Genomic DNA, 56,894 nt, shown 5'->3' with positions numbered 1-56,894 from the left:
GCGCAGATGGCTGATCGCCTGATCCAGCGGTGAGGTCTCGCGCTCGCTCACCGGGTTGAAGAACCGGGCGGGCGATACTCCCAGCCAGGTGCACAGTCGTGTGAAGGTCGCCAGGTCGGGCTGGGAACCTGCTTCGACCCGTGACCAGGTGCTGAAGCTCACCCCGGCGTCAGCGGCCGCCTTGCGGATCGACAGGCTTCCCCGCCGCTCCTTGAGCATGCGCCCCAGTTCGCCGATCGCCAGCCGCTCGGTCTCCATTGGGATCTCCTCTTGGGAGAACAGAGGTTCGGGTGGCTGCGTCATGCCCCCATTCTACTTTCGCTCTGCAGCTTCCGTGCAACACCCGATCGATGTACGCTCGGTCCCGTCACTGGAATACCAATGACGCTTTGCTGCAACATAAGGAGTCTCGTGTCCGACAAGCCGACCCGTACGATCAAGGTCATCATCACCTTCGCGGCCGCCGACAAGCCCTACCGCGAGGACTACGCCCCGCAGACGCTGGTGGAGAAGGTGCTCTCCGACGCCTTGGCGGCGTTTGAGATCGCCTCGGACGGCACCACCCGCTACTACCTGCTCCACGAAGGGGCCGAGCTCTCGCTCACCAGCACCCTTGCCGAGGCCGCCGGCCGATCCGGGGCGCTGCCGTTGAAGCTGCGCACCGAGACGATCCAGGGCTGAGAAGCGCCATGGATCTAGAGAGCCTCCTGCGGCTTCAGCGGGACGAGCCGCCGGTCGAGGAGTTCCTGGCCTCGACCGGCGGGGCCCTCGTTCACCGGGACACCGACCCTTCGGGTCTGTACTGGGCCGTCCTGCAGCCCACCGACCAGGCGCGCCGCCCGTTCATCGCCAAGATCGGCTGGAGTATCTACCCGCACCGTCCCCCGTCGCTGCTGTTCGCCACGGAGGTCGGAGGACCGACCGCTGATCTCCGTGCTTGGCCTTCGGCCGGCGGCTACCGCGCCCCGAATGACGTGTGCAAACCGTTCACGGCTGAAGGCCAAGCCCTGCATCCGGAATGGGCCACCGGTCCCAGCGCGTGGCGCAGCACCGGCAACCCCTTCCTCTATGTGATCGAGACCGTCCACGGAGATATCGACCGCTCCTGCGGGAGGCGCGCGGCATGACAGCTTCCTTGCGGCTCCACCCCGCAGCGGTGCAAGAACTTATCGAGCACGTCCGGCAATACGGGCAACAGGACGTCGAGACCGGCGGGCTGCTCATCACCAGGCCACGCGACTCAGAAGTCGTTGTCCTGGCCCTGGCAGGCGAGAAGGGCATCCGGCGCGAAGAGGGGCTCTTCGTGATCACGATGCCCGCCCTCGATGAGCTCTTCTCCTACGCCGAAGGCAATGACCTTCAAGTCCGCGCCATGATCCACTCCCACAAGCGCCGCGCGTTCATGTCGGTGACCGACCGCACCGCAGGGCTGAACATCCGCGGATTCGTCAGCGCGATCATCCCCACCTACGACCACCCGCCGCCCGACCCGAACCGATGGGGATGGTGGCGCCATGAAGGGGACTGGCACCCCACCGCTCCCGCGGTTGTGGACTTCTCGCTACCCCTTCCGCAGATCGTCGTCTTCGACGCGGGAGGCGTCCGTGACCACTGACTATTCCCGGGGCCTCCTCCTGGGAGCCACCGCCGCCGACACCACCCAAAGCGGACTGCTGAAGCGGCTGGAGAACACCCGTGTGCATGTGACCGCGGAACCAGCCGTGCCCGCCGTTGCCGTCGCACTCACCATCCTGATCGGCAACCTCCGACGCCTGCCGATCACCATCAGCCTCGACCCCACCGGGCTGGACGAGGTGACCATCGACGTCCTTACCGAGATCGCCCTCGGAATCGACCCGGACAAACCCATCGAACTGACCGCCGTGCCCGCAGGCCTGAGCATCCACCTCGGGCCGCACCCCCCGCCGTCCGCTGCGATCAGCGCCGCCCCGGACGGACATGGTGTACGGCTGCGTAGGGCTGGAGCCTCCTATCCGGCGTTGCGGGCTTCGGGTACCGGACTCGGCTCCATGATGGCGGCCGCGACCCTCACTGCCGAGATCTTCAAAACAATCATGGGTCTGAAGTCGGGCGCCTACCGGCGGCTGGACCGCTTGGACTTCTGTCCGGTCACCCTCACCGCAGAGCCGGGAGCCGTGACGACCACCATCACGGAACTGCCGTCCCTCGCGCTCGTCGGTGCCGGAGCGGTGGGGACCGCCATTGCCGCCACCCTTGATGTCCTCGGCACTGTTGGCCAGATCATCGTCGTAGACCCCGAGACCTACGACGCTCCCAACGTCACTACCTACAGCCTCGGCAACGGCACCGACGCTCGCAACCAGATCCCCAAAGTCGACCTGCTCGCCCGAGAGTTGACCAGAGCCGGCCGATTCGATGTCCTTCCACTCAAAGGAGCAGCCCAAGACCTGATTACCGGCATCGACCAAGGGCACTTGCGCTGGCCTGCAGTGGTGTTGAGTGGTGTCGACAGCATTAACGCACGCCACGAAACCCAGCGCATCCACGCCGACCTCACCTTGGACGGCAGTACAGGCGGCCACGCGGGAACCACCCTCGCCCTCCACGAAGCCCTCCCGACAGGCCCCTGCCTGCGCTGTTACTACCCTCCACGCACAACCCCTGCGGTACCGAGCGCCGAGACTCTGCTGCACCAGCGCACCGGGCTATCCCTCTCCCGTATCGCCAAAGGCGACAGCCTCCTCATCCAAGCCGATCTCGACGCACTTCCCTCCACCAGCCGAGCCCTGCTACGGCCCCACCTCGGCAAACCCGTCTGTGGTCTGAGCAATCTCCTCGCGCTCTCTCCGAGCGCGACCGACGGCTACCGGCCCTCCGCCGCTTTCGTCGCACAGCAAGCAGCCAGTCTCGTCATCGGAGCCCTCATCGCACGAACCACCGCAAAGGCCGTCAGCCCATCCCGCCACATCGAATACGACGCCCGATTCGGTCCCAACGAAGCCATGGCCGACGACCGCAAACCCAGACCAGGCTGCGACTGCCAAACCGACCAAGGCCTCATCCAGCAGATACGGCGCCGCAGAGCAGCACCATGAACCAGGTCCACATCCGTCTTCTCCGGAAGCTGGAAAACGATCTTGCTTAGCGTGGAACCGGTCAGCCGGTACCTCGATCTTCTCCCCTGGTCAGAGAGTTTCGTCGGTACCCCCTGGAACCCAGCGCAAGGCGTAATGCCGATACGTCACGGACGTCCAGCGCAGGACCAGACCGTGAGGTCCATCCCACTCCGCCCCCACGCACGCCACCACCGGACCATCGAACAGAGCGGGATTCTTCTCGACAGCCTCATCCCACACACGATCCCTAGCCGCCTGATGATCAGGAGACAGCCCAGGAGCAACCACCTCCACCAAACGGAGCCGACGAACGTCCAGGAACTCAGCAGGCTGCAGCCGTTTGGTCACCAGATCACGGTAGTGCCGACCACGGACAGCAGAACTAGCTTCAACCAGGAAGCGCGAAGATCTCTTCGCCCCGTAGTCCTATACGGTCTGTCAGCCGAGGGTGAGTCACTCCGCCAGGCCAGGTGATTTCTTCATGAGAGAGCCGCTTCGACCGCCCGGGGCGGCCGGGACGCGGGGCAGGCGCATCGCGCGGACCTGGCCGTCCAACAGTGGGACGAACGCGCACACCACGATGACGGCCGCGCACCCGGCCAGCACCGGCACCAGCCCGACCGCGTCCGCCAGTGGCGCGGCCACGAGATAGCCGACGGGGATCAGGAGCTGCTGGCCGACCAGGTTGTAGGCAGCAACACGGGACTGCAGCTCCAGCGGGATCTCCCGCTGCCGAAAGGCGGCGAAGGTGTTGATCGACACATCCAGGCCCACGCCGGTGAGAAACACCGCCGCCAGGAGCACCGGCAGCGGAGCGTGCAACGCCAGCGCCGCCAGTGGCAGGGCCTCGCAGGCGATCGCCACGCACGCCACCACCGCCACCCGGCGCGGCCGCAGCAACAGCACCACCACGGAACCGGCGATCAGCCCGCCGGAAAAGACCGCCATCACCAGCCCCCAGGCGGCCGCGCCACCCAGGTACTCCTGGGTGTAGACGGGACCGAGGATCTGGTAGCCGACCAGCCAGGGAGCGCAGCACAGCGCCGACTGCACCACCATGATCCACAACCAGCGGCGCGACGCGAAATCCGCCCAGCCCTCACGCAGCGCCGCCCACATCTTCTGCCGCTTGATCGGCGTCAGCGGCACCCGCAACCGCGACAGCAGCCACGCGGCGACCAGGAAGGTGACGGCGTCGTAGGCCAAAACCCAGCCCGCCCCGGCAGCCGCGACGCCGACCCCGGCCAGAGCGGGCGCGGCGACCTTCACCACGTTCTGCACCATCCGCTGAGTGGCGTTGGCCTCCCGCAGGTGGTCCTTGGCGACGAGCTGGCGGACCATGCCTTCTGCGGCCGGGCCGACGAACCCGCCCACGGCCCCGGATAGGACCGCCGCAGCCAAGAGGTGCCATACCTCCGCGCGGCCGGTCAGCAGGAGCACGGCAACCACGAGCTGGGTAGCAGCCGAGACCAGGTGAGCGATGACCATGATGCGGTCGCGGGGCGCGCGGTCGGCGATCGCACCACCGGCGAGCATGAGCAGCATCTGCGGCACCAAGGCCGCGGTCAGGACGAGGCCGATCGTCGCTGCCTGTCCTCCGATCTCCAGCACCGCGAACGCCAGCGCGATCGGCGCCGCCGACGAACCGGTCTGCGACACCAGGCGAGCGGCCAGGTACCGGCGGAAGACGGGAAAACGCCGTAGCGGAGCGGCCGCCTCATCGATCCGGCTCTTGAACCCCGCCCTTCCCATACGGCCTCTCCTGGTACTCGCATACCCGGTGTGTCAGGGCTCCCAGCCTGCCCCAACGTTGCAGCCGTGCGCGCGGGATCCTGAAGACTAACCGGGCGGCCTGACCTGTGAGAACTCCTAGGTACGTTCGAACGACCTGACTCCTCCCTGGCCTGCTTTCCGGGTGTTCCCCGCCCTCTGCCATCGAGCGTGTGGGATCTCTTTTTCGATGTCGTCGGCCGAGCCCCTGGACTGGGCGTTCTCCGATGTCTCACGGACGTGTCATCTGTGGTTCGTCTCAGGACTACGTCGTCTGAGCAGCTCTCGCTCGCCGGGGCAACTCGCTGAGCTGCGAGACGACATGGAGACGACGCTCGGACTGAGAAAATGACACCTGAAATGAGACGCTACAGAACTCAAGGAAGCGGCTCAGTTGGTGCGGCTGGAGGGCAGGTGAGGGCCCAGATAGCCGATGTACAGCAGTCCCGTGCGGGCGGTGTCGTCGAGGAAGTGCAGGCGGGGAGTCGGCGGGCGGGCGGCTTCGATGCGGACGTGGGAGGCGAAGAACGCCCACCCGGACGGGTCGGTCTGCGGGCGGACGCGGAAGGTCCGGGCGGCGCGGAAGCGGCTGTTGGCGCCGGTGGCGTCGGACTCGTCCAGGGCTACCGTATTGGCGCTGATCAGCACTCCGGGCGCGCCCGAGCGAACATAGGCCAGCACGTCCGCCAGGTGAGGGCCCACGGCGGTGCCGTGGCGGGAGGCTTCCCTGACCGCCAGCACATATGAGCTCAAAGTGCGCAGGCTGTCCAGGCTCTTGCGCCGCCACAAAGCGGCCTTGGGGTAGTGGTCCAGGCAGGCGGCGGTTTGTTCGTCCACCCCGTCCAGCTCCAGCGTCCCCCATTCCCGGACGAGCTGCAGCAGAGCGGGAAACGTCGCCGGAACGGCTTCTGCGATGCCGGGGTCGGGGGCGGGGGTGAGCGCGGCCAGGCGGGCGGAGAGGATGCCTCGCTCGCGGACGGCGTCGTCGCGTTCCTTCGCGGTGCGTTCGACCTCCTCGAGGAGCTTGTCGTGCTCGGTCAGTACCCGGTCCAGGTGGGCTTGGAGCGTGGCGGCCTGTTCTGCGGCGGCGGCCTGCTCGCGCAGGAGCGCGGCTTGGTGTTCGGCGGCTGCGGCGCGGTCGTTGGCTGCCCGGAGCCGGGTGCGGGCGTCGCTGAGCTGCCGCCGGGTCTGCTCCAGCAGCGCTGTCAGGTCGGTGACCTTGCGGTGCAGGCGGGCTGTCTGGCCGGGGTCGGTTTCGGTGGCAGGGGCTGGTGGGGCCTGCGGGGGGATCGTGCTGATGGGGGGTTGGCGGGGGCGGCCGAGCCGTTGGTCGAGGAGGTCGACGGCCTCGGCCGCCAGCCCGCAGGGCTGCTGTGCGGTGCGGGCGCCGATGAGATCGGCGAAGGCTTTGCCTAGGACGGGAGCGCTGGGCTGGGCGATCACGACGTCGTCCAGGCCGTGACCGGGCGGCATGACGATCCGGGCGCCCCGGGCCGGGACGGGATGGGCGGGCAGGAGCCTCAGGGCTTCGGCGCGATCGGCGCTGGGGATGATCACCGTGTACGTCAGGCCCGGCCAGATCATCGCTGCGAGCAGGCCCGAGCGCTTGCCCCACTGCTTCAGGCTGCGTCCGCTGCCCTCCAGCAGCAGCACAGCCACCTGCCGGCCGGGATGATCCAGCGCCTCGACCACCCAGCTGGTTGCACCGCCGTCCCCGCACAGGCCGCCCTCGCCGACCTCACCCGGGGCGTCAAAGCAGCCCAGCGGCGGCATCAGCGCAAATCCCGCCGGGTCGGTGCAATAGGGGAAGACCTCGGCCAGACCCACGACGACACAGGGCGAGGCCGCCTCAACGCTCCAGCCGCGCGTGCGCTCGGCCGCAACCGCCCACTCGCAACCGCCGTCCTCAGCATCTCGCAGCACCACCCCAGCAGTGACGTCCCCGCCCCGCGCATCCCTCCAGGTGCAGGTGGTGCGGGCGGTGGCCCGGCCGCGGTCGAACGCATACTCCCACTCCGCCGCCCGCAGGCCCACGCGCTGCTCCCGAGAGGGGAACGTCTCCGCCAGCGCAGCGGCAAGACGCTCCGCCGGAGTGCGCTCGAGCGCAAAGGGGGCGGTGCGCTGCAAACCACCGACGGCGAAAAGGGACGACCCGGCCATACCGGGAGCGAGGGGATCGGGGGCGGGTTCAGCCGGCATCTGCCGTCCGACAATCCAGGTCCGAGCAGAAGAACGCGAGAGCGCCGGGGAAACGCGGTCAAGGACAGTGGACATACCCTCCAGCATCCCGCCTCAACGAAGAACCTGTCCGCCTTTCACCGACCGTCCCTCCGCACAGGCGGCCAGAGCGCGCAGTGCTTCCTCAGCCTGCGCGCGGGCCGGGCCGGGCTCCTCGGCCTGGCCCGCGGCGCGGGAATGGTGGGGAGCGTCGAGCCGGTAGACGGCCCAGGCGTACTCACGCGGGACGGTTTCCTGCCCGGCCTCGCCGCGCTCCGGCGACTCCGTCACCCTGGCCCCCCAGGAGCGGAGGACGGCCGTCTGCACCCGCGAGGCGGCCCGCTGCCAGCAAATGGACTCTGATACGAGCACCTGCTGGCAGGCTTTTCTCAACTCCATGACTCGGCTGATGCCGTCGTCCTGCGCGATGTCGGGGCCCGCGGCGGCCAGCGCCTCCTTCAGCTTGCGCACCGCATCCAGCAGCACGCGCACCAGCTCCTCTGCCCCGGTCGAGGCCGGCGCGGAGTTGAGCAGCGGATCGGTGAAGGTCCGGCACCGCTGGGCCAGGAGCCGGCCCAGCGGGGCACCGGCGAATTGGGAAGCCTCCGGTTCCCAGACAGGTGTCAAAGGCCTGCCGCCCCGTACCGCCAGGACAACCTCTTCGGCGTGCGGGAGGGCTGCCACCAGCCGGACCGCCGGAAGGACGTCAGCAGGGGCCGTGCCGGTCAGGGAACTCATGGACATCTGGATTCGATCTTGCTTATCTTCCGTTCCGTTGAGTAGCACCTGGAACGTCAGGACGCCGGAGTAATCGACTCCCGCCAGCCATGAGCCGTCCTGCCCGCTGGAGACCTGCGGATCACGGAGGCCGAGCGTCAGGTCACCGGTGCCATCCCGGGCGGTGAGGCGGATCTCGAGGTCGGGAAGGTGGTTCTGAGAAGCCGCGGCCAGAAAACTGATCTGTCCGGGTCCGCCGACGGGTGTGATTCCCGGTGGGCCTGAGACGTGGGTGATGGTGGCGGGCACATTGTGGAAAGGGCTGCCGTAACGCTGCCAGTCTGCGACCGCCTGCTGCTCGGCGGAGCCGGGCGGTACCTCCAGATCGACCGACATGGTGATCGGCCGCAGCCTGGCCGATTCCGCACAGCGCGGCAACAGCTTGATCACCAGGTGGCAGGCCTCATTCACCTGCAGGTATCGGACGAACGCTGCCAGAGGATCTGTGTTCAGGTCGGCGTCCCATTCCAGATCCTTCACCCGGCCGGTGCGCACCTGCACCTCATAACGGTAGAAGGGATCGACCTCGTTCAGTGAGGCTGCCAGGCTCTGCTGCCGGGAGACGATCGCGGCCAAGAGGTCCTCGCCCGCCGCCCCTTGCGGCACGTCTTGGCCACCGTGGAGGGCCATCGTCATGAGCCGCTCAAGTCGCCGGCCGCCATCGCCGAAGAAGTAGTCGACCAGAGCGGGATTCTCCGCAGCCATGCCGTCTAGGATCCGGCCGCCCATCCAGCTCACCCGAATCCCGCAGCCCGCAGTGAGCTCTTCCAGCCACTCCAGACGCTCGTTGGACGGCTCCCACGGAGTGACCAGCGTCCACGACCTCACCGGCAGCGCCGGCAGTGTCTTGGCTGTGAAGGTCTTCCAGGAGTCCTTCACGCTGGTCGCCTGCTTGGCCGTCAACGGTCGGCTGTAGCGTTTGACCTGGTAGATGTCATAGCCATCGGGATTCCACACCCGCACATCAACACCCCGGTCACCACGCGAAGGCGTGGGCTGATTACCGTGCGGATGCTTCAGCAGCAGCAGAGCCGCGACGAACTCTTCGATCTTCTCGCCGGACTCGCGCTCCCAATTCACCGTCGTCATGGCAGACAGCCAAGCACTATCCACCGACAGCCCCCCAGTTCGCCAACGGTGCCATCTCCACTCCACCGATGCTCCGTCCCGACAGGCCCTGTATGCAAGAGGCGCACTTCGCCGTACCCAGTCAGCGGCAAACATGAACCACCAGAAAATGATCTTCCTTGGCGTGGAAACGGTCGGCGGCCGTCCCTCCTTCTCCCTGCTCAAAACCACCTTCAAAGCAATGTGCAGGGTCAGCCTCGACCTCTGGAGAATCGGCAGGATCACCCGAGCCGCCCTCGTCCTACTCCACCTCGAACACGACCACACTCACTGGCACCATCACACAACGCCAGCAACCGTTACCCGGAAAGGCTCAGCATCAACCCGTCTACCAGGGCTTCTCTACGCTCGGACCCGAACGGCCAACCTGTCGTCACGCTGTGACCAGCACGCCCTCCCCAAGGGATGAAAAACGTTCAGTCGCCGAAGGAGAGCCCCCGTCCCGATGGATGCCCCATGCTGGCGGTCGAATGGTCCATGCCCGGGCTCACTGCATATCGGACAGGCCGGAATGGGTGTCGAAGAGGGCATCAAACCACCCACCCTCACCCCACCTCGTGGCATCTCTCAAATGATTCCTTGGTTCACACATGTACCGGTACCGAGACACGGCGGACCTGCCTAAGGTTCTTCTTATGCATCGGACATCACTAACGAAAAAAAGGAACGTTCGCAATGTAGGGATTCTGATACTTGGCGCGGTCTTTGCTGTGTCACCGATGGTGGTGACCGGTCCCGGTTTCTATGAGGCTACGAGCCTGCTCGCCGGGCTGGTTGCTGGGGCTGTGGCTGTGGCGGACTATCTGCGAGGGGAGACGGCTCCTTCGCCCACGCCGACCATGCTGGCCGACGACCTGGCCAACACGGTCCAGAACCAATGGCTGACGGAGGCCAAGGCCCGGAAGTTGCGCGATCCCCGGGTGCTGCCGTTGGCCTGGTCTGGTGCTGATCCCTGGTTGAGCGCCGATCCCCACAACATCGCTGGGCAGGGGCAGGCCGGCCGAGTCCTGCGGCTACGGCTGGACGGCCGGCTGGACGGCCGGTTCGATGAGGCGATCATCCAGCTGGCCCAGGGGTATGAGCAGGTGCCCAGCAGGCGGTTGGTGGTACTGGGCGAGCCCGGCTCGGGCAAAAGCGTCCTGGCGATCATGCTCACCTTGGGCCTGCTGAAGGAAGAGATTCGTGCCGCGGGTGGACCGGTGCCGGTGCTGCTGGCCGTCTCTTCCTGGGATCCGGTGCGTGAACCGATGGACGAATGGATCGTGCGCGCCCTGGCCGACTCCTATTACAGCGGCAGGACGGAGATCCCCCGCCTGCTACTCGACCACGGGCTGCTGCTGCCGATCCTGGACGGATTGGACGAGATCCCCGAGTCGGCCCGCCGCGGTGCGGTCCGTGCGATGAACCGGGCGATCGGGCGGGACCGCCCGGTGGTGGTCACCTGCCGGTCCGCCGAGTACGAGGACGTGATCGAAGGCGGAGCCCCGGTCCTGCGCCAGGCACCGGTCATCCAGGTCAAACCGGTGAAGGCCCAGGACGCCATCGACTACCTGGCCGACATCGACTGGCCCGACCACATCGACTGGGAGCCCGTCTACCGCCGACTGCGCGACGAGCCGGACAGCTCTCTGGCCACTGCGCTGTCCACCCCGCTGATGGTGTCCTTGGCCCGCCGGATCTACCAGCGCTGCCCGGACGACCCGGCCGAACTCCTCGACACCGCGCGCTTCGGCTCCCGGCACGCCGTGGAAGACCATCTGCTGGACCGGGTGATCGACGCGGCCTACACCCCCGACCGGCTGCCCTCCGGCCAACCGGTACCCGGCACCGACGGCCGGTGGCAGGCGGCCGAGGCACGGCGCTGGCTGACATTCCTGGCCCATTACCTGCACCAGCACCGCGAACGCGACCTGGCCTGGTGGCTTCTGGGCCAGCGGTTGCTGTCGCCGTGGGTCGCCCCGGCGATCGGCCTGGGCGGCGGAGTTCTCCTGATGATCGCGATACCCGTCTGGGTACTCACCTTGGACTCCGGTGCGCTCTCAAGCAATGTCCTGACCGTCGGCGGCTTGCTCGGCGCGGCTTTCGCGATTCTGGCCATCATGGCCTGGTACGTCGGCGCCAAGCGTGCGCCCGGCCGGCTTTCGCTGACGGTGGCCGGTTCACTGGACCGGCTGCGCCGTGGCTTTGCCACCGGGTTGGGCCTGTCCGCGATCCTTGCCGTACCGGGGCTGATCGCCGCCGTCGTCGTCATTGCCTTCCCCGTCGAGGACGGCTGGGATACCTCGAACACCGAGGACTATTTCGAGGCTCTGATGGTGGTCGCCTCGCTGGCGTCCGTGGTCGGGCTCGCCTTGGCCGTGCACAGCTGGCTGGACACACCCCCCACCCGCTCGGCTCAGGCCACCCCGCAAGCCTTCATCCGGCAGGACCGACGCTCGGCACTGATCGGTGCGCTGGCCGCGGGCACGATGCTGGGCGCGATGGCCTTCCCCGCACTCGTCGTCGGCTTCACCGTATCGACCCTCATCCAAACAGCGTCCACCGGATGGTCCAACGAACCCCCCCTCCGCGACATCGCCTGGAGCCACGCCGACCAGATCCTCGATGGCCTGTATGTCAGCGGCCCCTTGGCCGTCGGAGTGGTGGCGGTACTGCCGGGAACGGTTTTCGCCTTGCTGATCCTGCTCACCCGAGCCTGGCCCAGATTCCTGGTGGCCCGGCTCGTCCTGGCATCCCGAGGCCAGCTGCCCTGGCACCTGCTGGGCTTCCTGGCCCATGCCCGCGAACAAGAAATATTGCGCGAATCAGGAGGGAACTACCAATTTCGGCACATCCGACTTCAGGAATGGCTAGCCGGTCAACCGCTGTCCCCGGTCGATTCTCCCGAAGCCAGAACACATACGACTCGGCGGAGGCACCGCACCTCGGCGGCAACCGCCTCATTGGCTGTACTCGCCCTCGCCTGGTTCCCCCTCGACCGCCTACCGGACGACCCCTCCCAAACTGCCATCATCACCCACCCAGAATCCTCGATGAAACTCAGCGCCGACGGCAAACTCCTGACCGCCTTTGGTACCGAGGGCGGTGCCATTAAGATATGGAATACCACCAACGGCAAAGAACTCCAATCACTTCCACTTCCCATCTCCGGCGAGGTGAAGTTCAGTCCCGACGGCAAACTCCTGGCCATCAACAACAGCCGTAGCGGGGAAACTGTACTGTGGGACATCACCGAAAACGAAAAGTTCACCACCCCTTTTGCCATTGACTATGTGGAGTTCAGTCCCGACGGCAAACTCCTGGCCATCCAGAAAAGCGGTAGCAATGAAATCAGGCTATGGGACATCACCAACGGCGAAAAACCCCAACCCCTCCCCATCTCCGGCGAGGTGGAGTTCAGTCCCGACGGCAAACTCCTGGCCATCAACAACAGCAGTAGCGGGGAAACTGTACTGTGGGACATCACCGAAAACGAAAAGTTCACCACCCTTTTTGCCATTGACTATGTGGAGTTCAGTCCCGACGGCAAACTCATGGCCATCCAGAGCAGCGGTAGCGGGATAGTTATACTATGGGACATCACCAACGGCGAAAAACCCCAACCCCTCCCCATCTCCGGCGAGGTGGAGTTCAGTCCCGACGGCAAATTCCTGGCCACCGAGAGCTTCGGTGGCAGTGAAATCGGGCTGTGGGACATCGCCGAAAACAAAGAGTTCACCATCCCCTCTGATATTGGCACTGGCATTAACATGACCAGTTCCAGGGTCAGTGTGGAGTTCAGTCCCGACGGCAAATTCCTGGCCATGTGGAACGAGAATAGTGGGGAAATCAGGTTGTGGGACATCATCAACAAAAAAGAGTTCACCGTTCCCTCTGCTATTAACATTGTCGATATGGAGTTCAGTCCCGACAGTAAACTCCTGGCCGCCCGGAACGGCGATAGCTGGATCGTCAAAATATATAAGGTAGGGCAGCTCGCAAAATGATGTCCCAGAACTTCAATGGTAGCTGTTCGTGACTATTCAGGTGGTCTGAAGTCGGGGTGTCCAGGGCGAGCTGTGGAGGGCGTCGCGTAGGGCGGTGAGGGCATTGGTGCCGTTCTTGCGGGTGGTAGAGATGTAGCCGCGCAGGGCGCAATGAGGTTTTCCCAGCGGGTTTCAGCTGATCATGCGGTGTTCGAAATAGGTGAGGACGAGGGCTGCGGCGACCAGGTCGCCGAGTCTGCCGGGGCTGGGGCTGGTGTGTTTCAACGCGGTCCAGCGCGTTGTGGGTGCGGTTGGTGCGGGAGAGGACGTTGCCGTCGGTGGGTTGGGCGAACGGGACGATGACGCCGTGGCCTGCGCCTCGGTAGCCGGGGTCGGCCAAGACGGGCAGGACGTCGGCCAGTGGATAGAGGGCGGACAGAACGTGCCGGCGGGCGGCTTCGATATCGACGACGCCGCCGGGCTCGACCGGACTGGTCCACAGCAGCAGCCCGTCAGGGCGGGTGAGTCCCTGGATGTTGCCGCCGAAGCCGCTGGTCTTTCCCGAATACCAGACGTCGATCGTCTCGCCTTTCACTGAGGTGGTGGTGATGCGGCACCGGTCGGTGGCGAAGACCTTGCCGTCCAGCACCATGCGCGGCCATCCGTCCGCGACCGCCTGTCCCAAGGCCTCGTGCAGGTCGGGGGCCTGGTCGGCCAGGACATCGACGACCTCGTGGAGGTAGCGGTGGGCGGTCGACTGCGAGATCCCGAATGCGGCCCCGTGCACGGTGATGTTGGGCTTGAACCGGAACCACACCAGCACGAACACCGCCTGCTTCCAGCAGGTCAGCGCCCTGCTGCTCGTCGGCGTTCCGACCGCGCGGCGCTCTTGGCCCAGCAGTGCCGAGACGTAGCGAACCAGGTCCCTGGAGACATCGAGCATGGCAGGACGGGCGATCACCTGGGGCCTTTCGAGCAGGAATTAGTTTGTGATGAACCACTTCCTACTGAGGGCCCCACCCCTGTTTCAGGAGTTTCCCATAGATTCGGAATCAACCGCTATGCCCGCTAAATTCCCGAAGGTCAGATCACTTTCCCCTGGGAAAACCTCAGTAGCTGGAAAATGATCTTACTTAGCGTGGAAACGAGTCGACTGCAGCCGGATGAAACGGCTGGCCAGGGAGTTTCGTCGGTAGCCCCAGCCGGGCCAGCTGGTCGTACTGCTCCGCAGGCGGCATCGCGTGAGTGAACCGCCCCAAGTCGGCCCGCGAGGAGGATCGGAACGGATTTTGGCGCTAGATAGGTGATCTTGGCGTCGGTTCGGTGACGGCGGTGTTGAGCGGGTTCAGGGGCTTTTAGCGTTCTGGCTCATGCCAGTGGATTTCTTGTCTGATGAGCAGGTGGAGAGGTATCGCCGGTTCCGTGGGGAGGTGTCGGTCGGGGAGCTGGAGCGGTTCTTCCGGCTGGATGCCGCGGCGCGGGAGGCGGTGGAGGCGCGGCGTCGGCCGGCGACCCGGTTGGGTGGGCGGTGCAGTGGGGCACGGTCCGGATGCTGGGCGCGTTCCTGGCGGAGGCGCCGTTGGACGTTCCGGCCGGGGTGGTGGAGTTCGCGGCCGAGCAGGTCGGGGTCGATCCGGAGTGCGCGCTGGAGTATCTGGTGCGGCCGAAGACGGCGTACGAGCATGCGTGGGAGATCCGGGACCTGCTGGGGCTGGCGGAGTTCTCCGACTGTGAGGATCTGGTGCGGCAGTTCGTCGCGGCGCGGGTGTGGGCGTCGGCGGAGGGGCCGCGGGCGTTGTTCGACCGGACGGTGGTGCACCTGCTGGAGGCGGGAATCCTGCTCCCGGCGGGCATCACGACGCTGACCCGGCTGGTGGCCGAGGTCCGGCGGGTGGAGAACGCCCGCCTGCACGCCCTGCTCGCGCAGCGCACTCCGGCTGAGACGGCGGTCGCGCTGCGGGCGCTGCTGCAGGTGCCGGAGGGGAAGCGGGCTTCGGAGCTGGAGCGCCTTCGGATGTCTCCGGTGCGCGCGTCGGGCAGGGTGCTGGCCTCCCAGCTGGACCGGGTCTCCGAGATCGGCCACTTGGGTGCCGGGCGGGTGGACGCGGGTGAGGTGCCGGCGGCGAAGCTCGCTGCGCTGGCGAAGTACGGGCTCGCGTCGAAGGCGCCGACGCTGCGGGATCTGGAGCCGGATCGGCAGACCGCGACGCTGCTGGCGACGGTCCGGCATCTGGAGACCTCCTCGGTCGATGACGCCCTGGACGTGCTGGACCTGCTGGTGGCCTCGGAGCTGTTGGCGAAGGCGGAGCGGGCGGGCAAGGCCGAGCAGCTGCGCTCTTTGCCGAAGCTGCGCTCGGCGGCCCGGCAGATCGCCTCGGCGATGGAGGTCCTGATGAGCACCGCACCAGAGGTGGAGGAGTCGGTGTCGCTGGTGGAGGCGTGGAAGGCGGTAGAGGAGGTCGTGCCGCGCGACAAGCTCGCCGCCGCGGTCGCGACCGTCACCGCGGCCGTGCCGCAGTCCGATGACGATGCCGCGGCGGCATGGCGAGCGGAGGTCGTGAAGCGGTACCGGACGGTGAAGGGCCTGCTGGAGCCTCTGTTGGAGGTCGTGGCTTTTCGGGCGGTCAAGGCGGGGGAGCCGGTGCTGGCGATGGTGCGGGCGGCGGCGGTGATGGCCGGCTCGCGCCGCCGTGTCGGCCTGGCCGATGTCTTGGCGCATGAGGATCTGATCGCGGGGTCGTGGCGGCCGCTGGTGCTGGCGAACCCGGATCTGTCGGCGGGAACGGTCGACAAGGCGGCGTTCACGTTGTGCGCGCTGATGCACCTGCACTCGGCGCTGCGCCGCCGGGACGTGTTCGCCGCAGGCGCCGACCGGTGGGGCGACCCGCGCGCCCGCCTCCTGGAAGGGGCGGCGTGGGACGCGGCCCGGCCGCACGTCCTGGCCGCCCTCGAACTCGAGGACGAGCCCGCCGGCCACCTCGCCGAGCTCGCCTCCGCCCTGGAGGGCGCCTACACCCGCGTCCTGGACGGCCTCGGCGGCAACACCGCGGTGCAGTTCGTGGGCGGGAAGCTGCGGGTCGACAAGCTCGGCCCCTCCGCTGAGCCGCCGCTGATGGGCGAGTTCCGCGACCTGGTGGCCGGGATGCTGCCGCGGGTGGACTTCCCCGAGCTGTTGCTGGAGGTGTTCGACCGCACCCAGCTGGCGGCGGAGTTCACCCACATCTCCGGCGCCGACACTTCCATGGAGGACTTCGCGGTCAGCCTGTGCGGGCTGCTCGTCGCGGAGGCGTGCAACGTCGGCCTTGTGCCGATCGAGAAGCCGAACGTCACCGCCCTCACCCGCGCCCGGTTGCAGCAGGTCGACCAGGGCTACCTGCGGGCCGAGACCTTGTCGGCCGCGAACGCTCGGCTGATCGCCGCGCAGGCCGGGATCGACCTCGTCGGCTCGTGGGGCGGCGGGCGACTCGCCTCGGCCGACGGGCTGCGCTTCACCGTCCCCGTCGCGAACCTCTCCACCGGCCACAACCCGATCTACTTCGGCCGCCAGCGCGGCGCGACCTGGCTGAACGTCGTCAACGACCAGGTCATGGGCCTCGGCGGCCTCGTCGTCCCCGGAACGCTGCGGGACTCGCTGTTCATCCTCGACGCCATCCACACCCTCGACGGCGGGCCGCGCCCGGAGACGGTCGTGACGGACACCGCCTCCTACAGCGACATCGTGTTCGGGATGTTCGCGATCTGCGGCTACCAGTTCTCCCCGCGCATCGCCGACCTCGGCGACACCCGCCTGTGGCGCACCAACACCCGCGCCACCTACGGCCCCCTCGACACCATGTCCCGGCGCACGATCCGCCTCGACAAGGTCCGCGCACATTGGGCCGACATGCTCCGCGTCGCCGGCTCTTTGACGACCGGGTCGGTCCGCGCCTACGACCTGATCCGGATGCTCCAGCGCGACGGCCGCCCCACCGGCCTGGGAGAGGCGTTCGCGCACTACGGGCGCATCTTCAAGACGCTGCACCTGCTCCAGTTCATCTCCAACGAGGGCTACCGGCGGATGATCGGGACGCAGCTGAACGTGCAGGAGGCCCGCCACCGGCTCGCCCGCCGCATCGCGTTCGGGAATCGCGGCCAGCTGCGCCAGCGCTACCGCGAGGGGATGGAGGACCAGCTCGGCGCCCTCGGCCTCGCCTTGAACGCGGTCGTGTGGTGGAACAGCCTCTACCTGGACGCCGCGGTCAAGCAGATCCGCTCCGATGGGTTCCCGGTCACGCAGGAGATGTGCGCAAGGTTGTCGCCGATCGCGTATCAGCACATCAACTTTCTGGGCCGCTATGCCTTCACCCGGGCCGATCCTGCCGCGGGGCTGCGGCCGTTCCACGAGTCGGCGTCTGAGCAGGGTTAGCGCTCGGTTCTCTCGTGTCCGCGCGGGCTGCGGGCATTGTTCGGATGGCGGGCACGCACAGCAAAAGCGCGGTGATGAAGATCTGCAGGCCTCCGGCCAGCCACAGGGTGCTGGTGATGCCGATGCCTGCGGCGAGGGGGCCGACGAGGGCCTGGCCGAGAGGCTGACAGATGAAGGAGCCGAAGTCGTCCCAGGAGCTGACCCGCGACAGTTGGCTGTGGGGGATGTGGGTCTGCAGACTGGTCTCCCACAGGGCGTTGAAGATGGTCAGGCCCATCCCTGCGGTGAAGGTAACGGCGGCCACCACCGTGACCGGACGGTCGGCGGCGAGCGCGAGCGCCGGGAGCGCGGACAGCGCGGCGAGCGGTACCGCGACGCGCAGCGGACGGCCGGGCCGGATGCGCAGAGCGGCCAGCCCGCCGACGAACGCCCCGGCACCCAGCGCGGTCATCACGGCCGCCCAAGCCGGCGGCCCGCCAAGAGAGCGTTCGGCGATGACGGGGCCCAGGACCAGGAAGGCCGCCAGCAGCAGGTTGCCCAGTGAGGAGAACACCACGGTAGCCCACACCCAGCGGCGGGCGCGGAACCCCTTCCAGCCCTCCCGCAGGTCACCGAGGACCGAGCGGCCGTCCGACGGCCCGGGTGCGGTGGCCGGGAGCCGCGCCAGCAGGACCGCGCTCACCAGGTACGCCGCGGACGCGGCCCCGATGGCCTGGCCGGGCCCGAAAGCGGCGACCAGGACACCGGCCAGGGCGGGACCGGCGATGTTGCCCAGAGAGTAGGCCATACCGCGCATCGCGTTGGCCTGCTGGAGCCGCCCGGCGGGAGCGATCGACGGCACGATCCCCACCGCCGCGGGAGCGAACAGCCCGCTGGCCGTGCCGTGCAGCACGTTCAGCACCGCCAACGGCCAGATCGCGGTCACCCCGCCGATCACCATCGCGGCCATCGCGGCTTGCGCGGCCAGCCGGGCCACATCGCAGCCCACCAGGATGGTCCTGCGCGACACCCGGTCGGCGACGACCCCGCCGAACAGCAGGAAACCCACCATCGCGACCGAGCGGGCGGCTATCACCAGTCCGACGTCGGCGGCCGAGCCGCCCGCATCGAGCACCGCGAACGCCAGCGCGACCCCGATCACCCCGTCGCCCAGGAACGACGCCGCCTGACCCGCCAGGAACCGCCGCAGGTAGCGGAAATCGGAGACCAGAGGCGGCCCCGTCAAGACCGGTCCTCGGCCTCGAACTCCAGCAGCGGGAACAGCCGCGCCAGCACCGCCACCGCAGCGGCGTCGGCGGGACGGCTGGACCTATCGGTCTCCCGGTGCCGGAACTGGGCGATCAACGCCTTGACCACCTCGGCCATCCCGGCCATCTCCTCCGGCGTGAGGTAGACGACCTGGCTGAAGCTCTCATCGCGCCGCCAGCGAGCAGGTGCCCGTGCCTTGCCCTCCAGCCACCTGCTGTAACTCTCATCCTCCAGACCCCGGGCCAGCAGCCCAAGACCATCCCCGGCCTCGGCTTCCGTCCGCTCCGTCACCACGGCGCGGTCTCCCGTCACCAACCGCCAGGGGCGCGCCTTCCCGCCCTCTGCCGGGCTCTCCTCGATCAGCCCGAACCGAGCCAGGCTCCGCAGGTGGAAGGAGTACAGGCCGGTGCTGCCACCCAGTTCCCTCGCCGCGTCGGTCGCCGTGATGACGCCTCGGCGCGCCATCAACTCCAACAGCGCCTGGCGAACCGGATGCGGCTTCGGCTCCCGGTCGTCGACCACTCCATGCTCATTCACTTTGCAAAGCATAGGGTTTGCAAACACGCATGCCAAGAGAGTGGCATCGCAGGAACCGGGCTTGACGAGCATTGGAGCGAGAAGTCCCGCTAACCGAGCCGTGCTGGGGGGTGCGACTGGCATACGGCAGAAGACACCGGGGGCCATCGGGCCGGGCGTCGGCGCGTTCATCTAACGGTCGTTTGACGAACACGAACACCACGCCCCGCCGAACCCCGGCCCCAGTGCGCGGTGTCCGGATCGGGCGTTCTTTTTCCCGTTCATCTTGATCCGGATCGTGTTAGCGTTCGGATTCCTCACGCGAGGCGTTTGATGAACGGAAGGCGGCCCCGTGGCGCTCATCGGCCTGGTCCGGGTCTCCACCGACAAGCAGAAGACCCAGCGGCAGCACGACGCCCTCGAACCGATCTGCCTCAAGGTGTTCGAGGAGAAGACCAGCGGCAAGCTCGCCACCGCCGACCGGCCCGACCTCTTGGCCGCGCTGTCCTACGTCCGCGAGGGCGACATGCTGTGCGTCCAGGAGGTCGACCGGCTCGGCCGCAACCTCCTCGAAGGACTCATCGTCCTCAACGACCTGTTCCAGCAGGGCATCGGCGTCAAAGTCCTGGAAGGCATCGCCGCCGGCGAGCACACCGAGCGGTCCTTCCTCCTCGACCTCGCGCTCGCGCTGGCCGAAGACCGGCGCCGCGACATCGTCAAGAAGACCCTCAACGGCCTGGAAGCCGCCCGCCGACAAGGCAAGGTCGGCGGCCGCCGACCCGTCGTCGACGACGACAAACGCGCCGCCATCCTCGACCGCCACCGCCGCGGCGAATCCATCCGCACCATCGCAGCTGGCGTGAAGGTCTCCATCGGCGTCGTCCACAAGACCATCACCGAAGCCCGACCATCGGACCAGACGACCTGAGCCCGCGGGCTCGTCACCGAACCGACACCAGCCTCAGCCCGCTACCGCCAAAATCCGTTCCGATCCTCCTCGCGGGCCAGTCGCCACCGCACCAGGCGTCGATGTAGCGCAGCACCTCACCGGCCAGAGCAACCTGATCCTGCGGCGGTGGGGGAGACTGCTGCGGTTCAGCGGCCGTCGGACGCGCAGCGAGGGCGTCGACGACGCGCGCGGCCCTGCTGTAGCTCTCTCCCGTCTCGGCCATCCGGCGGCGGATCGCCCGGGTGCGGGCACGGGAAGAGGCGGCTGTGCGGCGGTTGCTGGCCATCTGTCGTCCTCAGCGAAGCCCCACACCCCTCGCAGACAGGACCGAAAGGTCACGCCAACAGGCCCGACGCTGAGTCTTCAGACATCTTGTCCTCGGTCACCGCGAGCGGCGTGGGCGCGAACGGCTCGGAGTCGAGAGGGCGTCTTCCCCACTTCCAAGAATAACCAGGTACTGAAGGGGCCGGATAACAGGCCGATCAGCCGTGTCAGGACAGAGCGGCGGCCAGTTGCCCGGCGGTGGGCCGGACAGCGGGATCGGGTGCAAGACAGGCCAGGACGACCTCTTGGAACTCGGGGAACGGCCAGGGTGCCGCGGCGGCCTACGTTCAGTCCTGACGGCGTGCGGCCAGGAGCTGCGCACGGGTGAGGACGGCGCTTCCGTTCTGCGGAATGCCTCGGACCAGCTCGAACAGCCCGCGGGGGAAGTCATCCGGGGAGGTGCTGGCGTGGAGGGCGGGAGTGGTGATGTCGTCCAGGAGCCGGTCGAGGAGCTCGGCCAGGGTGGTGGGGCCGCTTCCGGAATAACCCCAGGACAAGCCGTTGCCGCTGCGGGCGGGAGCCAGGTAGAGCGTGTCGTCACTGGTGCGGATCCACACCTGGCCGTCGTGCAGGACGGCTTCGGTGAGCTCACCGGTGCTGGGGATGCGGAAGGGAACGGCCGCATAGACGAGGCCGTCGTCGCTGGTGATGGCGGGGGCATCGGTGGCGGGGTCGCTCCAGGTGTGGACGGGGGTCCGCTCGGTGACACTGTGGCCTGCGGTGGCGGGGGTGGGTTGCAGCCGGGCGATGAACTCCCGAGCGTAGGGAGAGCGCTGGGGGTCGAGTTCCGCGAGGTCGCCGTAGGGGAAGGAGAAACCCCCGTCCCACGACAGCGCAAGGCCGACACAGTCACGGGCGAGCTGATCGGTGCGAGCCAAGATCTGCGCCCACCCGTCCCGCAGGATGACCTCATCGAGTTCGGCGGCCCGGGGAAGGGGGTCGACCGTAGTCGCCAAGGCTATCGCCTCTTTGTCCATGGCTTTGTGGATCGCGTTGATCTCGCTGACGATCTCCCGGGTGAAGCGCCGGTCGATCTCGCGGGCCAGGGCGAGGGCGGCCTGGCCCGCAGTGGAGGCGTCAGGTTCGTCAGAGAACAGGCGCAGCAGCGGAGCGGTGTCGAGGTAGGGATGCCGAGCGGGTACTACGGCCGGGGGTGAGCCGGGTCGCCATCGGGCCATTTTCTGCGGCTGGTTCAGGCCCGGTATCCAGTACGGCACCGGCATGCCGATCGCCTGCTGCACATCAGTCCAGCGGGGCATGTAGGGGCGGTCGGGACGGTCGGCATCGACCGCACACAGCTCCGGCCCCCACATGTTCCACAGGCCACCGTTCACTCCTACAAGGACGGCAACGTCCGCCAGCGATACCAGTCGTTGGAGAGCGCGCGGCGTCTTGCTCACCTCCGCAGGGCCGGGGGTATGGAGGAACCCGACCTTGCCGAGTTCACTTGCCCAGCTCAACATGAGGTGGCCGTCGAGTGCGGTGGCACTCAGATAGGGGGCAGGCCGTCCCGATGCCGGCCGGTACAGCAACGGCGCTTGATCGGCCAGGGAACTCTCCTGGCCCGCGGCCCACCGCAGAACCGGCGTCTCGTACCAGTACTCGCTTCCTGTTTCGTTTCGGCCCGCGGGCTCGGGGAAGCCGGGGTCCGTGCGGAGCCACCGTGCCCGGGAGCGCGAGATGTTCAGCAGTCGGGCGATGTCGGAGGTGTCGAGTTGGTCGCTCATGGTGGGAAGACTGCCTTTGTGGCTGCTGCTGTGGAAGTTTCCTTCGGGCGGAGGAACTGACGTGTGACCTCCGGGTAAGGCAGTCCTATGTAGCGGCAGGCGACCTCCGCTGACCTTCAAGAGCAGTCAGCGACAGGCAGCCAGCTGGTCCATCGTGTAGCGCGCCAGCCGTTCTGCCATTCCTGGTCGCCGTGCTTGCGGTAGCGGACCCATAGTGTCCATGCGGTCTGCTGCACGTCCTGCGCCCACCACCGGCCGGAGTCGTAGTCTTTCCCGAGTGCGAGATCTGCGGTGGGCGTTTTCAGCACCGCGTAGAGCCGGGCGTCGTCCTTGCCGAAGAACAGCAGAAGGTATTCGCACAGCATCGCCACGCTGGCCGGTGTCCGCTCGGTGAGCATGCGGGGAAGCAAGGTCATCTTCTGGAAGACGTAGCTCACGTCCACACCGTGGTAGGTGGCCAGTGAGGTCCAGAAGGCGGGATCCTGCTTCGGGGCGGGCAGCAGCGACAGAAGGTCAAGCAGGTGGGCGAGGTTGCGGTCATGGGTGAGGGCGTCCATGCCGGCGTCGGGGATGGAGGGCATGAGGGCTGTCTGCCCTTGCGCGCTCACCGGTGAACCGCTGCTGGCGAGGGCGGCCTGTGGTGGACAGGATGGTCTGAGCGGGTTTGAGGGTCTGCCGTTGCGGCTGTGCGGCCGGGTGGGGGCCTTCATGGACATCACCATGCCCGCGACGTCCTTCCCGCTACGCTGGGATGATGACGCGCACTGGGCTTGACCAGCGCACTCTCGCCTCCTGCCTCGCTGATGCGCGGGCGGCTCTCACCGTCTATGACAATGCACTGGCCTGGCTGGGGATCGCTATACGGGGGCCGATGGCTCCGTTGGCTGCGGAGGCGTGGGTGTTCGATACCGCTTTTGAGCATGTGCTGCTGGTGCGGCACCGCTGGCGCGGCTGGGTCCCGCCCGGCGGAACGGTCGAAACCGGCGAGACGCCCCGCGAGGCGGCGCACCGGGAGTTGCGAGAGGAGACCGGCCTCAACGCCGACCTTCTGGAGTTCCCGGTGGCTGTGGCGGTCCGCGCTTACCGGCTGGACTGGGAACCGACGCTGGGGCTGTCATATGCGGCGGTCATGGACGCCTCTTTCGTTCCGGTCGGTGAGAGCCATCAGCCTGCCGCCTGGACGCCGCTCTTGCATGACTGGGAGAGCGTCTTTCCTGAGGACCGGTCTTGGATCCGGACATTCGCTGCGCAGCTGAAGACGGCGGGGACAGCCGCAGCCGACTGATAGAGGGTCCGTCCGATGCCTTCCATCAGCGCCGCCCCGATCCCACAGGGTCTGGTGGGTTCGATGAGTTGAGAGTGGTCCCGAACAGGCCGAGGCCTGCGGTCCTCAGGACGAACCACAGGATGGGTCGCAGAACGGCCGACAGCCTCCCCCGCGGCGGCTCAGGACTCCCAACTCATCACCAGCCGGGAGGCCGCCTTGGGGTAGACGCGCCCCACCGCCAGCCGCTCGACCTCCATCCCGGCAGGGTAGAGCGTGAAGGACGGTTCTCGGCTGCGGCGGCGTTCGGTGTTCCAGTGGTGGATGTGGTCGATGAACCGGTGGGCGAGTTCATCTCCTGAGGGACCGTGTCCGTGGACACCGAACTCCCAGCCGGGCGCACCCGTCGCGGGGTCGGGTTCGGTGCGGCGGACGGTGAGATAGGCGAAGCTGTCATTCGTGATGAGCGCAGGGTTGAACCATTTTAATGCGAGATCGACCAGGTTGACGTCGCACTGGAGGTCCTGCCAGATGATGCCGGCGGCCTCTGGGGCCGCCGTCATCAGCCACAGATAGAGGGTGTCGAAAGGCTCGCCGTTCCCAGCGGTGATGCCCGACCACAGCTCGGTCCGGGGAGCGCGGAGCGCCCGCTCGAGACCTCCTGCTCAGAGTGGGCGCATCCTCCTTGGGCGGCGACGAAACCGCAGACGGTCGGGTGGTGGCCGAGAAGGCGGCCGCGGTCGTCCCTGACGAAGGTGATCGAGCGGGTGATCCCGCCGAACCGCAGCGGCACCACCAGCCAGCCGCCCGGCACCAGCCGGTCGATCCAGGCTGGCGCCGCATCCCAGACCCCGACAGTGACGATGATGGCGTCGAACGGCCCCAGAGCGTCCGGGAGGTCAGCGGCATCGGCCAAGACGACACGGACATCGCCGTAGCCGGTCTCGGTGAGGAAGCGCCGGGCGCGCTCGGTGACGAACGGATCGATGTCGACAGTGGTGACAGCACCTTGCGTGCTGACGATCTCAGCGATCAGAGCCGCGTTGTACCCGCCGCTGCCAACTTCCAGAACCCGTTCTGCGGGCCGCAGCGCGGCATGAGCGAGCATCTCGGCCTGGAGCCAGGGCGCCGAGATCGAACTGGTGGCCCGGCCGTCGGCGCCGCGCCGGGTGACGACGACCTCGTTGTGCCGGTAGACCTCCACAGGGTCGGCCTCGGGCGCGAACCGCTCCCGGGGCACAGCCAGGAACGCGGCTTCGATTTCAGGGGAGCAGAGGGAGCCCTGTTCTTTGAGCCGGGCGACCATCGCGGTCCGGAGCCGGTCGACGTCGGGTTCGGTGGCAGGTTCGGCTGCAGTCGTGCCCATTCCCCGGATCCTAACTTCCTGTGCCTACCGTAACCGGTTCATTGCACAAAGTGGCGCCTGCGAAGTGAGATGTGAACGGAGAGGCAGTGAAAGCTGAGCCATGCCCGGAGAGCATGTTCGCGATCCGGTGCGCAGGACGAAAGGCACACTGACGCTGAGAGCTCCCTCCAGCCCAAGGAGAAGTCACTTGATCACTCACCCAACCGCCTCAGCGGTGATCCTCACCGACGACCGGGTGCTGTTGCTGAAGTCCACCAAGGGCACCGGCAGCTACATCTACCCCGGCGGCCACGTCGAGAACGAAGACCCTGCTACCGCCGTCCTGCGTGAAATCCGGGAAGAGACCGGCCTGGACGTCGAACTGCTCTACCGTCCTTGCTTCTCCCACCCCAAGGTCGCAGAGGTGCCGCGGCCGTTCATGGTGATGGACATCGGTGTGCGGGACAAGCAGATCGGCCGTCACCGGCATATCGACGCCGTCTACCTCGCCCGCCCGCTAGCGGGGGAAGTGGTCCTCAACCACGAGTCCAGCGGCTACCTGTGGGTGCCGGTCGATGAGGTTGCCGCGCTTGCAGTGCCTGAGGAACTGCCCGATCTCATCACCGCCGCCGCAGCGTATGCTGCCTCCCTGGTTCCTTGATGAAGAGCGGTACGGCGAACGCCAGGCCCTCCGAACCTCGAACACACAGGCCCCGGTACGTGCCTGCTCTGGGATGCCTTCAGAGTTGACCATGCCGGAGATCTCGCCTCCTGAACTTCGCCGGTACCGCAGCGGATTGACCGACAGCAGTCGGTGGGCGGGGTTCGTCTTCCGTCCGGGGGACATCGTGATCAGTGCTCCGTCCAAGTGCGGGACGACATGGCTGCAGATGATCTGCGCCCTGCTGGTCTTCCAGACGCCGGACTTGCAGGCGCCGCTGACGACCTTGTCGCCTTGGCTGGACATGCGCCTACGGCCCTTGCCTGAGGTCCTCCGAATCCTGGAGGAGCAGCAGCACCGCCGCTTCATCAAGACCCACACTCCGCTGGACGGCCTGCCCCACGACCCGGCCGTCACCTACCTGACCATCGGCCGGGACCCGCGAGACGTCGCACCGTCCATGGACGCCCACCGCCGCAACCTCGACACCGGCCACATCAACGAACTCCTCGACCCTGCCCACCCACCGCAGGCCCGGCCCGCTACGGCAGCCTCCCCGACGCCACGAGAGCGAGTGCTGGACTGGTTCCTCGATGCCCGGCCCGCCACCACACACCTCGACTCCCTGCGCGCCATGATCAACCACCTGAGTCAGGCATGGGATCTCCGCGACGCCCCTCACACGGTGCTGCTGCACTACGCCGATCTCGCCCGCGACCTGGGAGCACAGATGAGGGCTCTGGCCGACCGGCTCGCCATCAGCGTTCCCGAACAACGCTGGCCCTCCCTCATACGGGCGGCGACATTCGAGCAGATGCGCTCTCGTGCGGTAGCTGTACTCCCGGACGAGGGCCTCAGACTCTTCAAAGACCATCAGGCGTTCTTTGCCCACGGGCCCGACCGCACCATCAACACCGTGCTTACGACAGGCGACCTGGAACGCTACGACGCACTCGTCCAAACCTTGGCCCCGGTTGACATGCTCGACTGGCTTCATCGCGGCTGGGCGGCATCCCCGTAACCATGCCCGACTGCCGAGGGGCGGGGGCGGGGGTCTTCTGTTCTGCATCCGGTCACTCCAGGTGCCGGTGCATAGAGTTTCGAGGTAGGAACGCACCGTATCGTCTGCGCATGCCTTGTCTCAGCCTCCGAGATTCCATCGATACAGAGGGGGATTTCGTAATGAGCGTCCGGATATCATCCCGGGGTGCTGATTCCGGAACCTGAACGCCGACCAGTCGATGACTGGAAAACAGCGGAGCACAACGCCGCAGCATGGATGCGGCACTGGGGCTTCACCGATGCCACCGTGACCCCCGCAGGCGCTGATGGCGGAATCGACATCCGCTCCCGCAAGGCCCTCGGCCAGGTGAAGTTCCAGGGCGCCGCGGTCGGCCGCGCCGAGTTGCAGCGACTGGTGGGCGCCCGCATGCGGGGAGAACAGCAGCTGTTCTTCTTCACCGGGAGCGCTTACTCGGCACCGGCGCTGGCCTACGGCGAGGCCATGGACATCGCGTTGTTCCAGTACGACCCCTGGGGCCGGATGAAGGCCGCGAACAAACCGGCCTCCGCCGTCATCGCCTCCGCCAAGCGCGAGCGGAAGTCCGCGCAACCGTCCACCCCGCTGCGCATCAAGCTGACCGTGAACAAACCGGCCGCCGCCGTCCCCGCCTCGGCCGAGCGCGAGCGGAAGTCCGCGCAGCCGTCCACCCCGCTGCACAAGATCAAGCTGACTGCAAAAGAGGAACGGGCATACTCCCTCGGGTGCGGCACCGTCTCCTTTGGCTGCGGGTCATTCCTGGTGACCGGCGCGATCATCGCGTTGGTGCAGACTTCGGAGGACCGTCTTCTCAACACGGTGATCCTGGTAGTGGGGGTGTACTTTCTTCTGCTTTGCTATTTTGCGCTGCGTCAGGGAATCCGTCCCTCCCAGAGCCCATCTCCTGCGTCCCAGGACGCTGAGAGCGTCGGCCAGGGGGAGAACTGAGCCTCGCGCCACGGAGAGCCGCAGGTCGTTCCTCGGCTCGTTCATCGGCTGGGCCGACCACCGCCGAGCGATGACCAGCGGACCGCAGGCAGTGGCAGCCGTCTCACAGACTGCGCCCGGTGAGACGCTGCGGTACAGAGCCGTCTCACCGGGTCGTCCCATCAGGCACAGACCGTGAGACGACCCCGCGCCGCAGCGTCTCACCGCGTGCGTTCGGTGAGACGCTTGGCCCGCCGTTCGCCCGGACTTGAGCCCCTCTTCTCCCGGGAAATCGCCTGCCCGCGCAGCGGGGCCCTGCCCAGTGTGGACGCGGATCTGAGTCTCTCCTCAGACGCCGGATGCGGTGCTCTGGCGGTGCAGCTCCCGCTCTTTGACCGAGCACGCGCCGTCCAGGAGCCGCCTGACCCGCATGCCCTCATCCCGAAGCGGGACCGACGAGGTGGCTCCGGGCCATCTCATGAGACAAGGCTCATTCACTGCGTTGAAGTGTGCAGGTGAGAACATCAACGGCTTGCTGAAGAGCAGCGGCGAGCATCGCGAGGTCGGGCAACACGGAGATGGGTTGATCGCGAAGCGGAAGTCCAGCACGTCGGGTCAGGTCGGTGAGGGCAGCTGCCTGCTCAGGTGCGATCGACTTCGCACAAGATGGTGATCTTGATGCTTGATGAGCCGCGTAGGCGTCGCCCGTGCGGAGGGTTGCGTCGGTGATCTGGCGCCACAGCGTCTTGGTCGAAGTTGGAGACGCGCCGAGGTCGCTTGCGGCTTGAGTAAGCCGTATCCGGCACAAGAGGGGCACCAGGTCGGTTTGCTCGGCCAGCTGGGAGTCGTCGTGGATGCTGGCGAGGAGCTGGGTGATCTCGTCGTGTGGGGTACGGCCGGTGCGGATGGCGAGGTGCGCGCGGAGAGCGGCGTCTACGGCTTGCTCTGTGCGATTACTGGGCGGGCGTTGGTCGAGGTGTGCGAGGGCTGCTTCGTGGTTGCCGGCGAGAGTGAGGGCGATGACGCGGGTTTGGGTGCCTTCGTGGAGCCGGTCAGGGTGTGGGTCGTAGAGGGCTGCGTGGGCGGCCGCGGCATTCCAGTTGCCCGTGGCTGCCAGTGCCCGGGTGCCGTCTTGAGCCAGCACGTCCTGGTACCAGGCGTGCAGCTCAGGGTCCTCGGCCGTGCTGAGACCGTCGAGGGTGAGCAGGGTGTCGTGCAGGAGGAACGAGCCGCCATGTTGAAGGGCATGCTCGAGGTCGGTGAGGGCTCGGTACATGCGCTCGGGTTGGCTTGCACGGCCGTGGAGGCGGGCGAGGTTGACCAGGGGCTGGAGCGCCGCGATTGCGTACCGGCCGAGGAGCGGCCCGTGGGCGTGCAGGATGCGGAACTGCTGCCAGGACAGATCGGCGGCCAGTCCGGGCAATCCGGTGTCGGAGGCGATGAGCGCGGCGAGGTTCCAGGCGGAGCAGGCCCGGTCGACCCTTTCCTCAGGTTCGCAGGAGGCTGCGGCGGCTGCAGCGTGCTCGGCGACGGCTTGCAGCCGTTGAAAGAGCGCAGGACAGGTAAGTCGGGGGCGGGGTACAAGGGGGAAGGCACGCAGCGCCCGTTCGACCTGGCCGCTGGGGTGATCCGTTGAGGGCCTGCGTGTGGCGGGTTGTGGTGGTGTTTGCGGAGTGGGGCCGAGGATGGCGGCGCGGGCGGCGTGGGCTAGGAGGCTCTGCTGGCGGGCTTCGAAGCCTGCGCGGTTCCAGTGAAAGATCACGTGGTAGGCGAGAACGGTACGCAAGCCACGTTCCAATCGGCCTTCGCGGGCAAGCCGGGCCAGGGCCTGCCCGCAGGTGCGGAAGGCTTCGGCGTGGTGGGTGGCAGCGGCGAGCGGGCCGGTGGGCCCGAACGCCGCCCCGTGGGGATGGAGGTCGGTGCGCAGGAGCGTGGTGATGGTGGTGGTGAGCGCCGCGAGTTTGCCGTCGGTGATATCGGCGGGCAGGGGGCGGTCGCGGGCGACTTTCGCCCATACGTCACCGATCTCATAGGGTTCGAGGCCCGCACCGCGGACGAGAACTCCAAGGAACAGCATCGACAGTTCCCGCCTGCCGATGGGGAGCGGCGGTGGGTGGAGGAGGGCGTGGCTGTCAGCGGCGAACAGGGTGTGCGCGGCGGTCATGGCGTCGGGGCCACCGAACGCGGAGGTCTCGGGTTCGTAGCGGCCGGTCTGCCAGCGGGTGAGCACGCCCTCGTCGACCAGCTGATCGAAGCGTGCCTTGAGGTGAGGGCGCTGGTCGGCTGGGGCTTGGATACGGATGCGCCAGTCGGGGTGTTTGCGGATGAACCACCAGGCACCGTCCGGCTGGGTGGCGGCGTTCAGGAGCGGGGCGAGACGGGCAGTGGAGATCTGTTCCGCGGTGGCCCAGTCAGCGAATCGTATGAAGACGTGCCACCACTCCTGGCCTGGCGTCTCGGGTGAGAGGTCGAGGGCGTCGCTGTCGGGGAGGGCGGCTGCGTTCAGGTCAGGAGCAGGCATGCATCCCATCCAGGGTCGGGTGGTCTTCCGGCGGACTGCGCTTGAAGGAGGGTGTAGAGGGCGGCGAGGGTCCCGGCGTCGCCGTCGAGGAATCCGGGGCCTTGAGCGTGCGGATGAGCCGCGAGCCGAACGAGCCGGTTGGCGAGGCCGGGCAGGTGATGGCTGATCGCGGGGGTGGTGGCGTCGTGGGCTGCCCGCCAGGCGGTCTGGTAGAGGCCTGCGGCGCCGTGGCACAGTCCGGGTTCGGTGATGTGGTTCTGCTGGGCGGGGTCGGTGAGGCAGGCGGCGAAGGCGTCTTCGTAGGCGCGTTGGATGACGGCGTCGCCCAGAGCCAGGCCGGCGAGCTGACCGGCCCGGGCGATCCCGGGGGTTCCGTAACACCAACTGGGTCGGCCTGGCCCGGTCTGGGTGGGGCGTCCGGCCGCATGGTCTGCACGGCTGATCCATTGGGGCCACCACGGGCCATCGGGTCCGTCCTGCCGCCAAGACGCGAGGTGATCGAGGATCGTGGCCATGGCGTCGTGGTGATGGTCGACGATGCGGCCCGATCTTGCACTGATCGCCAGCGCTCCGAGAATGGCCGTGACCCCGTGTGCGAACCCGAAATTCGCGTGACCGCCGGGGAACTTCGGCGATACGCGGCGGTGGGGGTCGTGGCTGGTCCACCAGCCGGGTAGCCATTCCCCGTCGATGTGCAAGGGCCGGGTGAGAGCGACCAGAGCGGTCAGGACGGCTTCGAGGGCGGCTCCGTCCGGGTCCAGCCGAAGCAGGAGGGAGCCGAGTCCTGCGAGACCGAAGAACACGTCGTACTCACGGAACGTACCGAGAGCTCCTGCCTCGATCCGGTCGTGGACGTCAGCGGCCCGCCGGTGTGCGAGGTAGGTGAAGGCGGGGAGGGTGTCGGCGAGGCCGTGCCGGTAGCGGCCAGTGGTGTGCAGGACGAACGCGATGGCAGGAAGCCCCTGGAAGAGACCGGTGTTAGGGCTGGCGCTGACCGGCCCGGCGCACGCCTGCGTGATCCATGCATGGACGGCCTGCCATGAGGTCTCGCCGTGGTGAGCTCGCACGATATGGCAGATCGCGATTCCGGCAGCCCCGCGGGTGAGGGAATGCGCGATCCACGGATCGTCCTGCGGCGCCGGACCGGGATCTGGAAGACGGGCCAGGCAGTGCTGGACGGCTGCTTCAACGGTGATGGAGGTCCTGGGGTCGGTCGTCATCGTGCCGTCTGACGAGTGTGGCGCAGCGCGCAGGCGCGGACGAGCCGCAACACAGTCTGCTCTCCGGAAGCGCCCAAAGTGCGGCGCTGGTGATCCCGTAGCAGCACCGGCAGCGCCGCTATCGGGTCGCGTCCGGCTGCCAACGCCTCGCGGTAGTCGGCTAGAGCGGTAGCGCGTCGGCGCCACGCGCTGATCATCTGGCTTCCTCCAGGCAGCGCCGTCAGGTCGGTTGTCGGGTGGGTGAGGTGCAGGGCGTAGTCGCGCAGGCCAGGATCAAGAGGGCCGTGCTGCTGAGGCAGGTCAGCGATCAGGCGAAGCGTCCCATCATCGATATTCCCGGCCAGAGCGGCGGCGAGATCGAGCATGCTCGCGGCTGTGACCGCTGCTGTCGGGATTCCGGTGTGTAGGGACAGGTCGATCTGGGCGAGGGCTGCAGCGGAGTCCGCAGTGAACAGCCGGTGCGCGGCTTCGAGCGCGGGTCCGTGGCCATAGCGGCCGGGCTGGGGCCAGTAGGTGTCGAGTACGAGGGCAGCAGCCAGGTTCTGGTTGATGAGCTCGTTGGTCCAGGCGGCGAGGTGTCCAGTCGCTACCGGATAGCCGTCCGAGGAGCTCGCTTGTAGGTAGAGGGCGAGATAGGGCATGCGGTCCGGGTGACGCAGGTCGTGATGGCGGCGAAACCACCAGCCCTGAAGGTCAGGGATGCTCTCCAGGAGATGCGGCAGGTAGCCGGTGAGGAGCTCGTCCCATCGGGCGGGATGGGTGTGCAGTTGTGCGGACACGGTCGTCGCAGCCGCGGGCAGTCTCGAAACCCAGCTGGATCTGGCAACGGCTTCGAGGGGACGGCTGGCCGCAAGGGCTGGTGAGGCGGGACTGGAAGTGGTGAGGCGAAGAGGGAGGAGGAGTTCGTGGGCGCGGCCGATCCATGTGTGATCGCTGAGGGTCTCGCGGATCTCCAGCCTGCTCGTCTGGTTGAGGCGGGTCCGTAGAAGGTGCCGGTGGAGCGGCTGTTCGAGATCGAGAGGGAGCTTCCGGTCTATCTCCACGACCGTGATGCAGGTGGGAACCGACCAACGTTGCCGCCATTGCGTGAGTGCTTCATCCCATACCTGCGTGGTCGCGGTGGGAGCGGGGAGAGCGGTGGCAGGTAGGAGCCATCGGGCTGCGGCCAGGATTGTCCGCCGGTAGCGGACGCGCGGCAAGTAGGGCAGCCGGTCAGCGGCTCCGAAGTAGAACCCTGCATACAGGGTGCCGCGGGCGGTGGAGATCTCTGACAGGAGTCGGGCGAGCGCACCGATATGGGCGGTGGCCTCCAGCGCGTGCGGGACGCGGACTTCTATCCGCTTCCCCGAGGGCTGGTGGATCAGATGGAAGCGGTCGAGTTCGGCGACGACTGCCAGGTCGGCCACCGTCATCGTCTCGACTCCACGGGCAGCGTGCTCGATGGCGGGATCAGCGGGTTGCTCGGCGAGGGGAAGGATGCGGTCGACCAACGGGATCGATGCTGCCAGTGGGTAGTTGCGGCGGTGGAGCGGCGGGAACGACAACTGGACGGCGACCGCTGCGGGGTCTGTGGTGTTGAAAGTGTCGGCCAGCGCCTTGCGTGCGGGCTGGGGGAGATGCTGGGTGTGCCGGCCGATCATGCTGCTGCCGGTGCGTGGACTGCCGGTGACCAGGAGCGTGAACGCGCCTCGGTCGATGTCCTGGAGGGAGGCGGCGTTGACCTGAACGCCGATCTCGACGCGGTCCGGCCAGGTGAGCACTGCGTCCTGGTCGTCGGCGAGGTCGGCGATCAATGCATCGGTGAGCAGCAGCTCACCGCCGTCGGCGATGGCCTCTTGTACCAGAAGGAGGAGCTTCTCATCGCGGCGAGTGAACGGGCGGGGTGCCCGTCCCGCACCGGACCCGAGGTAGCCCGCAGGGAATCCCAGTCCGCTGTCGCCGGTCAGTTCCAGGACACCGACGGGCTGGTCGGTGCCGTACCGGGCGACGAACCGGGCATGGTAGTCGCGCCAGGCGGCAGTGCCGAACGGGTAGGGAGACAAGCGGCACAGCGCCCCTGCCGCCCGCGCGGCCTCGTGGGCGACCTGTTCGGGAAGGTCGACATGGGCGTCCAGCACGACCTCAGCCCGAAGCGACACCAGCCCTTCCGTAGTTTCGCCAGCCTGGTCGTCGCCATGTTCGGCGAGGAGCGGTTGGGCGGCGGAGATGCCCTCATGCAGAGCGCCTAGCGTCTGGACCAGTTCAGCGGCCTCGGGGATGTCGTCCGCGGCGATCCGGCGGAGAACCGCGCACACGTGGCCGAGCGCATCCGGAGAACTCGCCGGAGGGTTCAATGAGCTGATCAGCAGGTTCTGACCGATCAACTCCGCCAGGACCGTAGCGATCTGACCTGGCGCGGCGTGGGGAAAGGCCCCGGCCAGGGTGTCGGCCAGATCTCCGACGCGGGACGGAGCTCGGGCGGCCTCCAACGCCGCGAGGACCGGACGGGTGGCCCGCACCGACACCTCGACGGCCGCCGCCTCGTCAGGGTCGACAGGAACAGGGCCAGGACCGATGATCCGGTCCCCGCGTCGAGTGAGAGCGCCGTTGGTGACGACGATGAGACGTTCCCGGAGCGCATCACAAGCGTGCAGGTCGGCGAGTACTTGACCCAGCCAGCCGGGATCGACCTGCCGGAACACCTGGTGGTCAGGCCCCCATCGGAGGGCGGCCGCCGGACCGGAACCGACCGTGCCGAACCCTGCGAACAGGCCGAAGGGGGTGGCACGGTGCTGCCAGCGCTGCAGATAAGAAGCGGTGGAGGTGACCAGGCGACGCAACCGCCGCTCACCCACACCCGCATAAGGCCGACCAGGAACTACCGCATCAAGCGCGGCAACGAGATCAGGGCTGGCCACGATGAGCGCGGCCCGCACCTCAGGACGGTGCCGGAGCCCAGCGAGCGCCTGCGCGGCACGGTCGAGGTCGCCAGGCTGGGTCAGATCAAGGTCGGCGGGCAGCACCGTGGCCAGACCTGGCGGGGCTGTACTGGCCCGGAGCAGGCCGACGCCAGGCCACCGATAGCTCTGAACTGAAACAGGCACAGGGCCTCCCCACGTCGAGGGGACCGCCCGGCCGCACCACGCATGTGGTTGCGGCCGGGCGGACTCTACCTACCGGGTGCAGAGCGCGAGCCGGCGTCGGTCACAGGGCGTTCATCGAGGAACTGCACGAGCTGTCGCTGCCCGAGCAGGTGTTGCCGCAGCCGTCGTCGGTCGGGCAGTCGTTCCGGCCGATCGGCGCGAGCGTCACCAGCACCTGGACGTCGAGCCCGAACTCGTCGTCGAACGAGTCGAGGACGGCCGGGGCTCCGGAGGGGAAGGGCCGTTCGGCGACCGCGAGACCGCCGCCCTGCTCGCTGTGGTGGAACGTCATGAGGGCTCCTTTGCTACGAGGGGGATGGGACACCCTGGCTTTCCGCACCGCCTGTCTAGAGGGCTGGTGCGTCGGGCCAGGAGATCGAGACCCGCGATGCGGACTTGTCGATGATCCGTCCGTCGGGGATGGCGTGGTCGGGAGTGCCTGCGGGGTAGATCCGGTACTGGGCGCCGGGGCCGCCACGGTGGTCGCGGCCCCACACCCGAAGCTGCTCGGCGATCCGCTCGGCGAGCCCGGTGGCGTCCGGACCGTAGGCGTGGACGCCGAACTCCACCGACTTCTCCGCGGTGGTGGCAGTGCGGGTGAGGACGTATGCGAGGTTGGGGCCGTCGACCACGGCCAACGCCCGCTTGCGGCCGCCGGGCAGGGACACCGCACCGCTGTCGCGGTCACCATCGAGGGTGAGCCAGCAGAACCCATCCTGGGTGGTGGCCATCCACATCTGCACGGTGTCGAGCAACTCGAAGTTGCCGATCACCGCGCCGCTCCACACCTCCACCCGTTCGCTGTCGAACACGTCGTGTAGCTGGGCCGGGTCCAGGGAGCCGGCGTGGTCGTCGTCATCGAACGCCAGCGTCACCTCCCCGTCGCCCAGGAGCACGAGCTTGGTTTGGTGCGCGCCTTCTCCTTGAACCGGGACGAACCCGAACATCTTCGAATCGACGCTGACCAGGCCGCCGGTCTCGGGGTCCTTGGCGAACGCGATGGTGCGGGTCAGACCGCGTATGCGCAGCGGGACCACCAGCAGACCATCGTCGGTGAGTTCATCGACCCAGACCCACGGGATCTCCCACACACCCATCGTCGCCATGATCCGGTGGTAAGGCGCCCGGTGAGGGACGCCGGCCCCGGCGTCGGCCAAGAGCACCTCGACCCGCGAGGCATACCCCGCCTTGTCCAGCAGCTCGCTGGCTCTGTTGGTGACGTCCTCGTCGATATCGACCGACGTCACATGACCGGACGGACCGACGACCTCGGCGGTCAGAGCAGCGAAGTAACCACCGGACCCGTATTCGAGGATGTTCATCCCCGAACGGATCTGCGCCGCGGTGAGCATGTAGGACTGGACGTGCATGTCCGACACCGAGCTGATCGTGTTGCCATGCTCGTCCCGCTTGGTCGGCACGGCCTTGAACGGAGCCCACGCCTCCTCGACCGTCGCCTCGGGGATGAACACATGTCGGGGCACGGCACGGAAGGCCTCCTCGACCTCCTTCGAACGGATCGTGTCCGCCGCAATGAGTTCCGCGATCGCTTTCTCGCGTAGCGTACTGATGTCAGTTCGCTTAGTAGTCGTGTCGGTCATCGAAGAATGTCCTCATCGTTGGTCGAGTGGTGTTGCCCGGTAGGTGCCGTGCTGCCGCTGACCCCTGCTGTGTTCAGGAACTGGAAAGCGGCCTGCCTTCAGAAGGTCTTACACGCAGTGCGGGTCCTGGCCGGGATGACGTGACGCCCATTCGCGGAGCTGCCTGCCAGCGGGCATCGAGCGGCTGTACACCTCCCTTAACAGCACGCCGATCTCCCCTCCGGCTGCCCGAGCCGGTGCGCGGCAGTCGGCGCAGAACATCCCTCCATCACTGCAGGTCGGTTTCCTTCCATTCGTCTTCTAGGACGGAGTGGACGACGGAGTCCCTCCATTGGCCGCGGATGTTGAGGTGATGGCGAATGGTGCCCTCCTCGACCATTCCGAGTCTGGTCATCAGCCGGTCGGAGGCGGTGTTGAGGGGACTTCGGGCTCCCCACAGCCGGTGCAGGCCGAGTTCGTCGAAACCCAGGCGCAACAGCAGGGTGAGGAGTTCTTGACCGAGATGCTGTCCCCAGTGGTCTTTGTTGAGGGCGAAGCCGAGCTGGGCGCTGGACTGGCCAGGGTGCTGGGCGTCTACGGCCAGGCGAGCGAACCCGATGACCTGGCCGGTGGAGATCAAAGCCGCGGCCAGGGAGTATTCGGTGCGCGGCTCGGCTCGCGCGGCTGTGGAGACGGACTGGATGGTGGCGGCGACCTGGTCGCGGGTCCGGGGCTCGAACGACAGGTGTTCGGTGACGACCGGGTCGCCGTAGATCTTCACGAGGTCGTCGACGTCATCTGCAGTGAACTCCCGTAGGACGAGTCGCTGGCCGGAGAGTGTGACCGGATACATGTTCTTGAGGCTAGTGGCCGGGGGGCAAAGCAGCTGCGGCCGGGATTTGGCAGAACGCCTCGATCTCCTGCTGGGCGTCCCGGGCGGCCGGAGCGTTGCGGTAGTTGGGGGCGCGCAGCGCCTCATGAACGCGCCGAACGCTGGAGATGATTCCGCCGATCCGCTGCTCGACGGGCAGGCCGATGACCGAGCGCAGAGCCTCAGCGCCGCCCTCGAGGTCTCCAGCGTTCACGCGGGCCAGAGCCAGGTCGGTGCGCGAGCCGGCCTCGTCGCTGAAGGACCATTCAGACGGATCGGCGTCCTCGTAGGCGGCCACAGCGGCACTGGCGGAGGACTGGGCAGCATGGCCGGTGCCGGGCAGCCAGACGAGGGTGTCGGCCTCGTAGTACAGCTGCCGAGGCCGGGTGAAGGTCATGAGGCCGCCGAGCTGGTCGAGCTCGTCTCCGGTGACCCGGTCGCGGGCGTCATTGGCGCGGTTGATCGCGGCTTCGGTCTGCTCGGCGTCGCCGAGCACGGCCCAGGCGCGGGCTTCTTGAGCGGCCAGCCACACCGCTGAGGTGCCGCGGGTGTTACCAGCGGCTTCGGCGCCCAGCTGGGCATAGCGGACGGCGTCGTTGGGCCATCCCGCCCAGTAGGCGATTGTCGACTGCAGCCCGCGTGTCCAAGCGCGCAGCCCTTCATGGTGGGCGTTGTCGGCGCACACGTAGCCGGTCCGGGCCTGGGTCATGGCTGAGTGCGGGTCTCCGAGGTCGTGGCTGGCCTTGGCGAGCATGCCGCTGAGCACACCGGCCATCAGGTACAGCTCGGCGGTTTCTGCCGGACGCTGGCGGCCTTCCAGCAGCCGGAAGGCGGCATCCTGCAGCTCGATGAGGTCACCGAGTAGCATCGACAGCGGCTGTTGTGGGTAGGCCAGCGCCAGCCGCGTGACCTCGTCGCGAAGCTGGTCGAGGGTCTCGGGTCCCACGTTGGATCCCTCGGCCATGAGGCTGAATCGCAGTGCCCTTCGTGCCGCCATTTCCACCTGCCTTTCTAGTTGTTCAGCCCCAGATGCTGGCGCTGGCATCATTGCCGTGAAGTGTCGAGCACGCTGCGCATCGGATTGCGGTGCGCGATTCGGTGCAGTGACAGGATCGGCGACAACGGGCGGTGTCGCTGATTCCTGCTCAGCGAGGTCTTTGATGATTTGAGCAAAGCGGAGCTTGATGTCGGCATCGGCACTGCGCAAGAACGAGTCGAGAGCTTCCTGGTTGACGGGCTGAGGCTGGATGCTTGCCCCGCGTTCCTCCCACTTGGAGACCATGCGTTCGCTGATGCCGAGCTTGGCGGCGAATGCATGCTGGCTGAGCCGCATCGCCGCTCGCAGAGCGCCGATCTCGCGTCCGGTCCAGAGTTTCACCAGCGTAGTCACGGAACCGTTCTCCTCGTCGGGGGAAGGAAGCGAGCTCTCAAAAGCAGGTTAAACCGGCTCGGCAGGGATCTCCTGGTATTCCTTGCGCAAGACCTCGAAGATCTCGTGGTCCGCAGGCAGCCTGTGGTCGCCGATGGCGGTGATGGCCCGGACTCCACTGGCGGTGCTGGTGGCGAATGCCGCCTGCATCTGGGGCAGATGGCGGAGGTTCACCGGAGAGGTGACCGTCCGCTCGTGGACTTGTTTGAGCAACTGCATAGTGATGCCCGGCAGGATGTCGGAGCCGGGCCAGACGACGCGCTCGCCGTCGAAGAAGGCGATGTTCCAGGTGGTGCCTTCGCTGATGAACCCGGCCTTGTCGGTGAACAGGGCATCGTCGAATCCGGCGAGTACCGCAGTGCGGCGTCGGCGCAGCGGGCCGAACAAGCCGACGTGCTTGACCGTGGGTTCCTCACGAGCGTAGGTCTGGGGTTGGACCCGGAGGGGCGTTGCTGGCAGCGGATCGGCGAGCCAGCTTGTCACTTGGATGTGGGGCGGGGCCGGAGCGGCAGAATGTGCCAGGCCGATGGCGGGCTCGAACACGGTGACATGGACGATCAATGATCCCCGACGGCCCGCAATTGCATCGCGGATGCAGCTGCGGACCTGTTCGCGGTCGAGGTCGGTGCCGAACACCACTCGGCAGTCCCGCGCCAGACGCTCCAGGTGGTGGGTCAGACCGCGGATACATCCTTCCTCGGCACGCATGGAGGTGAAGTGGCCGTACCCGCTGAGAGCCAGGTCCTGAAGGACTTCCGGAGCGGCGGGCTGCCCATTGAGAAGCGCCATGCTGCTCAGCTTCACATCACTGCCTAGCGTTGAGAACGCTCAGTTCGGTGGGAGTTCGGGGCTGAGGCGGTATCGCGTCCTGGGAACTTCGCGGGAGACGCCCTCGCGTACGGTCCCGACTTTGTGGCGGATCACAGTAGAGGCCGAGCCGGCCAGCCGCAAGCAACCGCGCCCAGGGCAGCTCCAACCATCTCCTCAAATCTCCCACTCCACCCGAACCAGCAGTTCGGGTTGTCAGCAGCGGCTCTACCTAACGAGACCGCTAGGGCCGCCACTGTTCCCCCAGGAACTCTGATCAACACACCCCGGGGAGGGTGCTCGATTCGGTGGGAGTTCGGGGCTGAGGCGGTATCGCGTCCTGGGAACTTCGCTTGAATCGCGCAATCCTCAAAGCCGCAAACGAAATGACCCCGAAGCCGTACTGCCTCCGCCATCCGAAGCCTGAACAGATCAAGCTAGGAATCTGACCGTCATGAGTGGTAATAGAGCCGTTTCGGGCGGCTTCCCTGCCCGTCCCGGATCCGCTTTGCGCAGGTCGCAGCGATGAGCGAAATGACACTTGCCCCCGCGAGGACCATCTGTCTGATCTCGCAACCGCATGCGGTCAAGCGAGCCCGGGACGAAGTCATGGCGAGCGCGCGGGGCTGGGGCCTGAGCGAGGAGAAGCTGCAGCATCTCCAGCTGCTGACCTCGGAGCTCGTCACCAACACCTTGCCCCACGCCGAAGGCCAGGCGATCGAGGTGCGCACGGAGCACAGGGGTGAGTGCGTGGTGCTGGACGTGTGGGACCCGGCTCCTCCGATTTCCAAGGCCAACGCCACTCTGACGATGCCTGAGGCGATGGCGGAATCGGGCCGCGGCCTGCCACTGGTGGAGACGTTCAGCAGCCAATGGTACGAGCGGCCATCGGCCGACCGGGGCGGTAAGCACCTCATCGCACACATTCCCCTGGTGGGCGTGACGTGCGGCTGCGTAGAGGAGCAGTAAACGGCCCGGCTCGACGGCAAGAACCCCCCCTTGAGAAAGCGATCATGAATCCCGTACCCCCCTCCTCCCCTCCTGCGCGGCAACGGCCCTGGCTGATGACGCTGGCCGTCAGCACGGCCGCGCTCCCGGGAGGCATCGCCGCGGTGTGCGCGCTGCATCTCCCCGGCCCGTCGACCACGCCCGCCGTCTTCGCCGCGGGCGCGGCCGCGAGTTCAGCGGTCGCGATCTGGGCCGCCGTGCGTCAGCAGCACCGCCTCTACGCCGCAACCCGTACCGCCCACGCCCACGAGCGGCGTGCCGACGAAGCCGACGAGCGGGCCCGGGACCTGCACCTGCGGCTGCAACGGCAGGCGGGAACGTTCTACGCCGCCGTCGAGGAGCTGCTGCAGGTCCGCCTCCCTGCGGCGTGGGCGGGCCGGGAGGTCCCCGCGGCGTCCTGGCCGGAGGACTCCGTGCGCGTCCTGCTGGAGGAGTTGTCCGGGCAGGCGGTGCAGGCCGGGCAAGAGCGGTGGGAGCGCGACGCCGAGTCGGTGCGGCTGGCGGTGGTGGCGGTGGCCCAGCGCGTGCAGACGGGCGCGCACCGGGTGGGGACCGCCGCCGAGCAATGGGCCGAGACCGAACCCGACCCCGAAGCACTGGCGCGGCTCATGGACATCTCCCACGCCGCGGCGCGGCTGGCGCATCACGCCCAGGGCCTGCAAGTGCTGTGCGGGAAGGGCACGGGGCAGCTGTGGCAGCAGCCGCTGGCGCTGGTGGACGTGGTGCGGGCCGCCTCGGGCCGGATCGCCGGCTACCAGCGGGTGGTGGTGACGGGGGATCCGAACCTGGCGGTCCGGGCGCAGTCGGTGGAACCGCTGATCCACCTGGTCGCCGAGCTGCTGGCCAACGCCACCCAGTTCTCCCCGCCGCCCACCCAGGTAGCGGTCCACGTCCAGGAGACCCAGCACGGAGTGGCCATCCGCGTCGATGACAGTGGGGTCGGGCTCACCGAGGCCGAGCTGGCCGCGATCCGCCCGATCGCCTCGGGCGCCCAGCAGGTGGGGCTGTGGCAGCTCGGGGAGGTCCCGCAGATCGGTCTGGCCGTCGTAGGCGTCCTCGCCCGACGGCTGGGCCTGCGGGTGAGTATGCAGACCTCCCCGTATGGCGGGCTTCAGGTGGTCGTGCTGGTCCCGGGGCAGCTGATGGCGGACCTACCCGCGCACACCACGGCGCCCGCCCCGGCCGCTACGCCCGCTGCGGAGCCCCCGGCCACCACCGGATCCGGCCTGCCGATACGCGGACGCCGCCGTAGGGCCTCCGAGGGCACGGCCGTCACCCAGGTGCCCGCGGCCCCCGTGCCTGATCCCGACCCGGCCAGGACCGGCGAGCTGTTCGCCGCCTTCGCCAGCCTCGACAACCTCGACCGACCCCAAGGAGACGCACCATGACGGGCCAGAAGGACCTCAGTTGGATGATCGGCGAGATGAGCGGCGTGCCCGGGGTGCGGCACGTGGTGGTGCTCAGCGCCGACGGTCTGCTGATCACCTGCTCCCCGAACACCGGCCGGGACGACGCCGAGCGGCTCGCCGCGTTCTGCGCGTCGCTGCACAGCATCGCCTCCTCCGTCGCCAAGGCGCACGGTGAACACCAGGACGGCCGGGCCCCCTTCGTCCGGCAGCAGATGGTCGAGTTCCAGGGCGGGTTCCTGTTCGTGCAGCTCGCCGGGGACAACTCGCGGCTGGCGGTGGTGACCGAACCCCGGATCGACCCCGCTCGGGTCGGCCAGGAGATGGCGTTGCAGGTCAGGCGGATCCGAGAGGGGCTGTCGGTCGCCGCCCGCGGGACGGCGCCAGAGTGATCGGCGACGACGGGCGGCGGCGCCGTCCGGTACCGACCTACGTGGTGACCGGCGGGCGGACCCTGCCCACCCGCAACGCCCTGTCGGTGCACACCCTGCTGATCGCGGTCCCGGAGCGGCCTCTGCCGCCGGAGGCCGGCGGTGAGCAGCGGGCGCTGGTGAGCATGTGCGCCGGGCTGCTGTCGGTCGCCGAGGCCGCCGCCCACCTGGAGCTGCCCGTCAGCGTCGTCACGGTGCTGGCCTCCGACCTGGTCGACTCCGGCCACCTGCACACCCGCGCCCACACCGCCGCCCCCAGCCGGGGACTCCTGGAGGAGGTGCTGCATGGACTCCAACAGCTCCGGTGAGCGTTACCTGCCCGACACCGTCCAGGAGTCGGTGAAGATCCTGGTGGTGGGCGGGTTCGGCGTCGGCAAGTCCACGCTCATCGGCTCGGTCAGCGAGATCGCGCCGCTGCGCACCGAGGAGGCCCTCACCCAGGCCGGCGCCGACGTGGACGACCTGAGGGGCGTGGACGACAAGTCCACCACCACCGTGGCGCTGGACTTCGGCCGCCTCACCCTCAGCGAGCACGTGGTGCTCTACCTGTTCGGCGCCCCGGGCCAGAGGAGGTTCTGGGACCAGTGGGTGTCCCTGGCCACCGGCGCGATCGGCGTGGTGCTGCTGGTCGACCCCCGCCGCATCACCGACGCCTTCGATGTCCTGGACCAGCTCGAGGAAAAGGTCGACGCGCCGCTGCTGGTGGCGGCCAACCAGTTCGACGACGCACCGGTCTACTCCGGCAGCGAGATCCGCCAGTCCCTGACCCTGCCCGACGACGTCCCGGTCATCGGCTGCGACGCCCGCAACCGCTCCTCCTGCCTGACCGTCCTGGCCTCCCTCATCCAACACGCGCACAGCGCCCACTCCCCCAAGGCCTTGAGATGACATCGCTGCTGGACCTCGCGATGGCCGCCGACCCCGCGGCCGCATACGACCGGCTACGCGCCAACCAAGGACCCGTCGCGCGGGTGGACCTGGAGCCGGGCGTGGAGGCGTGGCTGGTGATGGGGCATCGAGAACTCCTCACCGTCACCCGATCCGAGCACCTGTACTCCCGCGACGCCCGCCACTGGCGGCTGCTCCAGGACGGGACCGTTACTCCCGATTCGCCGCTGATCCCGATGATGGGCTACCGGGAGAACGTCACCGGCGCGGACGGCGCCAAGCACCGCGGACTGCGCCGCCCGATCGAGGACGCTCTGGGCGGCGTCGACCAGCGCGCCCTGCGCCTGGGCGTCGAAGCAATCTGCCGCACCCTCATCACGGGGTTCGCCTCCCGCGGGCAGGCCGACCTGGTGGGCGACTACGCCGTCATCGTGCCGATGCTCGCCCTGGCGGACCTGTGCGGCCTGGACGTCGCCCAAGGCCACCAGATGCTGGCGGCGATGCAACTGCTGGTCGGCTCGCTCGGCGAGGCCCAGGAGGGCAACCGGCGGTTCGAGCAGCTGATCGGCGCGGCGATCGACTCCCGCCGCCGCTGCCCGGCCCGCGACGTGACCACCGCACTGATCGCCCACCCCGGGCTGACGGGGCACGTCGAGGTCCTGCAGACGATCGTGGCGCTGGTCGCCGCCGGCTACCACACCCTCATCGGCTGGATCGCCCAGACGCTGCGGCTGCTGCTGGTCGACGACCGGTTCGCCAACCGGCTGCACGGCGGGCGCCTGTCCATCGGCGACGCCCTGGACACCGTGCTGTGGGAAGACCCGCCGGTCGCCCACTTCCCCGGCCGCTACGCCCTGACCGACACCGAGCTCGGCGGGCAGCGCATCCGCCGCGGCGACGCGCTCATCCTCGGCCTCGCCGCGGCCGCCACCGACCCCCGCATCAGTGCCGGGATCGAGGTCGGCAACCGCGCCCACCTGGCCTGGAGCGCGGGCCCGCACTCCTGCCCCGCCAAGACCCCGGCCCGCATCATCGCCCAAACGGCCGTGGACACCGTTCTGGAACTACTGCCGGGAGTCCGGCTGACCGTCTCCGCTGAGGACGTCCCCCTGATGCCCGCCCCGTGGGCACGCTGCCCCGCCGCCCTGCCCGTCGCCTTCCCCATGCCTGCCGCCTAACCCCCCTCTGGAGGCTGCCATGTCCGCCACCCCCACCATCACCTTGGATCCGACCGCCACCGACCACCAGGGCGAGGCGGCCCGCCTGCGCGCAGCCGGCCCTGTCGTTCGCGTGCTGCTGCCCGGCGGTGTGACCGCCTGGGCGGTCACCACCCAGAAGCTGCTGGCCGAGCTGATCACCGACCCGCGCATCACCAAGGACTGGCACCACTGGCACCAGCTCGCCGAGGGCCGCATCCCCGAAGGATGGCCGCTCATCGGGATGATCAAGGTGACCAACCTGGTGAGCGCCGACGGTCCGGAGCACCAGCGGCTGCGCAGCCCGATCCTGGGCGCCCTGTCCCCGCGCGGCGTGACGGCGCTGACGCCCCGCATCCGCCAGATCATCACCGAACTGCTGGACGAGCTGCCCGGCCGGGCCGGCGCGGACGGCGTCGTGGACCTGCACGAGCACTTCTCGGTGGCGCTGCCCCTGCAGGTGATCTGCGAGATCATGGGAGTGCCCGCCGACTGGCGGGCGCGGCTGCGCCAACTGGTCGACAACGTGCTCTCGGCCGTCTTGCCGCCCGAGGAGGTCGTGCAGACCCAGGCCGCCATCACCGGTCTCCTGGCCGAACTCATCGAGCTCAAGACCGCCCATCCCGGTGAGGACCTCACCAGCGACCTGATCGCGCTGCGCGCCGAAGACCCCGCCGCCCTGTCGGCCCGCGAGCTGATGGACACCCTGTGGGCGCTGCTGGCCGCAGGACAGGAGACCACCCTCAGCCTCCTCACCAACGCCGTCCGTCTCCTGCTCACCCACCCCGACCAGCTCGCCCTCGCCCAGAGCGGCCAGGTCGGCTGGGAGGCGGTGGTGGAAGAGGTCCTGCGTTTCGACGGGCCCGTCGCCAACTTCCCCGGCCGCTACACGCTGGAGGACATCACCCTGGCCGAGGTCCCCATCCCGGCCGGTGAAATGGTCCTGGCCCCCTACAGCGCGCTGGGGCGCTGCCCGGTCCACCACGGCCCCGACGCCGGCCGGTTCCAGCTCGACCGCCACCCCGCCACCCGGCACCTGGCGTTCGGCCACGGCCCCCACGTCTGCCCCGGCGCGCACCTGGCCCGTACTGAGGCCCGCCTCGCGCTCGAGGCGCTGTTCGGCCGCTATCCGGGCCTGCGGCTCGCGGTCGGCCAAGAGCAGCTCGTCCCGATCCCGTCCCATTTCACCAACAGCCTGACCGCGCTGCCCGTGCGCCTGGGCTGACCCGCCCGTGCCCCGCCCCCTTCCGGGCAAGGGGGCGGGGCACCCACCCCGTCAACCGCACCCGGTCGGCCCCTGCCGGGCCGCCTCATCGACTAGGAGTACCCGTGACCGGCGAAGAAGCCGCAGTCCCCGCGGGAATCGACACCACCGTCCCCAGCCCCGCACGTGTCTATGACTGCTTCCTGGGCGGCAAGGACAACTTCGCCGCCGACCGCGCGGCCGCGCAGGAGATCATCGCGGGTTTCCCCGACGCGCCGCGGGTCGCGCGGCAGAACCGGGCGTTCATGCGCCGGGCTGCTGCCGTCATGGCGGAGGAGGGCATCGGCCAGTTCATCGACCTGGGCTCGGGGCTGCCGACCGCCGACAACCTGCACCACGTCGTCCACCGCACCGCTCCGGGCAGCCGGGTCGTCTACGTCGACAACGACCCGCTGGTCCTGGCCCACGGCCGCGCCCTGCTGGCCGACGATGCCAGCACCAAAGTGGTCACCGCCGACCTGCGCGAGCCGGAGACGGTCCTGAGCGCCTGCCAGGAGGCCGGGATCGACCTGGGGCAGCCGGTCGGCCTGGCGATGATCGCCGTCCTGCACTTCGTGCCCGGTGACCTGGCCGCCCTGGTGGGCGCCTACCGGAAGCGGCTGGCCCGCGGCTCCTACCTGGCGCTGAGCCACGTCACCGCCGACGGCCTGGACCCCGAGCGGACCCGGCAGGCCACCGGCACCTACGCGCGCACCGCCTCAGGGCTGCATTTCCGCAGCCGGGAGGAGATCGAGGCGCTGTTCGAGGGCACTTGGCTGCTGGAGCCGGGCGTGGTGCCCACCTGGCAATGGCGCCCCGCAGCGCCCGCAGACATGCCCCGGATCGGCGGCGAAGACGACCAGGCGACCTCTCCGGTCATCCTCGCCGGCGTCGGCCACCTCCTGGCCCCTTCCCTGTGAAGAACTCCTGTGCGGCCGCCACCGGAGGCGCGGGGCGGCCGCACAGGTCCAGCCGCAGGCCTCCCGGAACCAGAAATGGGGGGAACCGGGAGGCCTGCTCATCTCGTGAAAGGCACCATGACCACCCCGGCAGAGCCCGACCACAGGCACACACTGGACCCCATCGACCGGCGGATCATCGGCATGCTGGTCGATGACCCTCGTATCTCCTACCAGGAGATAGCCGATCGACTCGGCATGGCCCGCGCCTCGATCCGGGCCCGCATGAAGAAGCTGCTGGACTCCCAAGCCGTGCAGATCACCGGCGGGCCCCACCCCCACCTCCACGGGCTGGGGGTCGCAGCGGAGCTGCTCATCGACACCGCCCTGTCCGCCGAGCAGGTCGCCGCCGGCCTGGGGGAGCGGCCTTGTGTGAGGACCGGATACGCCGACGGCCTGATCACGCTCTCATTGTGGACCCGTGACGACAGTGAGCTGGGTGACCTGGCCGACGCGCTGCGCGCCCACCCCGAGACCCGCAGCGTGGAGGTCTTCCGGGTCGCGAACCTCATCCAGCCGCAGCTGCGCATCCCCCGCGTCCGCGGGGAAGACCTCGCCCCGCTGGATGAAGTGGACCACACGCTGATGGACCTGATGGCGGACGACCCCCGCGCCACCTTCACCAGCTTCCGCGCTGCGACCGGCCTGTCCGCCACCACCGTCAGCGCCAGAATCCACCGGCTGCTGGAGCTCGGAGAGCTCCTCCTCACCGTGACCGGGCGCAGCGGTGCGCCCGCCGAGACCCACCGGATCGGCATCACCGTCCACGCCCCCGCCCAGGCCGTCGCCCTCAGCCTGCTGCAGCTCCCCGGCCTGGACTACCTGGCGGTGGGGCACGGCCGCTACGACATCCTCGCCCGCGTGGTCACACCCCTGGGCAGGCAGGACGCGCTTCACCGGCGGATCCGCCGGACGCCGGGCGTAGAGCAGGCGCGGTTCTGGCGGACGGCCTGCGAGTACGACCTCCCCGTCTTGCTGAACCACCACAACAAGACGTGAGTGCAGAGGGACGGCCCGGACAAAGCAGATCCTCCCTTTTCCGGCCGTCCTCTGCCCCGTCCCGCAAACGGCCTGCACGCCGCGTCGCCAGGCGCGGCGTGCAGGCGACCATCCCCCCGCCCTCCTTCGAATGAGGAAGGCGCCACCAGTACTAGGAGCATCGTGCCCCGACAGACAGGCCATCTCGCCCTGCCGACGTTGCAGCGGCCCCGGTGGAGAAGGCTGTCGGCTCTCGCCCTGCCGTGCGCGCTCGCTTTGGCCGCCGGCTGCGGAACCGCCGAGCCGGTCCGTCCTCCGGCGCCCCTGCCCTCCTACGACGAGTGCGTAGAGAAGTACAAGTCCGGGTGCTACACCCCCACCCAGGTCCTGCGCGCCTACGGACTGGACCGCCTCCACGCCCAGGGCATGGACGGGCGCGGCACCACCATCGCGATCGTCATCCCTGCCGCCAACCCCTACGTGCAAAAGAGCATGGACGACTTCAGCGACCAGTTCGATCTGCCTCGCACCCGGATCGAGGTGATCAACCGGGGAGCCCCGCCCCTGACCCCGGACGACCCGGTGGCCAACCTCGCCGCGCACGAGGCCACCACCGACCTGCAGATCGCACACGCAGCAGCCCCCAAAGCCAAGCTCCTCTACGTTCAGGTCGGCTTCGATCACCTCGCCGGTATCGGCGAGGTCATGAAGGCCATCGATTGGCTGACCCGCCAGCGCCGGGTGGACGTCATCAGCATGAGCCTGGGCGCCTCCGAGCCCTCGGTGCTCCAGCTGGCCGGCGGCCGCGCCCGCTTCGATGAGCTGCGCCAGCCGCTGATCGCGGCCAACCGGACCGGGACGACGCTCCTGGCCTCGACGGGCGACACCGGCAGCGGCGGCCATGACCTCACCGGCGATCAGCGCAGGCGTGCCGTCGCCTGGCCCGCCTCCGACCCTCTCGTCACCGCGGTCGGCGGCAGCCGTCTGCACCTGGACGCACAAGGCCAGCGGACCGGGCCCGACGAAGTCTGGGGCTCGCCGTCCCCCCTCACCACGCAGAAGGGCGCCACCGGCGCGGGCACCTCCACACTCTTCCCGAGGCCCGCCCATCAAGACCACGCCGCGGCGCTACTCGGCCAGCACCGAGGGGTTCCGGACCTGCTGGCCAACGCAGCTCCCGAATCGGCGGTGTGGATCCACACCACCCATTCCCAGGGCAAGCCCATCGTCAAGCCGGCGCGCGGCACCAGCATCGCAGCGCCCCTCGTCGCGGGGATCGTCGCCATCGCCGCCCAGCAGGCCAGTCGGCCGCTGGGAGACATCGGCCCGGCCCTGCACCGCCACGCCGACCGCCCCCAAGACGCCGGGCTGGCCGACATCACCCAAGGCTGCAACCACACGGCCACCATCCAGGGGCACTGCGCGGCCCCTGGATACGACCTCGTCTCCGGACTCGGAGCGTTGAACGACGCTGCGCAGTTCGTCCAAGCCCTCACCACGGAGGCCCCGTGACCCGCCCCCTTCCCTGGTCGGCGCTGCTGTTCGTACCGTGGACCGAGCTCCTGGCCGCAGGCGAGGCCAGCGCCCAGCGTGCCTTCGAAGCGCGAGAGGAAACGGCGCGCAGCATCCGCCTCTACACCGACCGCCTGATCCCGGGCCTGCTCCAGGTCCCCGGCTACGCCCGCACCGTCCTGGCCGAGGCGATCCGCCGCTACCCGGTACCCGGCAACGACCTCGAGGAGGCGGTGACCGCGCGCACGGCCCGCCAGGCGGTGCTCACCGACCCGGACACGACCGTCCACGCCGTGGTGCACGAGGACGCTCTCTACCAGCCGGTCGGCCAGGCGGGGGTGATGGCCGTTCAGATGCGGCACCTGACCGGCCTGGCCGCCGTGCCGCCGGTCGCTCTGAGGCTGGGCGTGCTGCCGCGCGCCACCGGCTACCACCCGGCCCTGGCCGGCGGTGGCTTCATCGTCTACGACGAAGCCGTTGAGCAGGAGACCACCGGAGGGCTGCTGACCTTGAGTGATCCGGCCGTGGTCGCCGACTGCCGCCAGCAGCATGACGTCCTCGCCGAGCGCGCGGTGTACGGCTCGGCGGCGGTTGAGCTGATCGGCCGGGCCCGCCTGCACTGGGAGCAAGCCACGTGATCGGCAACGACGAACAGCGCGCCGAAGAGGAGCTCCTTCTGGGCGAGTTGCGGCGGGAGCTGTACGGGGGAATCGACCCGTCGGTGCCCTCTGCGGCACGGGTGTGGAACTACTGGCTGGGCGGCAAGGACAACTTCCCCGCCGACCGAGCGGCCGGCGAACGGTATCGCCAGGCCTTCCCCGCAATCGTCGACCTCGCCCGCCACAGCCGTGCGGTCCTCCTCCGGGCCGTTCGCCACCTCGTCGCATACGAGGGCGTCCGTCAGTTCCTCGACCTCGGGGTCGGGATGCCCTCCCCGTCGGGCGATGACGTCCACGCCATCGCCCAGCGCATCGACCCGAGCGCGCGGGTCGTCCACGTCGACCACGACCCCTTGGTCCTGGCTCATGCCCGCGGCCTGCTCAACGGCGGCTGCGAAGGCGCCACCGCGCATTGCGAAGGCGACCTGCGCGACGCCGAGTGCATTCTGCGAACCGCTGCCCAAGCTCTGGACTTCGCCGAGCCCGTCGCGGTGCTGGCCTGCCACGTCGTGTGCCACGTCACCGATGATGAGCAGGCCCGCGATGTCGTCGCCCGGCTCACCGCCGGGCTGCCCGAGGGCAGCTTCCTCCTCCTCGTCGACGGGGTGACCTCTCTTCCCCCCGACCTCGTCCGAGCCCACGCCGACCACATCCTGCAGGTGCCTTTCGAGCCGTGGGTGCTGCGCGGTCCCGAGAGCATCGCCCGCCTGCTGGACGGCCTGGAGCTTCTGCCTCCCGGCTTGGTCGCCGGCACCGCTTGGCGGCCCGAGACGGCGGCGCTCACGCCGGCGCCCGCGGTGGAGCCGCTGACCGCTCTCTGCTGTATCCCCGCCCCGACACCACCACGCCCGACAGGAGCCGTCCGGTGAGCGAGACCCCCCAGCGGAGCGACTGGCCGGACGGGCCGCCGCGCGTCAAGGCGGACAGCATCGACCTGTCGCGTCCGCACATGATCGGCATGCAGGGCGAGCTGATGGCGCCGCTCACCCAGCTGTTGACCCTGGCCGGCTTCCAGTGCACCGGAACCGACCAGCAGATGAGCCCCGATATCGTCCAGAGGCTGCGCACCACCGTCTTGGGCATCACCGGGGGCGAGTACCGCACCTCGTGTGCGGTGTACTCCTCGGCGATCCCCGACGACCACCCCGACCTGGTCACCGCCCGCGCCACCGGCGTCCCCCTCATCCACCGCGCCCAGGCCCTGGATGTGCTCATGAACGAGCAGCGGGGGAGTTTCGAGCATGTGAAGGCCTCGATCGGGGTGAGCGGCAGCCACGGCAAGTCCTGCACCACGGCGATGATCGGCTGGATCCTGCGCACCGTCGGTGCCGGCCCGGTGGTGATGATGGGCGGCCGGTGGGCCGACACCGCGACCGGCGCCCACGCCGGCCGCGGTGAGACCTTCGTCGCCGAGATCGACGAGTCCGACCGCTCCCACCTGCTCACCCACCCCGACATCGCCGTCATCCCCGCCCTGGGCCACGAGCACCCCGAGACCTACAGCTCCGCCGCCGATGTGCACGCCACCATGCTGCGCTGGGCCTGCGGCCTGCCCCGCGATGCCACCGTGATCCTCTGCGCCGACGACGACGGCACCGCCGCCCTCGCCGTCGACCTGAAAGCCCTGCCGGGCCTTCGTGTCCTCACCTACGGGACCGCGCCCGGCGCCGACGTCCCGCTCACCGGCCTGCACCACGACCACGCCATCGCGACCGGCACCGCCCACCTGCCCGGGCACGACCCAGTGCACATCTGGGCAGCCGGTCCGGGCCTGCACCAGGTCCGCAACGCCACCGCGGCGATCATCGCCGCCGCCCTGCGCGGCATCGACCCCGCCCGCGCCGCCCAAGCGCTGGCCTCCTTCCCCGGCGTGCAGCGCCGCCTCCTGCCCGCCGGGACCGGCCGCGATGTCACCGTCGTCGACTCCTACGCCGCCCACCCCACCGAGATCACCGCCGACCTGGCCGCGGCCCGCGCCCTCACCGGAACAGGGCGCCTCCTGGTGGCCTTCCAACCCTGCGGCCTGGAACGACTCGTGACGTTCGGCCCGCAGATCGGCCGCGCCCTCGCCTGCGGAGCCGACCAGATACTCCTGCTACCCCTGCACACCCGCTACCCCGACCCCACTCCCGAGCGCGCTGAGCACGCCTGCGGCCAGCTCGCCTCCCAGCTGGCCCAAGCCACCGGCCGCCCCCTGATCCCCTCCAGCAGCAACCCCCGCCTCAACGCCGTCGCCCTGGCCGCCGCCGCCGAGCCCGGCGACGTCATCCTCACCATGGGCCGCGGCGACGTCACCGGCCTGGGCACCCACCTCCTGCAAGCCCTGCGCACCCAAGGCCTGACCCGTACCCAGCCCCGCCGGCGCCCCCGCAGAGCCCGCCGACGGCCCTGATGACCCTGGTGAACACCCCTGTCCGCTCTATGAAACCCGCCAGAGGAAGAACGTCATGACCCGCACCGATCCAGAGGACCCCGCACCCGGAATCGACCCTGGCCACTACCTGGCGGAGGTGCTGCAGATCCTGGAGCAGCGGGCCCTGGACCGCGCCCAGGTCGACTGGGCCCGGTTCCGTCAGGTCCCGGTCGCCTCCCTCGACGACGCCCACACCGTCATCACCCGGGCGGTGGAGGCGCTGGGCAACAAGCACACCTTCTTCCTGACCCCGCAGGCCGCCGAGGAAAGACGCACCCGCGGAAGCGCCCAAGAAAATCCCCTCCCCAGCGGGCGGATGCTCGAGGAGCGATTCGCCTACCTCGACCTCCCCTCCGTGGCCGGCTCCCCAGAGTTCAACCGCCACTACACCGCCGCGGGCGCCGCGCTCATCCGCGGCCTGGATGTCCACGACCCGGACGGATGGATCATCGACCTGCGCGGCAACGGCGGCGGCAACATGTACCCCATGCTCACCGTCGTGGCGCCGCTGCTGGACGACGGTCATCTCGGGTCGTTCCTCGACGCCGACGGCTCGGAGACCTCCCGCTGGGAGCTTCACGACGGCGAGATCCTGCACCAAGAATCCAGCCGCTCGCCCGTCCCCAACCCCTACACGCTGCGCCGCCCGCGCCCCCGGACCGCCCTCCTCACCGGCCCGAGCACCGCAAGCGCCGCCGAAGCCACTTTGATCTCCTTCCTCGGCCTGCCCGACGTCCGCACCTTCGGCGAGCCGACCGGCGGATACGCCACCAGCAACGAGTGCATCGACCTGCCCGACGGTGCGCGCCTGGTCCTCACCTGCTCCCGGGAAGCAGACCGCCTGGGCCGCGTCTACGACAACATCCCGATCCCTCCGGACGAGCACGGCCAGGACGCCCTCGCCCTCGCACTCGCCTGGCTGCGGTGAGCGCCCCGATCAGAAAGGGAAGAGATGAACGAGGTGCTCACCCGTCGGCTCGCGGCGGTGCTGGCAGCTGACCCGCGCTGCTCCTACCAGGAACTGGCCGAACAGGTCGGGCTCAGCCGCATCACCGTCAAAGACCGGCTCCAGCGGCTGCTGGAGAGCGGATCGGTGCGCCTCACCGGATGCCTGCACCCCGTGGCGCTCGGTCTGCCGGTGGCCGCCGAACTGGTCACCGACGCCGCGGCCGCCCGGGTGGCCGACGCACTCGCCGGCCACCCGGCCGTGCGCATCTCCACCGTCGGCGACGGCTTCACCGAAGCCGCCCTCCACGCGCGCGATGACGAGCAGCTGGCCGAACTCGCCGCCCGCGTGCGCGCCGCGGGCGCAAGCGTCCGGCTCTTCCGCGTGCTGCGCACCCTGCGCGGCGGCCTGCCCGCCTGCCCGCGGCCGGCGCGGATGGATGAGCTGGACCACCGGCTCGCCCAACTCGTCATCGCCGACCCCCGCGCCCGCCTCACCCGCCTGGCTCCCGAGCTGGGGCTGTCCGACCGGGCCGTGGGGACCCGCCTCAAGCGGCTGCTGGACACCCGCACCCTCGTCCTTCAGGTCCTGGTGCGCCCCGAGCCGCCGGTGACGGCCTTTCGGGTCGAGATCTGCTCGCGAGCCGGCTCGGCACACATCGCCCACCAGCTGAAGGATGTGGAAGGCATCACGTACCTGGCCACCGGACGCGGCTCATGCGAGGTCCTGGTCCGCCTCCGAGCCCACACCTCCTTCCAGCAACGCCACCAGCTCCGCACACTCAAAAGGCTGCTGGGCATCGGCCAGATGACCATCCGCCAGTACCCGACCGCCGGGAGCGCGCGGTGACGGCCACACTCGACGTCGACACCGTCCTAGTCGACACGATCCTGGAGGTGGGGCAGGCGGCGCTCCTGGGCGGCTGCCAAAGCGCCTCGATGCTCAAGAGCACGTGCCACGACCTGGCCGACGCCCTGCGCGACAGGCTGGCCGAGCTGCTCACCGGCACCCAGGCCCTGCCGGTACAGGCCGCTGAGATCCTCATCGTCCAAACAGCCCAACGGGTCCTGGAGCGGCACCAGTCCCCGCCCCCGTTGCGTGAGCAGATCCTGGCGGGCACCCGCGCCGGGCTGGCCGTCCTCCACGACACCGCCCCCGCCACCAGCCCCCCGCCCGCCAACCGCGGCCAGCCCCAGCACACCACCAGAGCCCAACGCCGCAAGCCGACCTGAGAGGCCACCACCGGTGAGGACAGCGACCGCGGCGACACCGCTCTCACCCCGGACACCACCGAGATCAACACCTCGGTGACGCACGCCCACGCCCGAAACGACACTGAGGATCGATGAAAACCCAAGGACTCTCCCAGAAAGAACTCCTCGACCTGGACGAGCAGTGCACCCGACAGACGCGTGAGCTGGAACAACAGCAGGAGCAGGTGCGTGCCCATCTACGCCCGCCCGGCGCTCAGCTGGCGCCGATGGTCGGCCCCGACGGAGCGGCGCAGGTCTGGAAGCCCCCGGGGGTGAGGATCCTGCACATCTACGGGCTGATGCGGCCCACCACCGCGCTGGCCGACCTGGAGACCGCCACCCGCGACCTCGCCGGGAACCTGATGGCCCCGGTGCCCCGGCAATGGCAGCACTGGACAGGGGCGCGCATCGAAGACGCCACCACAGCCGAAGCCAAAACGATCGCCACCGCCCTGGCCGCACACCTCAACGACCACCCCGCGCCGCAGGCGACCGGCGCCCGGCGGTGGGGATTCGCCGCCCAGGCGGCACTGCACCGCCACGGAATCCTGATCACACCGACGGGCGACGCCCCGCCGGTCACCACGCTGATGCAGGCAGCAGCGGCCGCGATGCGCAGCGTCGACCCCGACGCCCGGCGCACCCGCACCCCCCGGCACGCCCACTCCTCCCTGTCCTACAACACCCCCGCCGTCAGCGCACTCAGCCGCCGCGAGGTCGCCGACCTGTCCGACCGCTTCGGCATCCGTCATGTGGACATCGAACTGGAGGCCGTCGCGGTCGTGTGGGCCAAGCAGCATCCCGCCGGGCCCCAGTACACCTGGGACGTGGACACCCTCATCCCGCTCAGCTGAGCCTCCCGAACAAGCTGGGCGCAGCCGCCACGAAGCCCGCAGCGCACCGGTGCCTCCTCAGTATGCGCCGCGATGCGTTTTTCCGTTCAGGCCAGGGCGAACCGGGCCGATCCGGTCGCCCTGGCGAGCCCACCGCCCCCGAACGTGACCCCACCACCAGAGCAGCTGTGGGTGATGGCGGTGACTGTGCGCGGTTCGCAGAACTGGCCAGTTCTGCGAGGCCGCAGGTCGGCATGGCGGGGGCGGCTGGTGGCGGCTTTCGGTTCAGGAGACGACTGGGCTGGATCCGGGCAAGAAGAGCCCGGGCCGCAAACGCGGCCTGGCGGTGGATGCGCTGGGCTGCGTGATCACGGTGGCGGCGGGTGCCGCCAGCACGCACGACAACGCCATCGGGACCGAACTGCTGGACCGCATCGCCATCGGCAACCCGTCGGGGGCCACCGCGTGGGTGGACGCCGGGTTTAAGAACACGGTCGCCGTCCACTTCGAGGAGGTCGTGCATTGGAACCACCGGTAGACCGCCGTCGCGAACGGTTTACCGTCACCGATCAGCCCTCGCCACCCCAGTCGAACCGGGCCCCCGCATACCGGCGGAGTGCCATGACGAGGTCCTCTTGCGTCTCCTTGACGTCCTCCGTGAAGAAGAGCATGTAACCCTTCAGCCCGTCGCGGTCGAGCGGGCGCATCTTTCCCAGAGACTCCCCTGGCCGCGCCCACGCGATCACCGCCTCCGGATTCCCCGGCAACGTCGGATGTGGCTCCACGGTGACCCTCTGAACCTGCCCCCACCTCACCTCGATGTTCCCGGAGAGCTTCCCCGAGTACACGCCCCGCTCGTCAATGCGCACCTTCGCCGGAAACAGGCTCACCACGGTAAGAAATATCCCGCCAAACACGCCAAAGATTGTCACAAGCATCAACAATGGACCAAATGCTGCGACAAGCGTAATATCATACTCTTTCCCGACACCGATCACCGCGGCGGCGAATACCCCCACCGCCAACGTGCCCACCCCGAACCAGAACGGCCGCTTCAACCTGAAGTCCATCCAATGATCATCCACTCTGATCCGACATTCCACCCACCCCAACCCTGTCCACAAAGGGCCACACGCTCCGTGCCGGAAGAACGGAAGACCGGTGGCGGACCAGGCCGGGTCCGGGTGGCAGACCTCCAGTTCACGCAGGGCCAAAGTGCCCCAACCTCACCTCGGCATCATGCGATCAGTGAACTCATTTCATCCTCGGGCTGCTTGAGCGACCCGGTGGTTCTGCAAGACGGCGATGGCCTTGACGAGGTGACCGGCTTTGCAAGGGCTGCAGCGCAGCCTGCGCAGGACCCTCCATGACTTCAGCTGCGCGTTCGCTCGCTCCCCGGGCCCGCGGAGCTTGGCATGGGAGCGGTTCGCCTGCTTCTGACCTGCGGGTTTGCCCTTGCCCTTGTACGGGGTGAGGACGACGGCAGCCCCGGACCCCTGGTAGGCCTTGTCCGCCAGGGTGAGGATCCCCGTCTTGTCCAGCTCGCGCAGGATCCCCCACACCCGGGCAGCGGTCAGGTCGTGCGTCTTGCCGGGCATCTCACCCGAGGTCCACAGGATCGTGCCGTCGGGTCCGGCGATGACCTGGATGTTCACCCCGTGGAAGCGGTGTTTGGTGGAGTAGTACGGCCGGTCGGTCTTCACGCGGTCGGTGCGGATCAGCGTGCTGTCCAGGACCAGGTGGCCCAGCCCGTCCTTCTTCGCCCTGCGCAGCGCCTGGGTCCGCTTGGGTGAGCGGGCCGACAAGAGCATCACCACCTCTTGCACATATCGCCAGGCCATGGCCGTCGATACTCCGAAGCCTGCCGCCACCTCGGGATACGTCTCGCCCTTGCGCAGGTGGACCAGCACGAGCAGCGCTGCTCGCCCCGGGGCGAGCAGCCGCCAGGACGAGCCGATCGCCTTGCAGTGGCGGCGGACGATGGCGGCCACGTAGTTCAGCGTTGAACGCGACACATCCACGGCAGCGCGATAGAACAACATCCGAAGCTCCTGGTCGTGACGGTTCTTGGTTGTGGTGATCAACCCGTCTACCAGGGGATTCTCTACGTTCGGGCCTGAATGGCCGACCTGTCGTCACGCTGTGACCAGCACGCCCTCCTCAAGGGATGAAAAACGTTCAGTGAGCCTTTTCCAGCAGCCTTCCGAGGCTGTTGATCACAGCATGGTCACGGACGGAGCGGTCGGCCCTGGACGTGAA

51 protein-coding genes and 2 pseudogenes (1 of these 53 running past the window's edge) are annotated in these 56,894 nt (G+C 68.5%); 30 read left to right on the top strand and 23 right to left on the bottom strand.

Annotated features, from left to right (window positions below):
• On the bottom strand, positions 1-303 hold the 5' portion of the coding sequence (locus tag ABD140_RS20700) for a helix-turn-helix domain-containing protein (RefSeq protein ID WP_344242544.1). It extends 222 nt beyond the left edge of the window; the window shows 303 of its 525 coding nt (coding positions 1-303); its start codon is at positions 301-303; the stop codon falls past the left edge of the window.
• Between the two features lie 108 nt (positions 304-411).
• Between ABD140_RS20700 and ABD140_RS20695 the strand changes: the two genes are divergently transcribed.
• From ABD140_RS20695 to ABD140_RS20680, 4 genes are read left to right on the top strand one after another with little or no spacing between them, the layout of a single operon-like run.
• The gene (locus tag ABD140_RS20695; RefSeq protein WP_344242543.1) at positions 412-681 is read left to right on the top strand and encodes a hypothetical protein; all 270 of its coding nucleotides are present in this window, start codon (positions 412-414) and stop codon (positions 679-681) included.
• A gap of 8 nt (positions 682-689) precedes the next feature.
• Positions 690-1,127: a hypothetical protein gene (locus ABD140_RS20690; RefSeq protein WP_344242542.1), complete on the top strand. Its 438-nt coding sequence runs from the start codon at positions 690-692 to the stop codon at positions 1,125-1,127.
• A complete protein-coding gene (locus ABD140_RS20685; RefSeq protein WP_344242541.1) occupies positions 1,124-1,615 on the top strand; it encodes a hypothetical protein in 492 nt (163 codons plus the stop codon). Before ABD140_RS20690 ends, ABD140_RS20685 begins: the two co-directional genes overlap by 4 nt.
• Positions 1,605-3,077 carry a ThiF family adenylyltransferase gene (locus ABD140_RS20680; protein ID WP_344242540.1) on the top strand — a complete coding sequence of 491 codons (1,473 nt, stop codon included), beginning with the start codon at positions 1,605-1,607 and terminating at the stop codon, positions 3,075-3,077. Before ABD140_RS20685 ends, ABD140_RS20680 begins: the two co-directional genes overlap by 11 nt.
• A 474-nt stretch (positions 3,078-3,551) precedes the next feature.
• On the opposite strand, the gene ABD140_RS20675 is transcribed toward ABD140_RS20680, so the two are convergent.
• From ABD140_RS20675 to ABD140_RS20665, 3 genes are all read right to left on the bottom strand, one after another.
• Positions 3,552-4,850 carry an MFS transporter gene (locus ABD140_RS20675; protein ID WP_344242539.1) on the bottom strand — a complete coding sequence of 433 codons (1,299 nt, stop codon included), beginning with the start codon at positions 4,848-4,850 and terminating at the stop codon, positions 3,552-3,554.
• A 408-nt stretch (positions 4,851-5,258) separates the two neighbouring features.
• The gene (locus tag ABD140_RS20670) at positions 5,259-6,902 is read right to left on the bottom strand and encodes a hypothetical protein (protein ID WP_344242538.1); all 1,644 of its coding nucleotides are present in this window, start codon (positions 6,900-6,902) and stop codon (positions 5,259-5,261) included.
• A 258-nt stretch (positions 6,903-7,160) separates the two neighbouring features.
• Positions 7,161-8,951 carry a hypothetical protein gene (locus tag ABD140_RS20665; RefSeq protein WP_344242537.1) on the bottom strand — a complete coding sequence of 597 codons (1,791 nt, stop codon included), beginning with the start codon at positions 8,949-8,951 and terminating at the stop codon, positions 7,161-7,163.
• Between the two features lie 193 nt (positions 8,952-9,144).
• Between ABD140_RS20665 and ABD140_RS20660 the strand changes: the two are divergent.
• A pseudogene (locus ABD140_RS20660) lies at positions 9,145-9,258 on the top strand (IS5/IS1182 family transposase); the annotation flags it as partial.
• 451 nt (positions 9,259-9,709) lie between these two features.
• Positions 9,710-12,976, top strand: a complete 3,267-nt coding sequence (locus ABD140_RS20655; RefSeq protein ID WP_344242536.1) for a hypothetical protein — start codon at positions 9,710-9,712, stop codon at positions 12,974-12,976.
• Here the strand turns inward: ABD140_RS20655 and ABD140_RS20650 are convergent.
• Positions 12,942-13,898, bottom strand: a complete 957-nt coding sequence (locus ABD140_RS20650; RefSeq protein WP_344242535.1) for a transposase family protein — start codon at positions 13,896-13,898, stop codon at positions 12,942-12,944. The two genes, ABD140_RS20655 and ABD140_RS20650, sit on opposite strands and share 35 nt — an antisense overlap.
• 427 nt (positions 13,899-14,325) lie before the next feature.
• Between ABD140_RS20650 and ABD140_RS20645 the strand changes: the two are divergent.
• Positions 14,326-17,360 (top strand): annotated as a pseudogene (locus ABD140_RS20645) (Tn3 family transposase).
• On the opposite strand, the gene ABD140_RS20640 reads toward ABD140_RS20645, so the two are convergent.
• Positions 17,296-18,585: an MFS transporter gene (locus tag ABD140_RS20640; protein ID WP_344242533.1), complete on the bottom strand. Its 1,290-nt coding sequence runs from the start codon at positions 18,583-18,585 to the stop codon at positions 17,296-17,298. The pseudogene ABD140_RS20645 and the gene ABD140_RS20640 overlap by 65 nt on opposite strands.
• On the bottom strand, positions 18,582-19,145 hold the full coding sequence (locus ABD140_RS20635) for a helix-turn-helix domain-containing protein (RefSeq protein ID WP_344242532.1): 564 nt from the start codon (positions 19,143-19,145) through the stop codon (positions 18,582-18,584). Before ABD140_RS20635 ends, ABD140_RS20640 begins: the two co-directional genes overlap by 4 nt.
• 331 nt (positions 19,146-19,476) lie before the next feature.
• On the opposite strand from ABD140_RS20635, the gene ABD140_RS20630 reads away from it, so the two are divergent.
• Complete coding sequence (locus ABD140_RS20630; RefSeq protein ID WP_344242531.1) at positions 19,477-20,052, top strand: recombinase family protein; 576 nt, start codon at positions 19,477-19,479, stop codon at positions 20,050-20,052.
• Between the two features lie 13 nt (positions 20,053-20,065).
• On the opposite strand, the gene ABD140_RS20625 is transcribed toward ABD140_RS20630, so the two are convergent.
• From ABD140_RS20625 to ABD140_RS20615, 3 genes are all read right to left on the bottom strand, one after another.
• Positions 20,066-20,359 (bottom strand): hypothetical protein, encoded by a 294-nt coding sequence (locus ABD140_RS20625; protein ID WP_344242530.1) that lies wholly within the window; start codon positions 20,357-20,359, stop codon positions 20,066-20,068.
• Between the two features lie 325 nt (positions 20,360-20,684).
• Positions 20,685-22,124, bottom strand: a complete 1,440-nt coding sequence (locus ABD140_RS20620) for a hypothetical protein (RefSeq protein WP_344242529.1) — start codon at positions 22,122-22,124, stop codon at positions 20,685-20,687.
• A 116-nt stretch (positions 22,125-22,240) separates the two neighbouring features.
• The gene (locus ABD140_RS20615) at positions 22,241-22,705 is read right to left on the bottom strand and encodes a hypothetical protein (protein ID WP_344242528.1); all 465 of its coding nucleotides are present in this window, start codon (positions 22,703-22,705) and stop codon (positions 22,241-22,243) included.
• Between the two features lie 173 nt (positions 22,706-22,878).
• On the opposite strand from ABD140_RS20615, the gene ABD140_RS20610 reads away from it, so the two are divergent.
• Positions 22,879-23,409 (top strand): NUDIX domain-containing protein, encoded by a 531-nt coding sequence (locus ABD140_RS20610; RefSeq protein ID WP_344242527.1) that lies wholly within the window; start codon positions 22,879-22,881, stop codon positions 23,407-23,409.
• A 161-nt stretch (positions 23,410-23,570) separates the two neighbouring features.
• Here ABD140_RS20610 and ABD140_RS20605 read toward each other — a convergent pair whose 3' ends face one another.
• Together ABD140_RS20605 and ABD140_RS20600 are read right to left on the bottom strand one after the other, a co-directional pair.
• The gene (locus ABD140_RS20605; RefSeq protein ID WP_344242526.1) at positions 23,571-23,951 is read right to left on the bottom strand and encodes a hypothetical protein; all 381 of its coding nucleotides are present in this window, start codon (positions 23,949-23,951) and stop codon (positions 23,571-23,573) included.
• Positions 23,951-24,754 (bottom strand): methyltransferase domain-containing protein, encoded by an 804-nt coding sequence (locus ABD140_RS20600; RefSeq protein ID WP_344242525.1) that lies wholly within the window; start codon positions 24,752-24,754, stop codon positions 23,951-23,953. Before ABD140_RS20600 ends, ABD140_RS20605 begins: the two co-directional genes overlap by 1 nt.
• Before the next feature lie 100 nt (positions 24,755-24,854).
• On the opposite strand from ABD140_RS20600, the gene ABD140_RS20595 reads away from it, so the two are divergent.
• From ABD140_RS20595 to ABD140_RS20585, 3 genes are all read left to right on the top strand, one after another.
• Positions 24,855-25,394, top strand: coding sequence for an NUDIX domain-containing protein (locus tag ABD140_RS20595; RefSeq protein WP_344242524.1), 540 nt, complete (start codon positions 24,855-24,857; stop codon positions 25,392-25,394).
• A 91-nt stretch (positions 25,395-25,485) separates the two neighbouring features.
• Positions 25,486-26,415 carry a sulfotransferase domain-containing protein gene (locus tag ABD140_RS20590; RefSeq protein WP_344242523.1) on the top strand — a complete coding sequence of 310 codons (930 nt, stop codon included), beginning with the start codon at positions 25,486-25,488 and terminating at the stop codon, positions 26,413-26,415.
• A gap of 186 nt (positions 26,416-26,601) precedes the next feature.
• Positions 26,602-27,381, top strand: a complete 780-nt coding sequence (locus tag ABD140_RS20585; RefSeq protein ID WP_344242522.1) for a restriction endonuclease — start codon at positions 26,602-26,604, stop codon at positions 27,379-27,381.
• Between the two features lie 327 nt (positions 27,382-27,708).
• Here the strand turns inward: ABD140_RS20585 and ABD140_RS20580 are convergent, their stop codons facing one another.
• The 9 genes from ABD140_RS20580 to ABD140_RS20540 form a co-directional block, all read right to left on the bottom strand.
• Positions 27,709-27,840 (bottom strand): hypothetical protein, encoded by a 132-nt coding sequence (locus ABD140_RS20580; protein WP_344242521.1) that lies wholly within the window; start codon positions 27,838-27,840, stop codon positions 27,709-27,711.
• Positions 27,841-27,850: 10 nt separating this feature from the next.
• Positions 27,851-29,881 (bottom strand): thiopeptide-type bacteriocin biosynthesis protein, encoded by a 2,031-nt coding sequence (locus ABD140_RS20575; RefSeq protein WP_344242520.1) that lies wholly within the window; start codon positions 29,879-29,881, stop codon positions 27,851-27,853.
• A complete protein-coding gene (locus tag ABD140_RS20570; RefSeq protein ID WP_344242519.1) occupies positions 29,863-31,101 on the bottom strand; it encodes a lanthionine synthetase C family protein in 1,239 nt (412 codons plus the stop codon). The genes ABD140_RS20575 and ABD140_RS20570 overlap by 19 nt, the downstream gene beginning before the upstream one ends.
• Positions 31,098-34,103, bottom strand: a complete 3,006-nt coding sequence (locus ABD140_RS20565; protein ID WP_344242518.1) for a lantibiotic dehydratase — start codon at positions 34,101-34,103, stop codon at positions 31,098-31,100. Before ABD140_RS20565 ends, ABD140_RS20570 begins: the two co-directional genes overlap by 4 nt.
• A gap of 181 nt (positions 34,104-34,284) precedes the next feature.
• Positions 34,285-34,515, bottom strand: a complete 231-nt coding sequence (locus ABD140_RS20560) for an FxLD family lanthipeptide (RefSeq protein WP_344242517.1) — start codon at positions 34,513-34,515, stop codon at positions 34,285-34,287.
• Between the two features lie 55 nt (positions 34,516-34,570).
• Positions 34,571-35,824 carry a methyltransferase, FxLD system gene (gene fxlM / locus ABD140_RS20555; protein ID WP_344242516.1) on the bottom strand — a complete coding sequence of 418 codons (1,254 nt, stop codon included), beginning with the start codon at positions 35,822-35,824 and terminating at the stop codon, positions 34,571-34,573.
• 268 nt (positions 35,825-36,092) lie between these two features.
• Positions 36,093-36,656: a GNAT family N-acetyltransferase gene (locus ABD140_RS20550; protein WP_344242515.1), complete on the bottom strand. Its 564-nt coding sequence runs from the start codon at positions 36,654-36,656 to the stop codon at positions 36,093-36,095.
• 10 nt (positions 36,657-36,666) lie between these two features.
• Positions 36,667-38,064 carry a helix-turn-helix domain-containing protein gene (locus ABD140_RS20545; protein WP_344242514.1) on the bottom strand — a complete coding sequence of 466 codons (1,398 nt, stop codon included), beginning with the start codon at positions 38,062-38,064 and terminating at the stop codon, positions 36,667-36,669.
• 48 nt (positions 38,065-38,112) lie between these two features.
• Positions 38,113-38,892 (bottom strand): aminotransferase class IV family protein, encoded by a 780-nt coding sequence (locus ABD140_RS20540; protein WP_344242513.1) that lies wholly within the window; start codon positions 38,890-38,892, stop codon positions 38,113-38,115.
• A 543-nt stretch (positions 38,893-39,435) separates the two neighbouring features.
• On the opposite strand from ABD140_RS20540, the gene ABD140_RS20535 reads away from it, so the two are divergent.
• The 18 genes from ABD140_RS20535 to ABD140_RS20450 all read left to right on the top strand — a co-directional run bounded on the left by ABD140_RS20535 (position 39,436) and on the right by ABD140_RS20450 (position 55,173).
• Positions 39,436-39,879 (top strand): ATP-binding protein, encoded by a 444-nt coding sequence (locus tag ABD140_RS20535; protein ID WP_344242512.1) that lies wholly within the window; start codon positions 39,436-39,438, stop codon positions 39,877-39,879.
• Between the two features lie 44 nt (positions 39,880-39,923).
• Positions 39,924-41,306: an ATP-binding protein gene (locus tag ABD140_RS20530; RefSeq protein WP_344242511.1), complete on the top strand. Its 1,383-nt coding sequence runs from the start codon at positions 39,924-39,926 to the stop codon at positions 41,304-41,306.
• Positions 41,303-41,716: a roadblock/LC7 domain-containing protein gene (locus tag ABD140_RS20525; RefSeq protein ID WP_344242510.1), complete on the top strand. Its 414-nt coding sequence runs from the start codon at positions 41,303-41,305 to the stop codon at positions 41,714-41,716. Before ABD140_RS20530 ends, ABD140_RS20525 begins: the two co-directional genes overlap by 4 nt.
• Positions 41,713-42,063, top strand: coding sequence for a DUF742 domain-containing protein (locus ABD140_RS20520; protein ID WP_344242509.1), 351 nt, complete (start codon positions 41,713-41,715; stop codon positions 42,061-42,063). Before ABD140_RS20525 ends, ABD140_RS20520 begins: the two co-directional genes overlap by 4 nt.
• Complete coding sequence (locus tag ABD140_RS20515; protein ID WP_344242508.1) at positions 42,041-42,643, top strand: GTP-binding protein; 603 nt, start codon at positions 42,041-42,043, stop codon at positions 42,641-42,643. Before ABD140_RS20520 ends, ABD140_RS20515 begins: the two co-directional genes overlap by 23 nt.
• Complete coding sequence (locus ABD140_RS20510; protein ID WP_344242507.1) at positions 42,640-43,821, top strand: cytochrome P450 family protein; 1,182 nt, start codon at positions 42,640-42,642, stop codon at positions 43,819-43,821. The genes ABD140_RS20515 and ABD140_RS20510 overlap by 4 nt, the downstream gene beginning before the upstream one ends.
• 19 nt (positions 43,822-43,840) lie before the next feature.
• A complete protein-coding gene (locus ABD140_RS20505; protein WP_344242506.1) occupies positions 43,841-45,064 on the top strand; it encodes a cytochrome P450 family protein in 1,224 nt (407 codons plus the stop codon).
• 104 nt (positions 45,065-45,168) lie between these two features.
• Positions 45,169-46,002, top strand: a complete 834-nt coding sequence (locus ABD140_RS20500; protein ID WP_344242505.1) for an SAM-dependent methyltransferase — start codon at positions 45,169-45,171, stop codon at positions 46,000-46,002.
• A 117-nt stretch (positions 46,003-46,119) separates the two neighbouring features.
• Positions 46,120-47,040 carry an AsnC family transcriptional regulator gene (locus ABD140_RS20495; RefSeq protein ID WP_344242504.1) on the top strand — a complete coding sequence of 307 codons (921 nt, stop codon included), beginning with the start codon at positions 46,120-46,122 and terminating at the stop codon, positions 47,038-47,040.
• Positions 47,041-47,202: 162 nt separating this feature from the next.
• Entirely contained in the window at positions 47,203-48,531 is a 1,329-nt protein-coding gene (locus ABD140_RS20490) for a S53 family peptidase (RefSeq protein ID WP_344242503.1), read from the top strand.
• Positions 48,528-49,169, top strand: coding sequence for a DUF5753 domain-containing protein (locus tag ABD140_RS20485; protein WP_344242502.1), 642 nt, complete (start codon positions 48,528-48,530; stop codon positions 49,167-49,169). Before ABD140_RS20490 ends, ABD140_RS20485 begins: the two co-directional genes overlap by 4 nt.
• Entirely contained in the window at positions 49,166-50,059 is an 894-nt protein-coding gene (locus ABD140_RS20480) for an SAM-dependent methyltransferase (protein WP_344242501.1), read from the top strand. Before ABD140_RS20485 ends, ABD140_RS20480 begins: the two co-directional genes overlap by 4 nt.
• Positions 50,056-51,582: a Mur ligase family protein gene (locus tag ABD140_RS20475; protein ID WP_344242500.1), complete on the top strand. Its 1,527-nt coding sequence runs from the start codon at positions 50,056-50,058 to the stop codon at positions 51,580-51,582. Before ABD140_RS20480 ends, ABD140_RS20475 begins: the two co-directional genes overlap by 4 nt.
• A 55-nt stretch (positions 51,583-51,637) precedes the next feature.
• Complete coding sequence (locus ABD140_RS20470) at positions 51,638-52,531, top strand: S41 family peptidase (RefSeq protein ID WP_344242499.1); 894 nt, start codon at positions 51,638-51,640, stop codon at positions 52,529-52,531.
• Between the two features lie 24 nt (positions 52,532-52,555).
• A complete protein-coding gene (locus ABD140_RS20465) occupies positions 52,556-53,398 on the top strand; it encodes an AsnC family transcriptional regulator (RefSeq protein WP_344242498.1) in 843 nt (280 codons plus the stop codon).
• Positions 53,395-53,781 (top strand): hypothetical protein, encoded by a 387-nt coding sequence (locus ABD140_RS20460; RefSeq protein WP_344242497.1) that lies wholly within the window; start codon positions 53,395-53,397, stop codon positions 53,779-53,781. The genes ABD140_RS20465 and ABD140_RS20460 overlap by 4 nt, the downstream gene beginning before the upstream one ends.
• Positions 53,782-53,894: 113 nt before the next feature.
• Positions 53,895-54,656: a hypothetical protein gene (locus ABD140_RS20455; RefSeq protein ID WP_344242496.1), complete on the top strand. Its 762-nt coding sequence runs from the start codon at positions 53,895-53,897 to the stop codon at positions 54,654-54,656.
• Positions 54,657-54,840: 184 nt separating this feature from the next.
• On the top strand, positions 54,841-55,173 hold the full coding sequence (locus ABD140_RS20450; protein ID WP_344242649.1) for a transposase: 333 nt from the start codon (positions 54,841-54,843) through the stop codon (positions 55,171-55,173).
• Positions 55,174-55,204: 31 nt separating this feature from the next.
• On the opposite strand, the gene ABD140_RS20445 is transcribed toward ABD140_RS20450, so the two are convergent.
• Together ABD140_RS20445 and ABD140_RS20440 are read right to left on the bottom strand one after the other, a co-directional pair.
• Positions 55,205-55,705 (bottom strand): hypothetical protein, encoded by a 501-nt coding sequence (locus ABD140_RS20445; RefSeq protein ID WP_344242495.1) that lies wholly within the window; start codon positions 55,703-55,705, stop codon positions 55,205-55,207.
• 189 nt (positions 55,706-55,894) lie between these two features.
• The gene (locus tag ABD140_RS20440) at positions 55,895-56,677 is read right to left on the bottom strand and encodes a transposase family protein (protein WP_344242494.1); all 783 of its coding nucleotides are present in this window, start codon (positions 56,675-56,677) and stop codon (positions 55,895-55,897) included.
• Between the last annotated feature and the right edge of the window lie 217 nt (positions 56,678-56,894).

Source organism: Actinocorallia libanotica (assembly GCF_039525175.1).
Taxonomy (GTDB): Bacteria; Actinomycetota; Actinomycetes; order Streptosporangiales; family Streptosporangiaceae; genus Actinocorallia; species Actinocorallia libanotica.
Note: the sequence above shows the minus strand (reverse complement) of the source record. Positions and strands in the feature narration are given on the sequence as shown.

Excerpts from the sequence above, each read along its gene's own strand:
- ABD140_RS20625 (WP_344242530.1), bottom strand. The coding sequence starts at position 20,359 with ATGGCCAGCAACCGCCGCACAGCCGCCTCTTCCCGTGCCCGCACCCGG.
- ABD140_RS20445 (WP_344242495.1), bottom strand. The coding sequence starts at position 55,705 with ATGGACTTCAGGTTGAAGCGGCCGTTCTGGTTCGGGGTGGGCACGTTG.
- ABD140_RS20505 (WP_344242506.1), top strand. The coding sequence starts at position 43,841 with ATGTCCGCCACCCCCACCATCACCTTGGATCCGACCGCCACCGACCAC.
- ABD140_RS20600 (WP_344242525.1), bottom strand. The coding sequence starts at position 24,754 with ATGGGCACGACTGCAGCCGAACCTGCCACCGAACCCGACGTCGACCGG.
- ABD140_RS20535 (WP_344242512.1), top strand. The coding sequence starts at position 39,436 with ATGAGCGAAATGACACTTGCCCCCGCGAGGACCATCTGTCTGATCTCG.
- ABD140_RS20465 (WP_344242498.1), top strand. The coding sequence starts at position 52,556 with ATGAACGAGGTGCTCACCCGTCGGCTCGCGGCGGTGCTGGCAGCTGAC.
- ABD140_RS20595 (WP_344242524.1), top strand. The coding sequence starts at position 24,855 with ATGCCCGGAGAGCATGTTCGCGATCCGGTGCGCAGGACGAAAGGCACA.
- ABD140_RS20690 (WP_344242542.1), top strand. The coding sequence starts at position 690 with ATGGATCTAGAGAGCCTCCTGCGGCTTCAGCGGGACGAGCCGCCGGTC.
- ABD140_RS20615 (WP_344242528.1), bottom strand. The coding sequence starts at position 22,705 with ATGCCCTCCATCCCCGACGCCGGCATGGACGCCCTCACCCATGACCGC.
- ABD140_RS20650 (WP_344242535.1), bottom strand. The coding sequence starts at position 13,898 with ATGCTCGATGTCTCCAGGGACCTGGTTCGCTACGTCTCGGCACTGCTG.
- ABD140_RS20580 (WP_344242521.1), bottom strand. The coding sequence starts at position 27,840 with ATGAGATGGCCCGGAGCCACCTCGTCGGTCCCGCTTCGGGATGAGGGC.
- ABD140_RS20455 (WP_344242496.1), top strand. The coding sequence starts at position 53,895 with ATGAAAACCCAAGGACTCTCCCAGAAAGAACTCCTCGACCTGGACGAG.
- ABD140_RS20570 (WP_344242519.1), bottom strand. The coding sequence starts at position 31,101 with ATGACGACCGACCCCAGGACCTCCATCACCGTTGAAGCAGCCGTCCAG.
- ABD140_RS20620 (WP_344242529.1), bottom strand. The coding sequence starts at position 22,124 with ATGAGCGACCAACTCGACACCTCCGACATCGCCCGACTGCTGAACATC.
- ABD140_RS20675 (WP_344242539.1), bottom strand. The coding sequence starts at position 4,850 with ATGGGAAGGGCGGGGTTCAAGAGCCGGATCGATGAGGCGGCCGCTCCG.
- ABD140_RS20610 (WP_344242527.1), top strand. The coding sequence starts at position 22,879 with ATGACGCGCACTGGGCTTGACCAGCGCACTCTCGCCTCCTGCCTCGCT.
- ABD140_RS20590 (WP_344242523.1), top strand. The coding sequence starts at position 25,486 with ATGCCGGAGATCTCGCCTCCTGAACTTCGCCGGTACCGCAGCGGATTG.
- ABD140_RS20525 (WP_344242510.1), top strand. The coding sequence starts at position 41,303 with ATGACGGGCCAGAAGGACCTCAGTTGGATGATCGGCGAGATGAGCGGC.
- ABD140_RS20550 (WP_344242515.1), bottom strand. The coding sequence starts at position 36,656 with ATGTATCCGGTCACACTCTCCGGCCAGCGACTCGTCCTACGGGAGTTC.
- ABD140_RS20655 (WP_344242536.1), top strand. The coding sequence starts at position 9,710 with ATGGTGGTGACCGGTCCCGGTTTCTATGAGGCTACGAGCCTGCTCGCC.
- ABD140_RS20685 (WP_344242541.1), top strand. The coding sequence starts at position 1,124 with ATGACAGCTTCCTTGCGGCTCCACCCCGCAGCGGTGCAAGAACTTATC.
- ABD140_RS20470 (WP_344242499.1), top strand. The coding sequence starts at position 51,638 with ATGACCCGCACCGATCCAGAGGACCCCGCACCCGGAATCGACCCTGGC.
- ABD140_RS20515 (WP_344242508.1), top strand. The coding sequence starts at position 42,041 with ATGGACTCCAACAGCTCCGGTGAGCGTTACCTGCCCGACACCGTCCAG.
- ABD140_RS20575 (WP_344242520.1), bottom strand. The coding sequence starts at position 29,881 with ATGCCTGCTCCTGACCTGAACGCAGCCGCCCTCCCCGACAGCGACGCC.
- ABD140_RS20530 (WP_344242511.1), top strand. The coding sequence starts at position 39,924 with ATGAATCCCGTACCCCCCTCCTCCCCTCCTGCGCGGCAACGGCCCTGG.
- ABD140_RS20495 (WP_344242504.1), top strand. The coding sequence starts at position 46,120 with ATGACCACCCCGGCAGAGCCCGACCACAGGCACACACTGGACCCCATC.
- fxlM (WP_344242516.1), bottom strand. The coding sequence starts at position 35,824 with ATGACCGACACGACTACTAAGCGAACTGACATCAGTACGCTACGCGAG.
- ABD140_RS20665 (WP_344242537.1), bottom strand. The coding sequence starts at position 8,951 with ATGACGACGGTGAATTGGGAGCGCGAGTCCGGCGAGAAGATCGAAGAG.
- ABD140_RS20510 (WP_344242507.1), top strand. The coding sequence starts at position 42,640 with ATGACATCGCTGCTGGACCTCGCGATGGCCGCCGACCCCGCGGCCGCA.
- ABD140_RS20605 (WP_344242526.1), bottom strand. The coding sequence starts at position 23,951 with ATGACGGCGGCCCCAGAGGCCGCCGGCATCATCTGGCAGGACCTCCAG.
- ABD140_RS20560 (WP_344242517.1), bottom strand. The coding sequence starts at position 34,515 with ATGACGTTCCACCACAGCGAGCAGGGCGGCGGTCTCGCGGTCGCCGAA.
- ABD140_RS20540 (WP_344242513.1), bottom strand. The coding sequence starts at position 38,892 with ATGGCGCTTCTCAATGGGCAGCCCGCCGCTCCGGAAGTCCTTCAGGAC.
- ABD140_RS20440 (WP_344242494.1), bottom strand. The coding sequence starts at position 56,677 with ATGTTGTTCTATCGCGCTGCCGTGGATGTGTCGCGTTCAACGCTGAAC.